The 56,092-nt window shown below is 68.5% G+C and carries 55 protein-coding genes and 4 tRNA genes (1 of these 59 cut by a window edge); 25 read left to right on the top strand and 34 right to left on the bottom strand.

Annotated elements, in window-relative coordinates:
- The 4 genes from fusA to ABD366_RS02885 form a co-directional block, all read right to left on the bottom strand.
- Positions 1-564: the 5' end (the start) of an elongation factor G gene (gene fusA, locus ABD366_RS02870; RefSeq protein ID WP_324772748.1), read on the bottom strand. The gene continues 1,563 nt to the left of window position 1, outside the view; only the first 564 of its 2,127 coding nucleotides appear in the window; its start codon is at positions 562-564; the stop codon falls past the left edge of the window.
- A 39-nt stretch (positions 565-603) separates the two neighbouring features.
- Positions 604-1,074, bottom strand: coding sequence for a 30S ribosomal protein S7 (gene rpsG, locus ABD366_RS02875; protein ID WP_119286186.1), 471 nt, complete (start codon positions 1,072-1,074; stop codon positions 604-606).
- Positions 1,075-1,076: 2 nt separating this feature from the next.
- Positions 1,077-1,448, bottom strand: coding sequence for a 30S ribosomal protein S12 (rpsL, locus tag ABD366_RS02880; RefSeq protein ID WP_003948652.1), 372 nt, complete (start codon positions 1,446-1,448; stop codon positions 1,077-1,079).
- Between the two features lie 281 nt (positions 1,449-1,729).
- Positions 1,730-2,272, bottom strand: a complete 543-nt coding sequence (locus tag ABD366_RS02885; protein ID WP_324772753.1) for a DUF1707 and DUF4190 domain-containing protein — start codon at positions 2,270-2,272, stop codon at positions 1,730-1,732.
- 184 nt (positions 2,273-2,456) lie between these two features.
- Here ABD366_RS02885 and ABD366_RS02890 point away from each other — a divergent pair, with 184 nt between their 5' ends.
- From ABD366_RS02890 to ABD366_RS02915, 6 genes are all read left to right on the top strand, one after another.
- Positions 2,457-3,173 (top strand): Crp/Fnr family transcriptional regulator, encoded by a 717-nt coding sequence (locus ABD366_RS02890; RefSeq protein ID WP_324772755.1) that lies wholly within the window; start codon positions 2,457-2,459, stop codon positions 3,171-3,173.
- A gap of 115 nt (positions 3,174-3,288) precedes the next feature.
- A complete protein-coding gene (locus ABD366_RS02895) occupies positions 3,289-4,071 on the top strand; it encodes a hypothetical protein (protein WP_324772756.1) in 783 nt (260 codons plus the stop codon).
- Positions 4,068-6,368 carry a hypothetical protein gene (locus tag ABD366_RS02900; protein ID WP_324772757.1) on the top strand — a complete coding sequence of 767 codons (2,301 nt, stop codon included), beginning with the start codon at positions 4,068-4,070 and terminating at the stop codon, positions 6,366-6,368. Before ABD366_RS02895 ends, ABD366_RS02900 begins: the two co-directional genes overlap by 4 nt.
- Entirely contained in the window at positions 6,361-7,554 is a 1,194-nt protein-coding gene (locus tag ABD366_RS02905) for a hypothetical protein (RefSeq protein WP_324772759.1), read from the top strand. Before ABD366_RS02900 ends, ABD366_RS02905 begins: the two co-directional genes overlap by 8 nt.
- Positions 7,551-8,081 carry a Pycsar system effector family protein gene (locus ABD366_RS02910; RefSeq protein WP_324772761.1) on the top strand — a complete coding sequence of 177 codons (531 nt, stop codon included), beginning with the start codon at positions 7,551-7,553 and terminating at the stop codon, positions 8,079-8,081. The genes ABD366_RS02905 and ABD366_RS02910 overlap by 4 nt, the downstream gene beginning before the upstream one ends.
- A gap of 23 nt (positions 8,082-8,104) precedes the next feature.
- Positions 8,105-9,130 (top strand): M48 family metalloprotease, encoded by a 1,026-nt coding sequence (locus ABD366_RS02915; protein WP_324772763.1) that lies wholly within the window; start codon positions 8,105-8,107, stop codon positions 9,128-9,130.
- Between the two features lie 75 nt (positions 9,131-9,205).
- Here the strand turns inward: ABD366_RS02915 and ABD366_RS02920 are convergent, their stop codons facing one another.
- The 11 genes from ABD366_RS02920 to ABD366_RS02970 all read right to left on the bottom strand — a co-directional run bounded on the left by ABD366_RS02920 (position 9,206) and on the right by ABD366_RS02970 (position 23,273).
- A complete protein-coding gene (locus ABD366_RS02920) occupies positions 9,206-13,105 on the bottom strand; it encodes a DNA-directed RNA polymerase subunit beta' (protein ID WP_324772765.1) in 3,900 nt (1,299 codons plus the stop codon).
- Between the two features lie 97 nt (positions 13,106-13,202).
- Complete coding sequence (gene rpoB / locus ABD366_RS02925; RefSeq protein WP_324772767.1) at positions 13,203-16,688, bottom strand: DNA-directed RNA polymerase subunit beta; 3,486 nt, start codon at positions 16,686-16,688, stop codon at positions 13,203-13,205.
- Positions 16,689-17,272: 584 nt separating this feature from the next.
- Positions 17,273-17,656, bottom strand: a complete 384-nt coding sequence (gene rplL / locus ABD366_RS02930) for a 50S ribosomal protein L7/L12 (protein ID WP_324772769.1) — start codon at positions 17,654-17,656, stop codon at positions 17,273-17,275.
- 113 nt (positions 17,657-17,769) lie between these two features.
- A complete protein-coding gene (gene rplJ / locus ABD366_RS02935) occupies positions 17,770-18,300 on the bottom strand; it encodes a 50S ribosomal protein L10 (RefSeq protein ID WP_324772771.1) in 531 nt (176 codons plus the stop codon).
- Positions 18,301-18,563: 263 nt separating this feature from the next.
- Positions 18,564-19,511, bottom strand: a complete 948-nt coding sequence (locus tag ABD366_RS02940) for an SCO4651 family lipoprotein (protein ID WP_324772773.1) — start codon at positions 19,509-19,511, stop codon at positions 18,564-18,566.
- Between the two features lie 71 nt (positions 19,512-19,582).
- Positions 19,583-20,269: an SCO4651 family lipoprotein gene (locus ABD366_RS02945; RefSeq protein WP_324772774.1), complete on the bottom strand. Its 687-nt coding sequence runs from the start codon at positions 20,267-20,269 to the stop codon at positions 19,583-19,585.
- 135 nt (positions 20,270-20,404) lie between these two features.
- Positions 20,405-21,136 carry a 50S ribosomal protein L1 gene (rplA, locus tag ABD366_RS02950; protein ID WP_324772776.1) on the bottom strand — a complete coding sequence of 244 codons (732 nt, stop codon included), beginning with the start codon at positions 21,134-21,136 and terminating at the stop codon, positions 20,405-20,407.
- A 76-nt stretch (positions 21,137-21,212) separates the two neighbouring features.
- On the bottom strand, positions 21,213-21,647 hold the full coding sequence (gene rplK / locus ABD366_RS02955) for a 50S ribosomal protein L11 (RefSeq protein WP_324772778.1): 435 nt from the start codon (positions 21,645-21,647) through the stop codon (positions 21,213-21,215).
- Positions 21,648-21,843: 196 nt separating this feature from the next.
- Positions 21,844-22,728: a transcription termination/antitermination protein NusG gene (gene nusG / locus ABD366_RS02960; protein WP_324772780.1), complete on the bottom strand. Its 885-nt coding sequence runs from the start codon at positions 22,726-22,728 to the stop codon at positions 21,844-21,846.
- A gap of 77 nt (positions 22,729-22,805) precedes the next feature.
- Positions 22,806-23,093, bottom strand: a complete 288-nt coding sequence (gene secE, locus ABD366_RS02965) for a preprotein translocase subunit SecE (RefSeq protein ID WP_324772782.1) — start codon at positions 23,091-23,093, stop codon at positions 22,806-22,808.
- 107 nt (positions 23,094-23,200) lie between these two features.
- Positions 23,201-23,273, bottom strand: a tRNA-Trp gene (locus ABD366_RS02970).
- 202 nt (positions 23,274-23,475) lie between these two features.
- Between ABD366_RS02970 and ABD366_RS02975 the strand changes: the two genes are divergently transcribed.
- Positions 23,476-24,723, top strand: coding sequence for a pyridoxal phosphate-dependent aminotransferase (locus tag ABD366_RS02975; protein WP_324772784.1), 1,248 nt, complete (start codon positions 23,476-23,478; stop codon positions 24,721-24,723).
- Between the two features lie 125 nt (positions 24,724-24,848).
- Complete coding sequence (locus ABD366_RS02980) at positions 24,849-25,871, top strand: adenosine deaminase (protein WP_324772786.1); 1,023 nt, start codon at positions 24,849-24,851, stop codon at positions 25,869-25,871.
- A gap of 3 nt (positions 25,872-25,874) precedes the next feature.
- On the opposite strand, the gene ABD366_RS02985 is transcribed toward ABD366_RS02980, so the two are convergent.
- Positions 25,875-26,489, bottom strand: a complete 615-nt coding sequence (locus tag ABD366_RS02985) for a TetR/AcrR family transcriptional regulator (protein ID WP_324772788.1) — start codon at positions 26,487-26,489, stop codon at positions 25,875-25,877.
- Between the two features lie 109 nt (positions 26,490-26,598).
- Between ABD366_RS02985 and ABD366_RS02990 the strand changes: the two genes are divergently transcribed.
- Positions 26,599-27,231: an NAD(P)-dependent oxidoreductase gene (locus ABD366_RS02990; RefSeq protein WP_324772790.1), complete on the top strand. Its 633-nt coding sequence runs from the start codon at positions 26,599-26,601 to the stop codon at positions 27,229-27,231.
- A gap of 46 nt (positions 27,232-27,277) precedes the next feature.
- On the opposite strand, the gene ABD366_RS02995 is transcribed toward ABD366_RS02990, so the two are convergent.
- The 9 genes from ABD366_RS02995 to ABD366_RS03035 form a co-directional block, all read right to left on the bottom strand.
- A complete protein-coding gene (locus tag ABD366_RS02995; protein ID WP_411293826.1) occupies positions 27,278-28,333 on the bottom strand; it encodes a UDP-N-acetylmuramate dehydrogenase in 1,056 nt (351 codons plus the stop codon).
- Positions 28,334-28,392: 59 nt separating this feature from the next.
- Complete coding sequence (locus ABD366_RS03000) at positions 28,393-28,773, bottom strand: DUF3291 domain-containing protein (protein WP_324772792.1); 381 nt, start codon at positions 28,771-28,773, stop codon at positions 28,393-28,395.
- A gap of 29 nt (positions 28,774-28,802) precedes the next feature.
- Entirely contained in the window at positions 28,803-30,245 is a 1,443-nt protein-coding gene (locus tag ABD366_RS03005; RefSeq protein WP_324772794.1) for a DHA2 family efflux MFS transporter permease subunit, read from the bottom strand.
- Between the two features lie 143 nt (positions 30,246-30,388).
- A complete protein-coding gene (locus tag ABD366_RS03010; protein WP_324772796.1) occupies positions 30,389-30,922 on the bottom strand; it encodes a TetR/AcrR family transcriptional regulator in 534 nt (177 codons plus the stop codon).
- A 144-nt stretch (positions 30,923-31,066) separates the two neighbouring features.
- Positions 31,067-31,495, bottom strand: coding sequence for a MaoC family dehydratase (locus tag ABD366_RS03015; RefSeq protein WP_324772798.1), 429 nt, complete (start codon positions 31,493-31,495; stop codon positions 31,067-31,069).
- Between the two features lie 2 nt (positions 31,496-31,497).
- On the bottom strand, positions 31,498-31,950 hold the full coding sequence (locus tag ABD366_RS03020; protein WP_324772800.1) for a MaoC family dehydratase N-terminal domain-containing protein: 453 nt from the start codon (positions 31,948-31,950) through the stop codon (positions 31,498-31,500).
- Between the two features lie 77 nt (positions 31,951-32,027).
- Positions 32,028-32,192, bottom strand: a complete 165-nt coding sequence (gene rpmG / locus ABD366_RS03025) for a 50S ribosomal protein L33 (protein WP_004571794.1) — start codon at positions 32,190-32,192, stop codon at positions 32,028-32,030.
- 90 nt (positions 32,193-32,282) lie between these two features.
- Positions 32,283-32,355 (bottom strand) — tRNA-Met (locus tag ABD366_RS03030).
- A 46-nt stretch (positions 32,356-32,401) separates the two neighbouring features.
- Positions 32,402-32,474: transfer RNA gene (locus tag ABD366_RS03035), tRNA-Thr, on the bottom strand.
- A gap of 201 nt (positions 32,475-32,675) precedes the next feature.
- Here ABD366_RS03035 and ABD366_RS03040 point away from each other — a divergent pair.
- Positions 32,676-33,935 carry an amidohydrolase family protein gene (locus tag ABD366_RS03040; protein ID WP_344441039.1) on the top strand — a complete coding sequence of 420 codons (1,260 nt, stop codon included), beginning with the start codon at positions 32,676-32,678 and terminating at the stop codon, positions 33,933-33,935.
- A gap of 142 nt (positions 33,936-34,077) precedes the next feature.
- Positions 34,078-34,734 carry an SDR family oxidoreductase gene (locus ABD366_RS03045; protein ID WP_324776475.1) on the top strand — a complete coding sequence of 219 codons (657 nt, stop codon included), beginning with the start codon at positions 34,078-34,080 and terminating at the stop codon, positions 34,732-34,734.
- Between the two features lie 106 nt (positions 34,735-34,840).
- On the opposite strand, the gene ABD366_RS03050 is transcribed toward ABD366_RS03045, so the two are convergent.
- The 4 genes from ABD366_RS03050 to ABD366_RS03065 all read right to left on the bottom strand — a co-directional run bounded on the left by ABD366_RS03050 (position 34,841) and on the right by ABD366_RS03065 (position 39,156).
- The gene (locus ABD366_RS03050; RefSeq protein ID WP_425576941.1) at positions 34,841-35,059 is read right to left on the bottom strand and encodes a hypothetical protein; all 219 of its coding nucleotides are present in this window, start codon (positions 35,057-35,059) and stop codon (positions 34,841-34,843) included.
- A 108-nt stretch (positions 35,060-35,167) separates the two neighbouring features.
- Positions 35,168-36,433 (bottom strand): MFS transporter, encoded by a 1,266-nt coding sequence (locus tag ABD366_RS03055; RefSeq protein ID WP_324776471.1) that lies wholly within the window; start codon positions 36,431-36,433, stop codon positions 35,168-35,170.
- A gap of 3 nt (positions 36,434-36,436) precedes the next feature.
- The gene (locus ABD366_RS03060) at positions 36,437-37,093 is read right to left on the bottom strand and encodes a DUF5825 family protein (protein WP_324776469.1); all 657 of its coding nucleotides are present in this window, start codon (positions 37,091-37,093) and stop codon (positions 36,437-36,439) included.
- Positions 37,090-39,156: a RiPP maturation radical SAM C-methyltransferase gene (locus ABD366_RS03065; protein WP_324776467.1), complete on the bottom strand. Its 2,067-nt coding sequence runs from the start codon at positions 39,154-39,156 to the stop codon at positions 37,090-37,092. The genes ABD366_RS03060 and ABD366_RS03065 overlap by 4 nt, the downstream gene beginning before the upstream one ends.
- 301 nt (positions 39,157-39,457) lie before the next feature.
- On the opposite strand from ABD366_RS03065, the gene ABD366_RS03070 reads away from it, so the two are divergent.
- Together ABD366_RS03070 and ABD366_RS03075 are read left to right on the top strand one after the other, a co-directional pair.
- Positions 39,458-40,222 (top strand): nucleotidyltransferase domain-containing protein, encoded by a 765-nt coding sequence (locus tag ABD366_RS03070; protein WP_324776464.1) that lies wholly within the window; start codon positions 39,458-39,460, stop codon positions 40,220-40,222.
- Between the two features lie 338 nt (positions 40,223-40,560).
- Positions 40,561-41,313: a hypothetical protein gene (locus ABD366_RS03075; RefSeq protein ID WP_324776462.1), complete on the top strand. Its 753-nt coding sequence runs from the start codon at positions 40,561-40,563 to the stop codon at positions 41,311-41,313.
- A gap of 111 nt (positions 41,314-41,424) precedes the next feature.
- Here the strand turns inward: ABD366_RS03075 and ABD366_RS03080 are convergent, their stop codons facing one another.
- From ABD366_RS03080 to ABD366_RS03095, 4 genes are all read right to left on the bottom strand, one after another.
- A complete protein-coding gene (locus ABD366_RS03080) occupies positions 41,425-42,048 on the bottom strand; it encodes an AAA family ATPase (protein WP_324776460.1) in 624 nt (207 codons plus the stop codon).
- Positions 42,049-42,167: 119 nt separating this feature from the next.
- Positions 42,168-42,872, bottom strand: coding sequence for a creatininase family protein (locus ABD366_RS03085; RefSeq protein ID WP_324776458.1), 705 nt, complete (start codon positions 42,870-42,872; stop codon positions 42,168-42,170).
- Between the two features lie 17 nt (positions 42,873-42,889).
- Positions 42,890-44,074, bottom strand: coding sequence for a helix-turn-helix transcriptional regulator (locus tag ABD366_RS03090; protein ID WP_324776456.1), 1,185 nt, complete (start codon positions 44,072-44,074; stop codon positions 42,890-42,892).
- A 129-nt stretch (positions 44,075-44,203) separates the two neighbouring features.
- Entirely contained in the window at positions 44,204-44,587 is a 384-nt protein-coding gene (locus ABD366_RS03095) for a GntR family transcriptional regulator (RefSeq protein ID WP_324776454.1), read from the bottom strand.
- 574 nt (positions 44,588-45,161) lie between these two features.
- Here ABD366_RS03095 and ABD366_RS03100 point away from each other — a divergent pair.
- The 12 genes from ABD366_RS03100 (at position 45,162) to ABD366_RS03155 (ending at position 55,706) form a co-directional block, all read left to right on the top strand.
- Positions 45,162-45,428 carry a DUF6284 family protein gene (locus tag ABD366_RS03100; protein ID WP_324776452.1) on the top strand — a complete coding sequence of 89 codons (267 nt, stop codon included), beginning with the start codon at positions 45,162-45,164 and terminating at the stop codon, positions 45,426-45,428.
- On the top strand, positions 45,425-45,958 hold the full coding sequence (locus ABD366_RS03105) for a hypothetical protein (RefSeq protein ID WP_324776450.1): 534 nt from the start codon (positions 45,425-45,427) through the stop codon (positions 45,956-45,958). Before ABD366_RS03100 ends, ABD366_RS03105 begins: the two co-directional genes overlap by 4 nt.
- Entirely contained in the window at positions 45,955-46,962 is a 1,008-nt protein-coding gene (locus ABD366_RS03110) for a DUF2637 domain-containing protein (protein ID WP_324776448.1), read from the top strand. The genes ABD366_RS03105 and ABD366_RS03110 overlap by 4 nt, the downstream gene beginning before the upstream one ends.
- Entirely contained in the window at positions 46,962-47,300 is a 339-nt protein-coding gene (locus ABD366_RS03115) for an RRQRL motif-containing zinc-binding protein (protein ID WP_324776446.1), read from the top strand. Before ABD366_RS03110 ends, ABD366_RS03115 begins: the two co-directional genes overlap by 1 nt.
- Before the next feature lie 29 nt (positions 47,301-47,329).
- The gene (locus tag ABD366_RS03120; RefSeq protein WP_324776444.1) at positions 47,330-47,842 is read left to right on the top strand and encodes a hypothetical protein; all 513 of its coding nucleotides are present in this window, start codon (positions 47,330-47,332) and stop codon (positions 47,840-47,842) included.
- Between the two features lie 17 nt (positions 47,843-47,859).
- Entirely contained in the window at positions 47,860-48,420 is a 561-nt protein-coding gene (gene traA / locus ABD366_RS03125) for a plasmid transfer protein TraA (RefSeq protein ID WP_324776443.1), read from the top strand.
- A 15-nt stretch (positions 48,421-48,435) separates the two neighbouring features.
- The gene (traB, locus tag ABD366_RS03130) at positions 48,436-50,541 is read left to right on the top strand and encodes a plasmid transfer protein TraB (RefSeq protein ID WP_324776441.1); all 2,106 of its coding nucleotides are present in this window, start codon (positions 48,436-48,438) and stop codon (positions 50,539-50,541) included.
- Between the two features lie 178 nt (positions 50,542-50,719).
- Positions 50,720-51,178, top strand: coding sequence for a hypothetical protein (locus tag ABD366_RS03135; RefSeq protein WP_324776439.1), 459 nt, complete (start codon positions 50,720-50,722; stop codon positions 51,176-51,178).
- An 88-nt stretch (positions 51,179-51,266) separates the two neighbouring features.
- Positions 51,267-52,127 (top strand): bifunctional DNA primase/polymerase, encoded by an 861-nt coding sequence (locus tag ABD366_RS03140; protein ID WP_324776438.1) that lies wholly within the window; start codon positions 51,267-51,269, stop codon positions 52,125-52,127.
- A 2-nt stretch (positions 52,128-52,129) separates the two neighbouring features.
- Positions 52,130-53,605, top strand: coding sequence for an ATP-binding protein (locus ABD366_RS03145; RefSeq protein ID WP_324776436.1), 1,476 nt, complete (start codon positions 52,130-52,132; stop codon positions 53,603-53,605).
- Between the two features lie 439 nt (positions 53,606-54,044).
- Positions 54,045-54,233: a helix-turn-helix transcriptional regulator gene (locus tag ABD366_RS03150; RefSeq protein ID WP_324776434.1), complete on the top strand. Its 189-nt coding sequence runs from the start codon at positions 54,045-54,047 to the stop codon at positions 54,231-54,233.
- Between the two features lie 60 nt (positions 54,234-54,293).
- Positions 54,294-55,706 carry a tyrosine-type recombinase/integrase gene (locus ABD366_RS03155; protein ID WP_324776432.1) on the top strand — a complete coding sequence of 471 codons (1,413 nt, stop codon included), beginning with the start codon at positions 54,294-54,296 and terminating at the stop codon, positions 55,704-55,706.
- 134 nt (positions 55,707-55,840) lie between these two features.
- On the opposite strand, the gene ABD366_RS03160 is transcribed toward ABD366_RS03155, so the two are convergent.
- Positions 55,841-55,922, bottom strand: a tRNA-Tyr gene (locus tag ABD366_RS03160).
- Positions 55,923-56,092: the final 170 nt, after the last annotated feature.

Here is a 56,092-nt window from a genome sequence, read left to right on the forward strand (position 1 = left end):
CGCCTTCATCGTGACGAGGTCGACGACACCCTGGAAGTCGGCCTCGGCACCGATGGGCAGCTGCATGACCAGCGGGGTCGCACCGAGGCGGTCGACGATCATGTCGACGCAGCGGTGGAACTCGGCACCGGTACGGTCCAGCTTGTTGACGAAGCAGATGCGCGGCACGCCGTAACGGTCGGCCTGACGCCACACCGTCTCGGACTGCGGCTCAACGCCGGCGACACCGTCGAACACCGTCACGGCACCATCGAGGACACGCAGGGAGCGCTCCACCTCGACGGTGAAGTCGACGTGACCCGGGGTGTCGATGATGTTGATCGTGTAGTCGTCGTTCTCGAGCGGCCAGTGACAGGTGGTGGCAGCAGAGGTGATCGTGATGCCACGCTCCTGCTCCTGCTCCATCCAGTCCATCGTGGCAGCGCCGTCGTGGACCTCACCGATCTTGTACGAGACACCGGTGTAGAACAGGATCCGCTCGGTCGTCGTCGTCTTGCCCGCGTCGATGTGGGCCATGATCCCGATGTTGCGGACCTTGGCCAGGTCAAGTGAAGTGGTAGCCATAAGGCTTCAGTCTTCTCTCGGTCTCGATGTGGGTAGCGACTACCAGCGGTAGTGCGCGAAGGCCTTGTTGGACTCGGCCATCTTGTGCGTGTCCTCGCGCTTCTTGACGGCCGCACCGAGGCCGTTCGAGGCGTCGAGCAGCTCGTTCGTCAGACGCTCGGTCATCGTCTTCTCGCGACGGGCACGCGAGTAGCCGACGAGCCAGCGGAGCGCGAGGGTGTTGGCGCGACCGGGCTTGACCTCGATCGGCACCTGGTAGGTGGCGCCACCGACACGGCGGGACTTGACCTCGAGGGTCGGCTTGATGTTCTCCAGCGCGCGCTTCAGCGTGATGACCGGGTCGTTGCCCGACTTCTCGCGCAGGCCCTCCATGGCGCCGTACACGATGCGCTCGGCGGTGGAGCGCTTGCCGTTCAGCAGCACCTTGTTGATGAGGGAGGTCACCAGAGGAGAACCGTAGACCGGGTCGATGATGACCGGGCGCTTCGGGGCGGGGCCCTTACGAGGCATTCTTACTTCTCCTTCTTGGCGCCGTAGCGGCTGCGGGCCTGCTTGCGGTTCTTGACACCCTGGGTGTCGAGGGAGCCGCGGATGATCTTGTAACGAACACCAGGCAGGTCCTTCACACGGCCACCACGCACGAGCACGATGGAGTGCTCCTGCAGGTTGTGTCCCTCACCCGGGATGTAGGCCGTGACCTCGATGCCGGAGGTCAGACGCACACGCGCGACCTTCCGGAGGGCCGAGTTCGGCTTCTTCGGGGTGGTCGTGAACACACGCGTGCAGACGCCACGGCGCTGGGGCGAACCCTCGAGCGCGGGCGTCTTGTTCTTCTCGACCTTGTCCTGCCGGCCCTTCCGGACCAGCTGCTGGATCGTAGGCACTACTTCTCCGGTTTCTGTGTGCCGATCGTGAAACTAACCTGGAACATCGCCGACCCACGCGGTCGGGTGTGTCGAATACTGCAGACCCCCGCACGGAGGCGGGAAGGCGGCAGATTGCGGTGACCTTGATCTAAACCTTGACCGGCAAAGATCGGGACTCGCCGTGCGGCTGAAGACACGCACACGAGCCCAGGCACACCCCAGGCACAAGGTCTGAGCGTACCTATCTCATACGCTGTGGTCAAAACAAAACCCCACAGCCAGGACACGCCGGGCGCAGCTCAGGCCCCGGAACCGGCCGCCACGATCACGAACGTGAGGAACAGCACCCAGCCCACGACCGAGAGCCACCCGAGCACGAGCCCGCCCACGGCCATCCCGTCGCCCTGCTCCCCGCTCCGCCTGATCTCGCCGCGGGCCATATGTCCCAGGATCACCGCGGGGATTCCGGTCAGCCCCGCCGAGAAGAACGTCGACACCCCGCAGACGAGCGCCCCGATGGCCTTCCCGTTCGTCGGCACAGGCAGCGGCGGCGCCGGCAGGAACGTCCGCGGCACAGGCGCCATCATCATCTGCTGCTGCTGCGGTACGGGCCCCTGCGGCAGATCCGCGACCAGCACGCTCAGCTCGCCCACGGTACGCGCCTGATAGGCCCGCTCCACCCGGTTCTCGTACTCCCCCTGCGGCAGCCGCCCCTCGGCGAAACCGGCCCGCAGCACATCGACCGCCCGCTCCCGGTCGGCGTGCGCCGCCAGCATCGACGGCTGCTGCCCCTGACCGTGCTGCGGCGGCCAGGGCGCCGGCTGCCACGAAGAATTCGACACGAGACCACTCCCCCGGGACCCGGACTGCTTGAGTCTGCTGTCCTCAATAATGCTCCAACGCCGATTATCCGCCACTGGTTCCCAGGCCACAGCTACTACGGCTGGTTGTCGCCAGTTCTTCGACGGCGCCCTCGCGTACGTTGATTCGTTGCAGGTTCAACACGGCAGATCACGGGGGCGGTGAATGGCGGCGGGGCGCACACGCGCGTGGGACGACGACGGCTTCGACGACGGTGTCCCCTTCCTCGCCCGGCTCGAAAAAGAGGACCGCGCGGCTCTCCTGGCCGTCGGACGCCACCTGCGCTACCCGGCTCGCAGAGTGCTCATGCACCAGGAGGAGCCGTCCACCCATGTCCTGCTCCTGCTGCACGGCTGGACCAAGGTGACAGCCGTCGCGGCGAACGGCTACGAAGCCCTGCTCGCACTGCGCGGCCCCGGCGACATCATCGGCGAGGGCGCGGCCCTGAGCGGCCGCCACCGCTCGGCGACCGTGACGACGCTGGAACCCGTCGAAGCAGTGGTGATGGACGAGACACGCTTCACCGCGTTCCTGGCCGGCAGCCCTCGCGTCGCCATGGGACTGCTGAGCCTGACCACGGACCGGCAGCGCGCCACCGATCGCCGCCGACTGGAATGGGCGGCGCTGACCGTGCGTGAACGGCTGGCCGTGCTCCTGCTGGAACTGGTCCGCACCCACGGCCATCACACCCCCGACGGCATCGAGCTCACCGTCGGGCTCAGCCAGCAGGAGTTCGCCGGCTCCGTAGGCTCCTCCCGCGAGGCGGTGGCCCGGCTCCTGAAGGAACTACGGGACAGACAGGTCGTGGTCACGCAGCGCCGCCGCATCGTGGTGCTGCGCCCCGACGTGCTGCGCCGCATCGTCGGCGAACCGTCCACCTGACCTCTGCTTCCGTTCTGTGCACGCGGTCACACTTCGTCCGTGTCATCGGTCCTCCGAAACGCCGCTTCGGCCCGCCATTGTGCTGGTCAACGACGGCGACTCCGAGAGGCGGACCATGACCGGCCCCGTGAACCGCACCATCCTCCTGTTCGACATCGAGCAGTTCGGCACCCGCGACGACGTGGAGCAGGCCTTTCTGCGGCGGCTCCTCTACGAGGTCGTGGACGCCACCCTGCTCGCCGCCGGTATCGACGAGACCGCCCGGCTGCGGGCGGACCGCGGCGACTCCGTCATGGAACTCATCGACGCGCAAGCCTCCGTTCCCACCCTGGTCAAAACACTGCTGTCCGAGACACCCGCCCACCTCCACAGCAAGAACCGCATGATGGCCAGCAGTGCGCAGATGCGGCTGCGCATCGTGCTCTCCTCCGGCTACGTAGCCGTCGACGGACTGGACGGATGGGTCGGCTCGGACCTCAACCACGCGGTACGCCTTCTCGACGCCGACCCTCTGCGCAACGCTCTCAAGCAACGCCAGGACGACAGCGTCCTGTGCGTGTCCGACGGGATCTACCAGGGCGTGGTGCGGCACGGGCCACTGGGTGTACGCCCCTCCGACTTCCACCGCATCACCGTGGAGACGAAGGAGGGGCCGACGGTGGCCTGGCTGCTCGGAAAGCCCGACGCCCTGGATTCCGCGGCAACGGACAGCGTCGGGTCTTCCCCCTCCCCGCAGCCACGAGCCGAGTCCCGCGGCCCCGGGCCCGCCGATTTCAGCGGCGCCTCCTTCGGCGGCAGCTACGTGGCCGGCGACCAGCACGGCGTGTCCGGACAGGGGATGGTCCTCGGCAACGTCCAGCTCGGTGGCCGGAGCACGGGGCGGAGCGAAGACGCATGAGCGCGAGCGCCGCAGGACCCCAGCCGGCCGCGCCCGGCTCACCTCCCCCGCAGCAAGCCGGCGACAAGGAAGGACCGGCTCAGGCGGGCGGGGCTCAGACCGGACCCGAGGGCGTCGAGCCCGAGGAGAGCGAGGAACAGGATCGGCCGCAGGACACCTGGTCCGCCCGCCGGGACCTGGTGGACCACAGTCCGAAGGCCATGGGCGTGGGCGCCAACGCCCGCTTCGGCGGCAGCCTGGTCGGCGGGGATCAGCACGGCGTGAGCGGCGGCTCGGTCGCCGGCGACGTGATCATGGGCAGCAAGACGGAGGTCTACCACTTCGGCTTCGGCATCTCCGCGGCTGGTCACAGCTCCGGCGAGGTCCCGCAGTCGACGCTGGAACGGATCGCCCCGTACTTCGTCACCGACGAGAGCGTCTTCCAGGGGTTGGCCGCACGGCTCCTCGAAGAGCGGGTCCTCGTTCTCTCGGGTCCGCACTTCACCGGCCGGCGCACCGCTGCGCTCATGCTGCTGCACCGTCTGCAGGCGTCTCCTGTCCGTTCCCTGGTCCGCGACACCAGCCCGACGAAACTGGTCGATCAGCTGAGCGACGACCAGTTCCGGGCCAAGGGATACGTCTTGTGCGATCTGACCACCCGCCGTGACACGCCGCTGCGCGAACCGCACCTCCTGGCCGCGCGCGACCGACTGACCAGGGATGACGCTTTCCTGGTCATCACTGTCGGCCCCAATGCCGTCCTGGAAGACATCACCCCCGTCCCCTGGACCCCGCCGGCGCCGGGCGAGGTACTGGCAGCACATCTGCGTGCACTGACTGACGAAGTCACAGTGCAGAGGCTGCTGGCGCTCCCCTCTGTGTCGGAGTTCCTCGCCCGCGAGCACCAGTTACGTGAGGTGGGGACCTTCGCGAAGGCCCTCAAGCGGTATGCCGACGGGGACACCGACGGGATAGCCATCGAGCGCTTTTCGCTCGCCAGCCTCGAGAGCCAGGTGCAGGAGTGGTTCGAGGAGGACGAGGAACGCGTCCCTCTGCGGGACAAGGCGTTCCTCGTCGCTCTGGCAGCTTTCGACGGAGGCCCGTACGCCCTCACCGCGGAGCTGAGCGATCTGCTCTACGCCTTTCTCCAGGAAACGGAGAACGACGCGCTGCGCCCGCAAGTGCCCGTCTTCGGGACACACATCGGCAAACGGCTCCAGCTCGCACGCGCCAGGCCGTACCACGAGGAGGAGAACACCGAGTGGGGACCGGTCCTCCAGTCCAAAGCGGCGTTCCGCGACGAGCGAGCCTCCCTCGTCCTGCTGCGTGAGGTGTGGACCGGTCACCCCTCGGCCCGACCCGCGCTCGTCCGGTGGCTCCGCCGGCTCGCCGACGACGGACGACCGCTGGTCCGTACGCGGGCCGCCTCGACCGTCGCCGTCCTCACCTACGCGGACCTGCCCTCGACCATGGCCCTGGTCATAGAGCCCTGGGCCGTGTCCCACCTCTTCCGCCACCGCCTGGTGGCTGTGAACGCGCTGACGCTCGCGCACCTCCTGGACGCCCCGAACATCCCCCGCATCCTCGACGCCTGGTGCGCGAACACCGAGGAGCAGGGAATGCGCTGGGTCGCCATCCGCGCGTACGGCCTGATCGGAGCGGAACGACCGCAGCAGACGCTGGCCGCTCTGCGCCGGGCCGTCCGACAGGAGTACCAGGAGGCCGGCATCGACAACGAGGAGGACCAGGAGCCCGACCACGTCATGCTCGAAGAGCTGGCCCAGTCCGTGGAGATGCTCCTGCTCTCACCGGTCCGCGAAGAGGTCCTCTCGGAACTTCTGGCGCGGATCGAGGACGACCGGCCGGCCCACGACCTCGCCATCGGCGGCTTCCTCAGCGCGTGCAGGCGCACCGAGGACGACCAGAGCTACGGCCGCCCCATCCTCCTCGACTGGTATGCCGCCTCGGCGGAGCACAGCAGGCAGACCGCGGCCGAGATGTCCGAGCTCTGGCGCGCGGCGCTCGCTGACCGCAGGCACACCCGGGAGGCGCTCAAGGTGCTCAGCTCATGGGTCCACAGCGCGGACCGCGATCCCTCCACCGAGCGGGCCCTCGCGTCTCTTCTCCCGACGCTGGCCACCTCCTCCACGGAACATCAGCGCCTCAGCCATCTGCTGCGCACCCTGCGTGGCGAGGACGGAGCTCCTCCCCCGGCTGCGGCGGCCCGGCTGCGGACCGCTCTGCAACAGCCCGCCCGGCCGGCCGGATCACCCGTGCTCACCCCACCGAACAGCCGAGGAGGCACCCGCCATGGCTGATCTCCGCCGAACGCCTGACTGGCAGCAACCGGCCGGCCGGCACACACCCCTGATCGACCCCGTCCTCACCGTGCGCCAGCTCGCCCGCTTCGGATTCGCCCGCAAGGCGCTGACCCGGATCGACCACGCCCTTGTCTTCTCCACACGCAGGGGTGGATACGAGGCCTACCTTCCGCCCCTGCGACCCACCCGCGGCGAAGCGGCCACGAAGCGCTTCACCTCGGTCTACGAGGTCGACATGGGAGTGCACCCCCTACAGGCATCCGTCTCCCTGCCGAGCGACAACGACGCCTTCGAATTCACCGCCGCCGTCGACCTGTCCTGGCAGGTCACCGACCCCGCCGCCTTCGTACGCAGCGGCCATCGCGACGTACCCACCCTTCTCCTCGGCGAGATCCAACAGGCCGCACGGTCCCTCACCCGCCGCTTCGTCATCGACGACAGCGCCGGCGCCGAGGCCGCGCTGCTCCGGGCCCTGACCGGCCCGGGCCGCGTGGAACTCGGCACGGCCGTGGGCCTGAAAGTCGTCTGGACCATGCGGCTGCGGCGCGATCAGCAGGACATCGAGCACGAGCAGCGCCTGCAGTCCATCGACCATGCCTCCGCAGAACAGATACGCGCGGAACAGCTCGGCATGCACTACGACGTCGCGCTCGACCGCCGTACCCGGCAGCAGGACGAGCTACAGCTGGGAAGGGTCAAGGAGTACGAGCGGCTGGAGCACGAGATCGCGATCCGGCGCACCCACCACGAGACCGAGCTGCGACACCTCGCGGCCGAGAAGATCGCGCTCTACCAGAAGTACCTGGAACAGGGCGGAGTCGTGATGTGGGCCATGCACCTCGCGGCTCACCCCGAGGACACACACCTCGTCATCAACAACATGCGCGAGGACCAACTACGCCTGGTACAGGCCCAGAGCGAGCTGGCGCAGAGGCTACTGAGTGAGGGAAACGCCGAGGACTACGAACTGGAAGGGCCCAAGAAGCTGGCCCTGAACCATGTCTTCGAAGTCTTCAACCAGCGTCTCTCGGGGGTCCCCGACGGAGCGCCCCCCATGGCCGCGCCGCTGACCGTCACCCCGGCGGCCGCCGAACAGGAACCGGCCCCGGCGCAGGAACCGGCGCACACCTTCCAGGACTGGCAGCCCCCGCACGGCGACGGCCGGAAGAGCGCGGACGCATGAGCGCCATCAGCCCTGGAACACCCGCACCGCTGCCCCCGCCCGGAGTCCGGGCCGCAGAGCGGCTGCTCGCAGAGCTCCGCACCGAGATCGCTCGCGCGGACGCCAAGGCGGCGGTGGCCGTGGCCGCCCTGGGCGTGGCAGCCGGCGTCCTCGGCGGCCTGTTGGCCGGGCAGGACTGGAGGCCGGCGTCGCTGTCCCCGCTCGGTGCCACGACATGGTGGTCCGGCGTCACCGGCCTGATCGTCACGCTGCTCGCCCTGCTCATGGCCGTAGTACCGCGGCGGGGCAGGACCAGATGGGCCCACGGCGCACCCCTGTCGTACTTCGGTGACGTCCAGCAGGCCGCACGGAGCGGTCACTTGGCGCAGGCGCTGGCCGAGACGGAACGCGTCCCGGCGACAGGTGCGCTCATCGCGCTGACCGAGACCAGCCGCATCGCCGCACGCAAGCACCAGTGGATTCGCGTCGGGCTGACCGCTCTCGGTGCCTCCGTGGTCCTCCTCACCACTCCCTTGCTCATCGGCTGACGCCCCACATCTGGAGAACGGCCATGCCCCGACCGACCGACGACGCAGACATCCCCGAGGAACCGACATCCGCCCGAACACCCCGGCCCGGGTCCGACGACGACCTCGACTACCGGCACCGGACCGGCCGCCTGCACTTCTCCGCGCACTCACGTGGACTCGACGCGACCGCCCTGGGCCATCTCGTACTGCGCCTCCCCGGCGCTGTCATGAGCCTCTTGGTGGTACTGGTGGTCTCCAGCGGTCTGGATGCCTGGCTGGGCATCCCGCTCTGGGTACCGCCCCTGGTCTGGTTCGCCTCAGGGGCGTTGGTCTTTCACCGTCCCACCGAGGACTTCCTGGCACGCCATCTGCTGCATCTGCACCGTCCCCTCCCAGCCGAACACAAGCGCCTCGCTCCGGTCTGGGCCGAGGTGACCGCGCGCGCGGGCATCGACAGTCGGACGTACGAGCTGTGGATCGAGGACAGCGAGGACCTGAACGCGTACGCCGCCGCGGGGCACATCGTCGGCGTCACCCGGTTCGCGCTGGACCATCTGCCGACCTCACAACTGGCCGCCGTACTCGCCCACGAACTCGGGCACCACACCGGGGGCCACGTCTGGTCCACGTTGCTGGGCGAGTGGTACGCGCTGCCGGGCCGACTGACCTGGCGAGCGATCCGGTACCTGCTGACGCTCGCCATCATCTGGTCACAGCGCCGGTCCTGGTCCGCCACCGCCCTGCTGCTCGCCGTGATCGGGCTCGTCACCTTCACGACGGTGGAGCGGCTCTACGGCCTGCCGCTCCTGCTGTTGGCCACGCCTTACCTCACTGCGGCCATGGGGCGCAGAGCGGAACTACGTGCGGACCAGCACGCCGCCGGACTCGGCTTCGCACAGGACCTCGCGGTCGTCCTAGAGAGGGCCCACCAGGAAGGGCGCACAACAGGGCACGCCACTCTGGCAGCAGCCGGCGGCGGGCCCGCGGGGCCGGGGTTACTGGCACGCCTGCTCGATACACACCCGGACTACCCGACACGGCTGCACCGGCTCAAGCCGTATCTGTGACCACCGGAAACGCCGCAGGGCGGCCACCCCGGAATTACCCGGGGTGGCCGCCCTGCGGTTCAAGCAACAGCTCGCCTACTGGTTGTACGGACCGTAGTCGTAGTCCTCCAGCGGAACGGCCTGGCCGGAGCCCGTGCCGAACGGCGAGTAGTCGATGTCGTCGTAGCCGACGGCCGAGTACATCGCGGCCTTGGCCTCCTCGGTGGGCTCCACCCGGATGTTGCGGTAGCGGGACAGACCCGTACCGGCCGGGATGAGCTTACCGATGATGACGTTCTCCTTGAGGCCGATGAGGCTGTCGGACTTGGCGTTGATCGCCGCATCCGTCAGGACTCGGGTCGTCTCCTGGAAGGAGGCGGCCGACAGCCAGGATTCCGTCGCCAGCGAGGCCTTGGTGATACCCATCAGCTGCGGGCGGCCGGAGGCGGGGTGACCGCCCTCGGTGACCACACGACGGTTCTCGGTCTCGAACTTCGAGCGCTCGACGAGCTCGCCCGGCAGCAGCTCCGCGTCGCCGGACTCGATGATCGTCACACGGCGCAGCATCTGCCGGATGATGATCTCGATGTGCTTGTCGTGGATCGACACACCCTGCGAGTTGTAGACCTTCTGGACCTCGCCGACCAGGTGGACCTGGACGGCACGCTGGCCCAGAATGCGCAGCACGTCGTGCGGGTTGGTGGCACCCACGGTGAGCTTCTGGCCCACCTCGACGTGGTCGCCCTCGCCCACCAGCAGACGGGCACGCTTGGAGATCGGGAACGGGATCTCGTCGCTGCCGTCGTCGGGGGTGACGACGAGCTTCTTGGTCTTCTCGGTCTCCTCGATGCGGACGCGGCCCGCGGACTCGGAGATCGGGGCGACACCCTTCGGCGTACGAGCCTCGAAGAGCTCGACGACACGGGGCAGACCCTGGGTGATGTCGTCACCGGCCACACCACCGGTGTGGAAGGTACGCATCGTCAGCTGGGTACCGGGCTCACCGATGGACTGGGCGGCGATGATGCCGACCGCCTCACCGATGTCGACCAGCTTGCCGGTGGCCAGCGAGCGGCCGTAGCAGTAGGCACAGGTACCGACGGCGGACTCGCAGGTCAGGACCGAGCGGGTCTTGACCTCCTCGACGCCGTGCAGGACCAGCTGGTCGATGAGCACGTCACCGAGGTCGACGTTGGCCGGCGCGATGACCTTGCCGTCCACGACGATGTCCTCGGCCAGCATGCGGGCGTAGACGCTCGTCTCGACGTCGTCCGTCTTGCGCAGGATGCCATCGGCACCGCGCTCGGCGATCTTGAGGCGCAGACCACGGTCGGTGCCGCAGTCCTCCTCGCGAATGATGACGTCCTGCGAGACGTCGACCAGACGACGGGTGAGGTAACCCGAGTCGGCCGTACGAAGCGCCGTGTCCGCCAGACCCTTACGAGCACCGTGGGTCGAGATGAAGTACTCGAGCACCGACAGGCCTTCACGGAAGGAGGCCTTGATGGGGCGCGGGATCGTCTCGTTCTTGGCGTTCGACACCAGACCACGCATACCGGCGATCTGACGCATCTGCATCATGTTTCCTCGGGCACCCGAGTCAACCATCATGAAGATGGGGTTGGTCTTCGGGAAGTTCGCGTTCATCGCCTCGGCAACCTCGTTGGTCGCCTTGGTCCAGATCGCGATGAGCTCCTGAGTGCGCTCTTCCTTCGTGATGAGACCGCGCTCGTACTGCTTCTGGACCTTCTCGTCCTGGGCCTCGTAACCCTTGACGATCTCGACCTTCGCCTCAGGGACGACGATGTCGGAGATGGCCACGGTGACGCCGGAACGGGTCGCCCAGAAGAAGCCGGACGCCTTCAGGTTGTCGAGCGTCGCCGCCACGATGACCTTGGGGTAGCGCTCGGCCAGGTCGTTGACGATCTCGGAGAGCTGCTTCTTGCCCACCGAGTAGTCGACGAACGGGTAGTCCTCGGGCAGCAGCTCGTTGAAGAGCGCGCGGCCCAGGGTCGTACGCAGCCGGAAGCTGTCGCCCGCCTGGTACTCGGGCTCGCCCTCCTCGGCAGCCGGCGGGGTCCAGCCGCGCGGCGGCATGGTGCCCACCGGGAAGCGGATGTCGACCTGCGACTGCAGCGCCAGCTCACCGGCGTCGAACGCCATGATCGCCTCGGCGACGGAGCCGAACGCGCGGCCCTCACCCTTGACGTCACGGAGCTCACCGTCGGTGGTGAGGAAGAACAGACCGAGGACCATGTCCTGGGTCGGCATCGTCACCGGACGGCCGTCGGCGGGCTTGAGGATGTTGTTCGAGGACAGCATCAGGATGCGGGCCTCGGCCTGCGCCTCCGCGGAGAGCGGCAGGTGCACGGCCATCTGGTCACCGTCGAAGTCCGCGTTGAACGCGGTGCAGACGAGCGGGTGGATCTGGATGGCCTTGCCCTCGACCAGCTGCGGCTCGAAGGCCTGGATGCCGAGGCGGTGCAGCGTCGGCGCACGGTTCAGCAGAACCGGGTGCTCGGCGATGACCTCTTCGAGAACGTCGTACACGACCGTGCGGCCGCGCTCGACCATCCGCTTGGCGCTCTTGATGTTCTGCGCGTGGTTCAGGTCGACCAGGCGCTTCATCACGAACGGCTTGAAGAGCTCCAGCGCCATGGCCTTCGGCAGACCACACTGGTGCAGCTTCAGCTGCGGACCGACGACGATCACGGAACGCGCGGAGTAGTCCACACGCTTACCGAGAAGGTTCTGACGGAAACGACCCTGCTTGCCCTTGAGCATGTCGCTCAGGGACTTCAGCGGGCGGTTACCGGGACCGGTGACCGGGCGACCACGACGACCGTTGTCGAAGAGGGCGTCCACGGCCTCCTGGAGCATGCGCTTCTCGTTGTTCACGATGATCTCGGGAGCACCGAGGTCGAGAAGCCGCTTCAGGCGGTTGTTGCGGTTGATCACACGGCGGTACAGGTCGTTCAGGTCGGAGGTCGCGAAGCGGCCACCGTCCAGCTGCACCATCGGACGCAGGTCCGGCGGGATGACCGGCACGCAGTCGAGCACCATGCCCTTGGGGCTGTTGCTGGTCTGCAGGAACGCGGAGACGACCTTGAGGCGCTTGAGCGCACGGGTCTTCTTCTGGCCCTTGCCGGTCCGGATGATCTCGCGGAGGCGCTCGGCCTCCTCGTCGAGGTCGAAAGACTCCAGGCGCTTCTGCAGCGCCGCGGCACCCATCGAACCGTCGAAGTACGTGCCGAAACGGTCACGCAGCTCGCGGTAGAGCAGCTCGTCGCCCTCGAGGTCCTGGACCTTGAGGTTCTTGAAGCGCGACCAGACCTCGTCCAGACGGTCGATCTCGCGCTGCGCACGGTCACGCAGCTGCTTCATCTCGCGCTCGGCACCTTCGCGCACCTTGCGGCGCACATCGGCCTTGGCACCCTCGGCCTCGAGCTCGGCCAGGTCGGTCTCGAGCTTCTTGGCGCGGGCCTCCAGGTCGGAGTCGCGACGGTTCTCGACCTGCTGACGCTCGACCTGGACGTGCGCCTCGAGGGAGGGCAGGTCGCGGGTACGGCGCTCCTCGTCCACGTACGTGATCATGTACGCGGCGAAGTAGATGACCTTCTCGAGGTCCTTCGGGGCGAGGTCGAGCAGGTAGCCCAGACGCGACGGAACGCCCTTGAAGTACCAGATGTGCGTGACGGGAGCGGCGAGCTCGATGTGGCCCATCCGCTCACGGCGCACCTTGGCGCGGGTGACCTCGACGCCACAGCGCTCGCAGATGATGCCCTTGAATCGGACACGCTTGTACTTGCCGCAGTAGCACTCCCAGTCCCGGGTCGGACCGAAGATCTTCTCGCAGAAGAGCCCGTCCTTTTCCGGCTTGAGCGTGCGGTAGTTGATGGTCTCGGGCTTCTTGACCTCGCCGTGGCTCCACTGACGGATGTCGTCAGCGGTGGCCAGACCGATCCGGAGCTCATCGAAGAAGTTGACGTCGAGCACTATGCGTCAATCCCTCTCAGGGTTGTAAGTCTGTGGTCTGAAACGGGGGTCCCGGGGTCGGCCGGGGGCTCGTGAAAAGCCCCCGGCCGGACTCCCGTCAGACCTCTTCGACGCTGCTCGGCTCGCGCCGGGACAGGTCGATGCCGAGCTCCTCCGCTGCGCGGAAGACGTCCTCGTCGGTGTCGCGCATCTCGATGGACATGCCGTCCGAGGACAGCACCTCCACGTTGAGGCACAGGGACTGCATTTCCTTGATGAGGACCTTGAAGGACTCAGGAATGCCGGGCTCGGGGATGTTCTCGCCCTTGACGATGGCCTCGTAGACCTTCACGCGGCCGGTCACGTCGTCGGACTTGATCGTCAGCAGCTCCTGGAGGGCGTAAGCGGCGCCGTACGCCTCCAGCGCCCACACCTCCATCTCACCGAAGCGCTGGCCACCGAACTGGGCCTTACCACCCAGCGGCTGCTGGGTGATCATCGAGTACGGACCGGTCGACCGGGCGTGGAGCTTGTCGTCGACCAGGTGGTGGAGCTTGAGGATGTACATGTAGCCGACCGAGATCGGCTCCGGGAACGGCTCGCCGGAGCGGCCGTCGAACAGCGGCGCCTTACCGGTGGGGAGCACCATGCGCTCGCCGTCGCGGTTCGGGATCGTGTGGTTGAGCAGACCCGCCAGCTCGTCCTCACGCGCACCGTCGAACACCGGGGTGGCGACGTTCGTACCGGGCTCGACCTTGTCGGCCTCGATGGCCTGGAGGCGCTGCGCCCAGTCGTCCGCGAGGCCGGAGACGTCCCAGCCGCGGCTGGCGAGCCAGCCGAGGTGGATCTCCAGGACCTGTCCCGGGTTCATTCGGGACGGCACACCCAGCGGGTTCAGGATGATGTCGACCGGAGTTCCGTCCTCGAGGAACGGCATGTCCTCGATCGGAAGGATCTTCGAGATAACACCCTTGTTGCCGTGACGGCCGGCCAGCTTGTCGCCGTCCGTGATCTTGCGCTTCTGCGCCACGTAGACACGAACCAACTGGTTCACGCCCGGCGGCAGCTCGTCGCCCTCTTCACGGTCGAAGACGCGGACGCCGATGACCTTGCCGATCTCACCGTGCGGCACCTTCAGCGAGGTGTCGCGCACTTCGCGCGCCTTCTCACCGAAGATCGCGCGGAGCAGGCGCTCCTCCGGCGTCAGCTCGGTCTCACCCTTGGGCGTGACCTTGCCGACGAGGATGTCGCCGGCGACGACCTCGGCACCGATACGGATGATGCCGCGCTCGTCGAGGTCGGCGAGGACCTCCTCGGAGACGTTCGGGATGTCCCGGGTGATCTCCTCCGGGCCGAGCTTGGTGTCACGGGCGTCGACCTCGTGCTCCTCGATGTGGATCGAGGAGAGGACGTCGTCCTGCACGAGGCGCTGCGACAGGATGATCGCGTCCTCGTAGTTGTGACCCTCCCACGGCATGAACGCCACGAGCAGGTTCTTGCCGAGCGCCATCTCGCCGTTCTCGGTGGCGGGACCGTCGGCCAGGACCTGGCCCTCGATCACGCGCGAGCCCTCGTCGACGACAACCTTCTGGTTGACCGACGTGCCCTGGTTCGAGCGGGAGAACTTGTGCAGGCGGTACGTGGTGTACGTGCCGTCGTCGTTGGTGATGGTGATGTAGTCCGCGGAGACCTCCTGGACCACACCGTCCTTCTCGGCCTTGAGCACGTCGCCGGCGTCGGTGGCGCAGCGGTACTCCATGCCGGTGCCGACGAGCGGCGCCTCGCTCTTGATGAGCGGGACGGCCTGACGCATCATGTTCGCGCCCATGAGGGCACGGTTGGCGTCGTCGTGCTCGAGGAACGGGATCATGGCGGTCGCGACCGACACCATCTGGCGCGGCGAGACGTCCATGTAGTCGACGTCGTCACCGGGGACGTAGTCGACCTCTCCGCCACGACGGCGGACCAGGACGCGGGCCTCCTCGAAGCGGAACTCATCGCTCAGCGGCGCGTTGGCCTGGGCGATGACGAACCGGTCCTCCTCGTCGGCGGTGAGGTAGTCCACCTCGTCGCCGACGACACCCTCGGTGACCTTGCGGTACGGCGTCTCGATGAAGCCGAACGCGTTGATCCGGCCGTACGAGGCGAGCGAACCGATCAGACCGATGTTCGGGCCTTCGGGCGTCTCGATCGGGCACATGCGGCCGTAGTGCGAGGGGTGCACGTCACGGACCTCGAAGCCGGCCCGCTCACGGGAGAGACCACCCGGGCCCAGGGCGTTGAGACGACGCTTGTGCGTCAGGCCCGAGAGCGGGTTGTTCTGGTCCATGAACTGGGACAGCTGCGACGTACCGAAGAACTCCTTGATCGACGCCACGACCGGGCGAATGTTGATCAGGGTCTGCGGCGTGATCGCCTCGACGTCCTGGGTGGTCATGCGCTCACGCACGACGCGCTCCATTCGGGCGAGACCCGTACGGACCTGGTTCTGGATGAGCTCGCCGACGTTACGGATACGGCGGTTGCCGAAGTGGTCGATGTCGTCGGTCTCGACGATGATCGAACGACCGGACTCGCCGACCGTCTCGACCTCACCGGCGTGCAGCTTCACCAGGTACTTGATCGTGGCGATGATGTCGTCGGTGGTGAGCACACCGGCGTCCAGCGGCTCGTCGGCGCCGAGCTTCTTGTTCACCTTGTAGCGGCCGACCTTCGCGAGGTCGTAGCGCTTCGGGTTGAAGTAGAGGTTCTCGAGCAGCGTCTGAGCAGCCTCGCGCGTGGGCGGCTCGCCCGGGCGGAGCTTGCGGTAGATGTCGAGCAGCGCGTCGTCCTGGCCCTGGGTGTGGTCCTTCTCCAGGGTGGCGCGCATGGACTCGTACTCGCCGAACTCCTCGAGGATCTGCTCGGTCGTCCAACCGAGAGCCTTGAGCAGGACGGTGACGGACTGCTTGCGCTTGCGGTCGATGCGGACACCGACCATGTCGCGCTTGTCGATCTCCATCTCCAGCCAGGCACCACGCGAGGGGATGACCTTGGCCGAGAAGATGTCCTTGTCGGACGTCTTGTCGATGGAGGAGTCGAAGTAGACACCCGGCGAACGGACGAGCTGCGACACGACGACACGCTCGGTGCCGTTGATGACGAAGGTGCCCTTGTTGGTCATGAGCGGGAAGTCGCCCATGAAGACCGTCTGAGACTTGATCTCGCCGGTCTCGTTGTTGGTGAACTCGGCGGTGACGAAGAGCGGGGCGGCGAACGTGAAGTCGCGCTCCTTGCACTCGTCGATCGAGTTCTTGGGAGGCTCGAAGCGGTGGTCGCGGAACGTCAGAGACATCGACCCGGAGAAGTCCTCGATCGGAGAGATCTCCTCGAAGATCTCCTCCAGACCGGACTTGGTGGGGACGTTCTGTCCGCTTTCGAGAGCCGCCTCGACACGAGCCTTCCACGCGTCATTGCCGAGCAGCCAGTCAAAGCTTTCGGTCTGCAGCGCAAGAAGGTTCGGAACCTCGAGGGGCTCCTTGATCTTTGCAAAGGAGATGCGCAGCGGGGCGGTGCTGGCGCCGTTGTTCGTATTCGCGGTCGAGGCGTTGCGCGAGGCGGCCAAGAGGGGGTCCTTCCGAGGGCTCGGACTCACTACGCGCGTACCGGTCCCAAGCGGGGCAGAGAGACAGAGCCTCCCCCGGCTTGGCCGTAGGGCCAGGTCAGGGCTGGATCAGTCCACTGTGCTCAAGCGAGGGCATGCCCCTGGTGACGGGCAGGGAGCAGCTAACAGGCAGCGCAAAGGGACAGTGTAGCCAGAAGGCCCACTGATGTCCAGTGCGGGTTTTTTGACACCCTCGTTGTTCTCAACCGTCCACCGTCTGCGGCATGCCTTGTGCGCTGAGCGCACCTCTTTACTGCCCTCTTCGTCGCCGATCCATGCCTCGGATCCGGATCGTTGTGACGACGCGTCCTGAGAATTGCGCGCTGCGTGCGGTTCGTCAAGGCCCCCTTGGGCGAACCGGGGCGGCGCCAGGCACAACGAAGATCACCATATCTCGCGTCAACGTCAGTGCAAGGCACCCTCGGCCTGCGAGCCAGACAACGCCGAAGGGCGACCACCCAGTTGGGTGATCGCCCTTCGGTACGTCAGCGTTACAGCTCCCGCGAGAGCAGTTTCACCGAAAAGGAGTCAGCAGACTCGCAAGGTCACTTGACCTCGACGGAGGCGCCGGCAGCCTTGAGGGACTCGGCGGCCTTCTCGGCGGCGTCCTTGGCGACCTTCTCGAGGACCGGCTTCGGGGTGCCGTCGACGAGGTCCTTGGCCTCCTTCAGGCCGAGGGAGGTCAGCTCACGCACGACCTTGATGACCTGGATCTTCTTCTCGCCGGCACCCGTGAGGATGACGTCGAACTCGTCCTGCTCGGCCTCGGCCTCGGCCGGGGCACCGGCAGCGGCGGGACCGGCGACGGCGACGGCCGCGGCGGCGGTGACGTCGAACTTCTCCTCGAAGGCCTTCACGAACTCGGAGAGCTCGATGAGGGTCATCTCCTCGAACTGGGCGAGCAGGTCTTCCTGGCTGAGCTTCGCCATGATGGGCGATCCTTCCACTAATTCGGCTGGTGCCGGATGTACTGGTGAGGCGGGCGTACGGTCGGCCCGCTACGACCTCCGCCTAGGCGGCGAGGGTCACTGTGCGAGCCGAGTTACTCGGCACCGCCCTGCTCGGCCTGCTTGACCCGAAGCGCCTCCGCGGTGCGGACGAACTTCGAGGGCAGCGCCTGGAAGAGCTGAGCAGCCTGAGACTGCTTGCCCTTGAAGGCACCGGCAAGCTTGCTGAGCAGAACCTCGCGGGACTCGAGGTCCGCGAGCTTCTTGATCTCGTCGGCGGACAGCGCCTTGCCGTCAAGGACACCGCCCTTGATGACGAGGTTGGGGTTGTCCTTGGCGAAGTCACGAAGACCCTTCGCCGACACCACCGGGTCACCGGTGACGAAGGCAACCGCCGTCGGACCCGTGAAGAGGTCGTCCAGCGTGTCGATCCCGGCCTCGTTGGCCGCGATCTTGGTCAGCGTGTTCTTCACCACGGCGTACTCGGAGTTCTCACCGAGGGAACGGCGCAGCTGCTTGAGCTGGGCCACGGTGAGACCCCGGTACTCGGTCAGCACGGCGGCGTTCGAGCTGCGGAACTTGTCCGTGAGCTCGGCTACCGCGGCAGCCTTGTCGGGCGTCGGCATAGAGCGTCGGCCTCCTTCCGGGTGATGAGGACCGCTCGCAAGGAGGCTGGGAAAACGAAACGCCCCGGCGCAGGCGCACGGGGCGTGAGCTCGACCGGAATCCATCTGGACCCGGGAGCACTTCCACGGTCACCTGCGCGGGTCGTCCGCAAATTCAGCGGATCCTTCGGCCACCGCACTCCCTTGCGAGCGCGCGGCAACGACCAGCGGTCTTTGGCTTCTGTGGAAGGTTACGTGAAGGGAGCGACGCGAGGCAAATCCGCTCAGACGTCGCTGTCCAGCCCGGAATCGGCCGCGTCGGAGCCGTTGACGGCGCCCGCCGCCGCGCCGATCTCCTTCAGCATCTCCATGAAGTCGAAGGTCTGGCCGGCGGGCGGCACGTCGACCTTCACCGCGGCACCGTAGTCCGAGTAGCGCATGGACATGTCGATGGCGCCCTGGGAGCTGTCCATGGTGACGTCCATCCGGACCGGCAGATCGTCGTCATTGATCCACAGCTCGGTGTCGTAGTCCTTGACGCCGGCCTTCTTGACGTTCTCCAGCAGTTGGCCGCGCTCGGACTTGCTGAGCATCTTCAGCGAATCGTTCTTCGCCATCATCTCGTCGACGGTCAGCTTGCCCTTGTAGTGCTCGGTCTGTACGCCGTCGACCTCGGCGGAGCCGATGTGCTTGAGATTCGGCGAGTCGAGCAGAACCGCGATCTGCTGGGCCGGATCCTGGTTCATGCTGTCCACGCCACCGGTCAGCTGGCTGCTGAGCGTCTTGTCGCCGGACTGCTTCGCGGCGGCGCCGAGGTCCATCTTCATCCAGCGCTTGCCGTCCATGTCCTTGGCGGCCTTGGCGCCCATGTCCATGTACATCACATCGTCCTGCCAGACCATGCGGATGTTCTCCGGGGCCTGCGGATCGGCGGCCGTGAAGGCGGAGCCGCTCATGGTCATATCCATGACGGTCGGGTCCCAGCCCATGGTGCCGGACATCTTCATGGTGCCGCCGTCGCCCAGTGCCACCGGCGTTTTCATCGTCATCTCGACCTTGGCGGACTTGGCCTCGGCGGTCTTCTTGTACGCCGCCGTCAGCGCCTGCGTCACCTGCGCGTGCGACTGGGGAGCCCCGCCCCCGGTACCCGAGTCGCCCCCGCAGGCCACGGCCCCGGCACACAGCAGCGCGGTCACGGCCGCAACGCCGACCGTACGTCGTACAACAGTCATCTCTACCCCACCCCTAGGAACGTCTGCGCTGATCGCACCCTAACCGAGCCCTCGGACAACGGGCGGGGAGATTACTCGCCGCCGTCCACGTCCGCGATGTCGACGGTGTCGTGCCCGGGCGGGCGCTCGGCGGCGGCGGGCGCTGTGCCGTAGTCGCGGTACCGGACGGTGCTGGTGAAGTCGCCCGCCCGCTGTGTGCGCCGCACCAGCAGGTGACGGCTGTCGATCCAGACGTCGATGTGCTGCCCGTCGGCGGTGCCCCGGTAGTGGCACGCGCGCGTGCCGTGCACGGTCTCCTCCCCTACCTTGCGGAGATCCTCAGCGGCGCCGAGCGTCCTCAGGGAGTCGGCCGGAGAGAGGTCGCTGCCGGCGTCGTACGGATGACGGATCCAGTGCCGGCCACCCTGGAGATCGGCGAACGCGTCGGTCATCCGCGTGTAGTAGGCGTCCGGCAGAAAGCGCGTCTGGGACGGGTCGCCGCCCAGCTTGCGTGTGGAGGCCGCCAGCTTGCCGCCGGTGACGCGCACCGTGAGTGTGCCCTCTACGCCGTCGGACCAGCTGAGCGTGCCCGCGCTGTGCGAGGCGAGCCGGTCGCCGGTGTCCATCGTCGCCTCGATCCGGGCCGAGCCGGCCGCGTCGACCTTCTCCCGCGCGGCGCGCAGCGCGTCGACGGCGTCCTGGTCCCGCGTCTGTCCGCCGCAGGCCACGAGCAGCACGCTCGCCGCCGTGACGCCCAGGACCTGTCGTACGTACGTCATCGGTGCCATCCGCTCCCCCGATCGGTCACGGCGACGCTAGCGCAGCGCCGGGCCCGTACGGAGCGGAAAAGAGGAACGGGCCCCGCACCTCGGAAGGTGCGGGGCCCGTCGCCGACTTGAGGCGAGCTATGCAGCTCAGACCGCCGCCGGGTCCTCCTCGGTGAGGAGGTTGCGGGTGCGGTTCGGGTCGACCGGAACGCCGGGGCCGATCGTGGTGCTGATCGCGGCCTTCTTGATGTAACGACCCTTGGCGGCGGACGGCTTCAGACGGAGGATCTCCTCCAGCGCCGCGCCGTAGTTCTCCACCAGCTGCGAGTCGTCGAAGGACGCCTTGCCGATGATGAAGTGCAGGTTCGAGTGCTTGTCGACGCGGAACTCGATCTTGCCGCCCTTGATCTCGTTCACGGCCTTGGCCACGTCCGGGGTCACGGTGCCGGTCTTCGGGTTCGGCATCAGGCCACGGGGACCGAGCACGCGGCCCAGACGGCCGACCTTGCCCATGAGGTCCGGGGTGGCGACAACGGCGTCGAACTCGTTCAGGCGGTTGCCCTTGGCGATCTCGGCGATCAGTTCGTCGGAGCCGACGATGTCGGCGCCAGCGGCTTCCGCGGCCGCAGCACGGTCACCGGTCGCGAAGACCAGGACCCGGGCGGTCTTGCCGGTGCCGTGCGGGAGGTTCACGGTGCCACGGACCATCTGGTCGGCCTTGCGCGGGTCAACGCCCAGGCGGAAGGCGACCTCGACGGTGCCGTCGAACTTCGACGTGGAGGTCTCCTTGGCGAGACGGACGGCCTCGAGCGGGGCGTAGAGCTTGTCCGCGTCGATCTTGGCGTCCGCAGCGCGGAGAGTCTTGCTGCGCTTGCTCACTTACTGCTCCTGAGTTCTAGAGGAGTCGTGGTGCGGGCCGAGCAGGCCCTTCCACGGAGTTGCTACGGGGGTGAGGTCAGCCCTCGACCGTGATGCCCATGGAACGGGCGGTGCCGGCGATGATCTTGGACGCGGCGTCCAGGTCATTGGCGTTGAGGTCGGGCATCTTCGTCGTGGCGATCTCGCGGACCTGCGCGTCGGTGATCTTCGCGACCTTGGTCTTGTGCGGCTCGCCGGAGCCCTTCTCGACACCAGCGGCCTTGAGGATCATCTTCGCGGCCGGCGGGGTCTTGGTGATGAAGGTGAAGGAGCGGTCTTCGTAGACCGTGATCTCCACCGGGATGACCCAGCCACGCTGCGACTCGGTCGCGGCGTTGTAGGCCTTGCAGAACTCCATGATGTTGACGCCGTGCTGGCCCAGCGCGGGGCCGACCGGCGGGGCCGGGTTGGCAGCGCCGGCCTGGATCTGGAGCTTGATGAGCCCCGTGACCTTCTTCTTCTTGGGAGGCATGTGCTCTCTCTCCGGGTCTTAGTGAGAGTGTTCAGCCACCATCCTGGCGAATGATCGTCCGGATCATCCGGATGGAGGCATACCGCACAAAGATAACGGGTATCCATGCGCAGCTAAAAACCGAGCAGGTCAGACAGGCTTTTGAGAGCCCGTCTGACCTGTTCGGAAGCGTGTGTCCAGAAGGTGCTGGTCGGTACTAGTTCTTCTGGATCTGGTCGAAGCTGAGCTCGACCGGCGTCTCGCGGCCGAAGATCTCGACGAGGCCCTTGACCTTCTTCGAGTCGGCGTTGATCTCGTTGATCGTCGCCTGCAGCGTCGCGAACGGGCCGTCGGTGACGGTGACCGAGTCGCCGACCTCGAAGTCCAGTACCTGGACCTCGACCTTGCGGGACGGAGCCGGCTTGCCCTCGGCCTCGGCGGCCTCACGGGCGGCCTTCTCCTCGGCCTCCGGGGCGAGCATCTTGACGATCTCGTCCAGGGTCAGCGGGTACGGGTCGTAGGCGTTGCCCACGAAGCCGGTGACACCAGGGGTGTTGCGGACGACGCCCCAGGACTCGTTCGTCAGATCCATGCGGACGAGAACGTAACCGGGCAGCTTGTTCTGCCGGACGTTCTTGCGCTCGCCGTTCTTGATCTGGACGATCTCCTCTTCGGGGACCTCGGCCTGGTAGATGAACTCCTCGACGTTCAGCGAGACGGCACGCTGCTCGAGGTTGGCCTTCACGCGCTTCTCGTAGCCCGCGTAGGTGTGGATCACGTACCACTCGCCGGGCAGGCCGCGCAGCTCGTCACGGAGGGCGGCGACGGGGTCGACCGGCTCGGCCGGCTCCTCGGCGACGTCCTCGTCGTTCTCGGCGGCCTCGTCCTCGGGGGCAGCGTCAGCGTCGGTGTCGTCGGCCGTGTCGTCGGCGGGCTCGGCCGTGACGGCCGCTTCCTCGGCGGGCTCACCGGCGGCGATGTCGGCAGCTTCGGCCTGGTCCGGCTCCGCGGCGTCCGCCGCCTCGACGATGTCTCGCTCGTCCTCAGCGGACTCAGCGGACTCGACGGGCTCGGTCGCCTCGTTCAGGTTCGGGTCAGACACTGTGGCTGCTTCTTCCTGGATACATAGGGGTGGAACATGCGAAAGGGGCGCCGGTCCCGGCGCCCTCCGCTGTCGGCTCAGCCGAAGACGTACTTGACGAGATGGTTGAACCCATAGTCAATCACGGTCACCAGGCCGATCATGATGACGACGAACACAATCACCACTGTGGTGTACGTGGTGAGCTGGTTGCGAGTCGGCCAGACGACCTTGCGGAGCTCCGCGACGATCTGGCGGTAGAAGAGAGCGAGGCGGCCGAAGGGGCCCTTCTTGCCGCGCTTGCCGCCCTTGCGGGCCTTCTTCTTGGACTCCGGCGCCTCATCCTGGGCATCAGGCATGTCGATGGAGCCCACGGCGTCCGTCACGCGTCCTCACCTGATTCCGGGTCGTGGCCGTGCCGCGCCCGGTTGAGCCGCACGGCGGTGCAATGCAGTACGTACAATCCGCACACATCCTGGCGAAGGAGTGTGAGCAGGGCCGGAGGGACTTGAACCCCCAACCGCTGGTTTTGGAGACCAGTGCTCTACCAATTGAGCTACGACCCTTTGTTTCCCCCAACGTACCGCATCCGCCCAGATGCACGGAGTGCGCTTGGAAGGTGCGGCCGGTGAAGGCCAACGAGCAGTGAGTGTACGTGCTCCGCGGCCCCCCGTCGAACAGATCCGGATCGCCAGTGGATCAAGAGCGGATCCGATGGTCTTCGAAACCCGTGTGCCGGGCGGGTTTCCGGTCTGGAACGATGGGGTTATGAGCGCTGCAACTCCTTCTCCGTCTGCTGGTTCCTCTCCTACAGACCGCCGGGTCTCGGCCCGCGTCGGCTCCATCTCCGAGTCCGCGACCCTCGCCGTCGACGCCAAGGCCAAGGCCCTCAAGGCTGCCGGGCGCCCGGTGATCGGCTTCGGCGCCGGTGAGCCCGACTTCCCGACGCCCGACTACGTGGTCGAGGCCGCCATCGAGGCGTGCAAGAACCCGAAGTTCCACCGCTACACGCCGGCCGGCGGCCTTCCCGAGCTGAAGGCCGCGATCGCCGCGAAGACGCTGCGCGACTCCGGCTACGAGGTCGACGCCTCGCAGATCCTGGTGACGAACGGCGGCAAGCAGGCCATCTACGAGGCGTTCGCCGCGATCCTCGACCCGGGCGACGAGGTCATCGTCCCGGCGCCGTACTGGACCACGTACCCGGAGTCGATCCGCCTCGCGGGCGGTGTGCCGGTGGACGTCGTGGCCGACGAGACGACCGGGTACCGCGTCTCCGTCGAGCAGCTGGAGGCCGCGCGCACGGAGCGGACGAAGGTCGTGCTCTTCGTCTCGCCGTCGAACCCGACGGGCGCCGTGTACAGCGAGGCCGAAGCCGAGGCGATCGGCCGCTGGGCCGTGGAGCACGGCCTGTGGGTCATGACGGACGAGATCTACGAGCACCTCGTCTACGGAGACGCGAAGTTCACGTCGCTGCCGGCCCTCCTTCCCGAGCTGCGCGACAAGTGCATCGTGGTCAACGGGGTGGCGAAGACGTACGCGATGACCGGCTGGCGCGTGGGCTGGATCGTCGGCCCGAAGGACGTCGTGAAGGCGGCGACGAACCTCCAGTCGCACGCCACTTCGAACGTCTCCAACGTGGCGCAGGCGGCCGCGCTCGCCGCCGTGTCCGGCGACCTGACCGCCGTGGAGAAGATGCGCGAGGCCTTCGACCGGCGTCGTAAGACGATCGTGAGGATGCTCAACGAGATCGACGGCGTCGTCTGCCCGGAGCCCGAGGGCGCCTTCTACGCGTACCCGTCCGTGAAGGGCCTCCTCGGCAAGGAGATCCGCGGCAAGCGTCCGCAGGACTCCGTCGAGCTGGCGGCGCTCATCCTGGAGGAGGCCGAGGTCGCGGTGGTTCCGGGCGAGGCCTTCGGTACGCCGGGTTACCTGCGGCTGTCGTACGCGCTGGGCGACGAGGACCTCGTCGAGGGCGTCTCCCGCATCCAGAAGCTGCTGGCCGAGGCACAGGCCTGACCCGCAGCCGTACGCCGTGAAACGGGCCGCTTCCTTAAGGAGGCGGCCCGTTTCTTCGTTCGGTTCAGGCCACGAAGGGGGAAAGGCGCTACCGGTACTACAGGTATGTGCGGCAGGATCTTGGGATGGAGCGTGTACTTCGTGATGTACGTCAGTTGCCGAAGGCCCATCTGCACCTGCATTTCACCGGGTCGATGCGGTCCACGACCCTGCTGGAACTCGCCGACAAGTACGGCGTGCGGCTGCCCGACGCGCTGACCGGCGCGGAACCGCCGAAGCTGCGGGCCACGGACGAGCGCGGCTGGTTCAGATTCCAGCGTCTCTACGACGCGGCCCGTTCCTGCCTGCGGGGCCCCGAGGACATCCAGCGCCTGGTGCGCGAGGCCGCGGAGGAGGACATCGCGGACGGGTCCGGGTGGCTGGAGATCCAGGTCGATCCGACGTCGTACGCACCCCGGCTCGGCGGTCTGATCGCGGCCATGGAGGTCATCCTCGACGCCGTCGACAGGGCCTCGCGGGACACCGGACTCGGGATGCGCGTGCTCGTCGCCGCCAACCGGATGAAGCACCCTCTGGACGCCCGCACGCTGGCGCGCCTCGCGGTGCGGTACGCGGACCGGGGCATCGTCGGGTTCGGCCTCTCCAACGACGAGCGGCGCGGGATGGCGCGGGACTTCGACCGGGCCTTCCACATCGCGCGCGAGGGCGGGCTGCTGTCCGCGCCGCACGGCGGTGAGCTGACCGGCCCCGCCTCCGTACGGGACTGCCTCGACGACCTGGACGCCACCCGGATCGGGCACGGGGTGCGGGCCGCCGAGGATCCGCGGCTGCTGAAGCGGCTCGCGGACCGGGGTGTGACCTGCGAGGTGTGCCCGGCCTCGAACGTCGCGCTCGGTGTCTACGAGAAGCCCGAGGACGTGCCGCTGCGCACGCTCTTCGAGGCCGGAGTGCCGATGGCGCTCGGCGCCGACGACCCGCTCCTGTTCGGCTCGCGCCTCGCCGCCCAGTACGACATCGCGCGGCGTCACCACGACTTCTCCGACGCCGAGCTGGCCGAGCTGGCCCGGCAGTCCGTACGCGGCTCGGCGGCGCCCGTGGACATCCAGGAGAAGCTGCTGAGCGGCATCGGGGAGTGGCTGGCCGCCTGAGCGTCAGCCCCGCGGGGCGATCCCGCCGAGGAGCGTTCGGGCGAGGCCGGCGGCGAACACGTCCGCCGGCTGCGGAGGCTTGCGGTCCGGCGACATCTCGTAGGCGAAGGCGCGCTGCGCGCAGGCGCCCAGAAGGAGGGAGGCCGCCGCGTACGTGTCGGCTTCAGCGCTGATGCGGCCCGCCTGCTGTTCGGCTCGCAAGTAGGCGTCGAGGCCCTGGATCGGGCGGTGCGGTCCTGTGCCCATCTCGCGCATGACCTCTTCATGGCGGCGCTTGAGCTGGGGCTCCGCATACAGGGATGCGGCCATCGGGAACGACTGCTCATAGAAGAGCGCCGCTTCCCGGGCGATGTCGGTGAGGTTCTCCTCGACCGTACGGCTGGAGTTTCCCGCGCCCTCTGTAAGCAGGCGGCCGAGGAGTGAGCCCAGCTTCGGCAGGCGCTCGCCGAGCACCGTGACGAAGAGCTCCTCCTTGTTGGCGAAGTACTTGTAGAGCGCGGCTTCCGAGCACCCGGCGGCCTTGGCGATCTGCTTGGTGGTGGTGCGGGCGAGGCCGATGTCCAGCATGAGGTCGTGCGCCGCATCCACGATGCGGACCCGGGCCGGTTTCCGGTCCATTGCAGGCTCCAACCAAGCTTGACGCGGGGGTGAGTACTCACTCACTCTAAAGGCGAGCAGAGGTGAGTGAATACTCACCCACCTCGGAACGCGCACCTGGAGGTACGCCATGAAGCTCACGGTTTTCGGTGCCACGGGCGGCATCGGGCAGGAGATCGTCCGGCAGGCTCTCGCGACCGGTCACGAGGTGACGGCGGTGGTACGGGACCCGGCCCGCCTCACGGTCACCGGCGAGCGCCTGGAGGTGTTCCGCGGCGATCTGGCGGACCCCGCCTCACTGCGTCCGGCGGTCGCGGGCCGGGACGCCGTGCTCTCCGGGCTCGGCGCCCGCAAGCGCGCGGACGCGGGGGTCGCGACGGAGCTGACCCGCTCGGTCCTGAAGGCGATGGACGCGGAGGGCGTGCGCCGGCTTCTGGTCGTCAGCGCGGCTCCGGTCGGCCCGCAGCCCGCGGACTCGCCGCCGGCCGACCGCGCGGTGCTGAAGGTGATCGGCGCGGTCCTCAAGCACGTCTACGTCGATCTGGCCGCCATGGAGGCCGAGTTGGCGCGCAGCGCGACGGACTGGACCTCGGTGCGGCCGCCCCGCCTGCAGGACAAGCCGCTGACGGGCTCGTACCGGAAGGTCGTGGGCGGCTTCCCGCGCTCGGGCCGCTACATCTCCCGCGCGGACGTGGCGCACGCGATGCTGGCGATGGTGGACGACCCGGCGACGGTCAAGCAGGGCGTCGGGATCGCCTACTAGCCCGCCGGTCCGGAGCGTCGGCCCGAGCGCGTCTCCGTGACGTGCTTCAGAGGCTTGCGCCGACGGTGACCGGCTCGTTGACCAGCGTCACCCCGAAGGCCTCGCGGACTCCGGCCACGACTTCCCGGGCCAGGGCGAGGAGGTCCTCGGTGGTGGCCTCGCCGCGGTTGGTCAGCGCGAGGGTGTGCTTCGTGGAGATACGGGCCGGGCCGGAGCCGTACCCCTTCGTGAAGCCCGCCTTGTCGATGAGCCACGCCGCCGAGGTCTTCGTCAGCCCCTCCCCCGCCGGGAACGCGGGCGCCTGCGCGTCGGGGCCCAGCCGTTCGGCCACGCGCGCGCGGAAGGCGGCGAACTGCGCATCCGTAAGGATCGGGTTCGTGAAGAACGAACCGGCCGACCAGGTGTCGTGGTCTTCCGGGTCGAGCACCATGCCCTTGCCCGCCCGCAGCTTCAGGACGGTCTCGCGCACGGTCGCGGCGGGCACCCGGTCACCGGCCTCGACACCGAGGGTGCGGGCGGTCTCCGGGTACTTGATGGGCGCGCTCAGACCGTCGGCGTCCTCCAGCTCGAAGCGCACCCGCAGCACTACGTAGCGATCGGGTTCGGCCTTGAAGCGGCTGTGACGGTACGAGAAGGCGCACTCGGCGTTCGCCAGCGTGACCGTCTCGCCCACCGTGCGGTCGTAGGCGACCACCTCGGTGATCGTGGCGGAGACCTCCTGGCCGTACGCCCCCACGTTCTGGATCGGCGTCGCGCCCGCGGAGCCGGGGATTCCGGCGAGGCACTCGATACCGGCGAGCCCCGCCTCGACAGTGCGCTCCACGGCGTCGGTCCACACCTCGCCGGCCGCCAACTCAAGCTTCGTGCCGTCGAGTTCGAAGCCCTTGGTGGCGATGCGCAGGGCGGTTCCCGCGAAGCCCTTGTCGCCGATGACGAGGTTGCTGCCGCCGCCCACGATCAGCAGCGGGGTGCCGGCGGTGTCGGCCTCCCGGACCGCGTCGATCACCTCGGCATCGGTCGTCGCGGTGAGCAGCCTGGTGGCGGGGCCGCCGAGCCGGAAGGTGGTCAGGGGGGCGAGGGGCGCGTCGTGGAGTTCCTGCACGCGCTCCAGGGTACGAGAACGGCCCCGCCGTCCGAGCGGGGCCGTCGCCGTACCGGGCGTCACTGGAAGCGGCGCAGGGCGTCCTTCCAGTCGACGGGCAGCTCGTCGGTGGACGTCCGCCACGTGCGGTACGTCACGTCCCGCATCTGTCCGCGCAGTCCGGCCGCGGTCGGCCCGTGCGGCGTGGAGGCCGCGAAGGCCTTGAGTGCTTCGGGCGACTCCCAGGCGGACAGGGTCCAGAAGGTGCGCTTGAAGGGCTCCGCCTTCAACGTGGCCCCGTAGGCGCCGGGGGCCCGGCTCACCTGGCGCCAGACCGTGGGCGTACGGAGGAAGAACTTCAGGGCGCCCCATAAGGTGCGGGTCTCGAAGCGGGAGGCGAAGACGGTGGCCTCCGCGCGCGTGGGCGGGGTGTTCGGGACAGTCCAGGGCAGTGTCGGCATGGTGTGCTTCCTTCCGGAACTTCGGGCCGTCAGGCGTTTTCCAGGACAGGGCTCTGCGGGGCGTCCTGCACTACATCTGTTGTGGATCGCCGCGGAATGAACAAAGAGGCGGCACCGGCTACGGCCACGGCCGCCGCCCCTACCCAGAGGGCGGGCTCGATGCCGTTCACGAAGTGCTGCGCGGAGTCGTAGCCGCCGTTCGCCGAGAAGATCGAGGACATGACCGCGATGCCGAGCGCGCCGCCGACCTCGCGCAGGGCGTTGTTGGAGCCGGACGCGATGCCCTGCTCGTGCGGCAGGACGCTGGACATGACCAGGGCGGAGGCGGGGGCGAAGTACAGGGACATGCCCACGCCGCTGATGATCAGTGCGGGTAGCTGGGCGGCGTACGAGACGTCGGCCGTGACGGTCAGGGCGTAGTACCCGAGCCCGGCGGCCTGCAGGAACAGGCCGGTGGCGACGACCGGGCGGCCGCCGATCCGGTCGGACAGGTATCCGGCGATCGGCGCGACCAGCATGGGCATGCCGGTCCACGGCAGCATCCTGAGGCCCGCCTCGGTCGGCGAGTAGCCGAGCACGCCTTGCATGAACTGGCTGAGCAGGAAGATCGACCCGAACATCCCGAGGAACATCAGCAGGCTCGCGGCGTTGATCCCGGCGAAGGCACGGGAGCGGAAGAGCCGCATGGGGAGCATGGGGTTCTTGCTGTTGATGCCGTGGTGGACGAACCCGCCGAGCAGGGCGGCGCCCGCGAAGAGCCCGAGCAGGACGACCGGGCTCGTCCATCCGTCGATGGGCGCCCGCACCAGGGCGTACACGATGCCGAAGAGGCCGCCGCTGGCGAGCAGGGTGCCCAGGATGTCGAGGCGGGCGCCGGAACCGTGGGACTCCTTGAGGCGCAGCCGGGCGAGGGGCAGCAGGGCCAGCCCCAGCGGAACGTTCAGCCAGAAGATCCAGTGCCAGGAGACGTGCTCGGTGAGGCTGCCGCCGATGAGCGGCCCGGAGGCGACGGCGAGGCCGTTGACCGCGCCCCAGATGCCGTACGCCATACCGCGCTTGGCGGCCGGCACGGCCGCGGTCAGCAGGGTCAGCGTCAGCGGCATCATGATCGCGGCGCCGACACCCTGGACCGCGCGGGCCGCGATCAGCGAGTCGATGCCGGACGCCATGGCCGCGGCGGCGGAGGCCCCTGTGAAGACGGTGAGCCCGACCAGGAAGAGCCGCCTGCGTCCGAACCGGTCACCGAGCGCCGCGCCGAACATCAGCAGCACGGCGAAGGTGAGCGTGTAGGCGCTGACCGTCCACTCCAGGTCGTGGAGGGCGCCGCCGAGGTCCTGGCGGATGGACGGCAGGGCCGTGGTGACGACGAGGTTGTCGAGTGCCGCCATGAATCCGGCGACGCCGGTGATGACGAGGGCCCAGACGGCTCCCCCGCGCGTGGCTTTCTGTTGTGGCGGTGCTGCTGATGACATTGGTTCCCCCAGTGATCCATGGTTAGTTATTGATGACTAACTTTCACGCCCAAAAAGAAGCGCCCTGCCGCGGCACGCGCACTCACTGTTCCACTGCGCTGCTTCACTGCTTCACTGCTTCACTGCGCCGACTGAACCGAGTCCTAGAAGCCGGCCCAAACCCTGTGGTCGGGCTGAAATCCCATGGAGACCAGGACGTTGATGAGCATCCCGTAGGCGAGGAAGTGGGTGGTGTCGCTCACGTCCGCTCCCAACGCCAGCCGGGCCGTGTCGTACATCTCCATCCAGCAGGCCCGCAGCGTCTCCCCGAACTCCCGGTCCCCGCCGGCCTCGGCCGAGGCCACGGCGACGTACATCTGCATCTGCATGAGCAGCACGTCCGGGTCGTCGGCGATGAGTGCCTGATACGCCGTCCCCATGGCATGCAGGGCAGCTTCGCCTTCGAGCCCGTCGGACGCCGCCCGGAACACCTCGGTGGTCCGCTCGCAGCAACGCTGGGCCGCCGCGAGGAAAATGGCCTCCTTGCCCGGGAAGAGCCGGAAGAGATACGGCTGCGAGACACCCACGCGCTTGGCGATCGACTCGGTGGACGTCCCCTTGTAGCCGCCGCGGGCGAACTCGATCATCGCCGCACGAATGACGCTCTCGCGCCGCTCCTCAGCACTCATCCTGACCATGTGAGTAAGTTAGTGGCCAATCACTACCCGGGTCAAGCCCCGTTCGCATACCAAGTGAATGTGCGCAAGGACACAAGTAAGGGACGCCCTCCAGGAGGGCGCCCCTTACTCTCCGCTACATAGGCGCGGTGCCGTAGCTGCCGGTCAGGCGAGCTGGACGACCGCGCGCGACATGCCGAGCACCTTCTGTCCCGCACTCATGGCGGTCAGATCGACGCGCACACGGTTGTCGTCGAGCTTGGCCGCGACCTTGGCGCTGACGGCGATCTCGGCACCCTTGTCATCGTTCGGGACTATGACCGGCTTGGTGAACCGCACGCCGTACTCGACGACGGCGGCCGGGTCGCCAGCCCAGTCGGTGACGACACGGATCGCTTCGGCCATGGTGAACATGCCGTGCGCGATCACATCCGGAAGACCGACCTCGACCGCGAACTTCTCGTTCCAGTGGATCGGATTGAAGTCGCCGGAGGCGCCCGCGTACTGGACGAGGGTGGCGCGGGTCACGGGGAACGTCTGCGCCGGCAGCTCGGTGCCGACCTCGACCTCCGCGTACTTGATGGTCGTCGCCATGGTCAGGCCCCCTCTGCGGCGCGCGCGACGAGCTTGGTCCAGGCGGTCACGACGTGCTCGCCCGCCTCGTCGTGGACCTCGCCGCGGACGTCGATGATGTCGTTGCCCGCGAGGGACTTGATGCCCTCGATCGTCGAGGTGACGGTCAACCTGTCGCCCGCGCGCACCGGACGCGTATAGGCGAACTTCTGGTCGCCGTGCACGACGCGGCTGTAGTCGAGCCCCAGCTCGGGGTCGTGGACGACGTCACCGGCGGCCTTGAAGGAGATCGCGAAGACGAAGGTGGGCGGGGCGATCACATCGGGGTGGCCGAGCTGCCGTGCGGCCTCGCGGTCGACGTAGGCGGGGTTGGTGTCCCCCACGGCCTCGGCGAACTCGCGGATCTTCTCCCGGCCGACCTCGTACGGGGCGGTGGGCGGGTAGCTCCGCCCCACGAAGGACTGGTCGAGCGCCATGGACTCGGCACCTCCTAAGTATGTCAACGACACGAGGCCGCCCCCTGACGGGGACGGCCTCGTGTACGAGCCTGAAATTATCGCGTTTCGCGGTGCGCGGTGTGCGCGTTGCAACGCGGGCAGTGCTTCTTCATCTCCAGTCGGTCCGGGTCGTTACGCCGGTTCTTCTTGGTGATGTAGTTCCGCTCCTTGCACTCCACGCAGGCCAGCGTGATCTTCGGGCGGACGTCGGTGGCAGCCACGTGAGTGCTCCTTGACGAACGGATGGGACAGGTTTAACGCATAAAAGAGTAGCCGATCGAAGGACCGACCCCACAATCGGCTACTGTCAGTAGCGGTGACCGGACTTGAACCGGTGACACAGCGATTATGAGCCGCTTGCTCTACCGACTGAGCTACACCGCTGTGATGCGATGACCCCTCACCCGAAGGTGAGGGAACTTCACACCAGAGCCCCAATGCGGAATCGAACCGCAGACCTTCTCCTTACCATGGAGACGCTCTACCGACTGAGCTATTGGGGCGAGCGATGAAGACATTACACGGTTGCGCGCCGATCGCCCAAATCCGTTTCGGGTGCTCGGCACGGGTGCCCCACGGACCCCATCTGTACGACTAATTCGGCTTCCTCGAAGGTCTCCCGCCGTCGTCCTAGGCTCGTCCCACCCTGCGTGATCTTGTCCGCAGTACGAGCCCGACGGACCCGACGAGCCCTCTGGAGCGCGATGCCCGACACCCCGCCTCAGCAGCCCCCTTCCCCCGGCTCTCCGGACGACGGGCCCGACAGCTCCGGCCTGCTGCTGTGCGGTGCCCGGCTCGCCGACGGCAGGGCCGTGGACGTGCGGCTGGGCGACGGGCGTATCGAGGCGGTCGGCACGGTCGGCAGCCTGACCGCCCGCACCGCGCGCGTGGACCTCTCCGGGTACCTCCTGCTGCCCGCCCCCGCAGAGCCGCACGCGCACGGCGACACGGCCCTGTCCGCCGACTGCGAGGGCCCCGTCTCCTACGACGCCGGGGACGTCCAGCGCCGCGCCACCGAGTCCGCGCTGCTGCAACTGGGGCACGGAGCCACCGCATTGCGCTCCCATGTGCGGATCGGCGACATGGAGGGGCTCGGTTCGATGCAGGCCGCTCTGTCGGCGCGGCGTTCGCTCGTGGGGCTCGTGGATCTGCGGACGGTGGCGATGCCCCGGCTGCTGACCGGCCTGGCCGGGGCGAACGGGCTCGCGATGCTGCGGGACGCGGTGAAAATGGGCGCATCCGTAGTAGGCGGCTGCCCGGACCTGGACCCCGACCCAACGGGCTACGTGGAGGCGGTACTTGAGCTCGCCGCCGAGCACGGCTGCCCGGTCGATCTGCATACGGACGGGGCCGATCCCGTACGGCTCGGCCGGCTCGCCGCGGCCGCGGCCGGGCTGCGCACCGGGGTCGTCGTCGGCCCCCTGGGCGGACTCGCGCGCCTGCCGGGCGAGGCGGCGCGGCGGGCCGTGGACCGGCTCGCGTCGGCCGGAGTGACAGCGGTGTGCCTGCCGCAGAGCGGCTGCGCGGGCGTGGACAGCCGCGAGGTGGCGCCGGTCCGGCTGCTGCGGGCGGCCGGCGTGCGGGTGGCCGCGGGCAGCGGAGCGCTGCGGGACCTGTCGAATCCGGTGGGCCGGGGCGATCCGCTGGAGGCCGCGTACCTGCTGGCCTCGCGGTACGGGATGCGGGCCGATGACGCGTACGAAGCGGTGAGTTCGGCGGCCAGGGCGGCGCTGGGGCTACCGGAGGTGCGCCTGGAAGCGGGCTTCCCCGCGGAGTTGCTCGCGGTACGGGGCGAGACCCTGGCGGGGGCGCTGTCGCTCGCGTACAGCCGGATCGTCGTGCACCGGGGGCGGGTGGTGGCGCGGACCAGCGCGGTACGGGAGTACTGCGACTCGGCGGCGGCGGTCGCGCTCGACCTGCCGCGACAGGGGCGGGCCGCCAAACACGGTGGCGGCACTGCCTGAGGGTTCGGGCGGGCGCGCAGTCCGCTTGAGGGACGGAGGGCCCGGGCTTGAGGGGGCCGGGCACGCGCGCGTACTCCGTGAGGGGCTCCGTGCGGACATGGTTGCGCGGTGAACCTTCGTCACCCGGCGTACGGTCGGAGGCATGCGCATTGTCATTGCAGGGGGTCATGGTCAGATCGCGCTCCGGCTGGAGCGGGTGCTCTCCGCACGCGGGGACGAGGTGGCGGGAATCATCCGCAACGCCGAGCAGGGTGACGACCTGCGCGCGGCCGGTGCGGAACCCGTCCTGTGCGACTTGGAGTCGGCGTCCGTGGAGGAGGTCGCCGCGCATCTCCAGGGAGCGGGCGCGGCCGTTTTCGCGGCGGGCGCGGGCCCAGGGAGCGGCACCGCCCGCAAGGACACCGTGGACCGGGACGCCGCCGTGCTGTTCGCGGACGCGGCGGAGCGGGCCGGGGTGCGCCGGTACGTCGTGGTGTCGTCGATGGGCGCGGACTCCGCGCACAAGGGCGACGAGATCTTCGACGTGTACCTGCGGGCCAAGGGTGCGGCCGACGACGACGTACGCCGCCGTACCGGTCTGGACTGGACGATCCTGCGGCCCGGTTCCCTGACGGACGACGCGGGCACCGGCCTGGTCCGTCTGGAGGCCTCGACGGGACGCGGATCGGTGCCGCGCGACGACGTGGCCGCTGTCATCGCCGAGCTGGTGGACACGCCCGCCACGGCGGGGCTGACGCTCGAACTGGTCTCTGGTTCGGCGCCGGTGACGGTGGCCGTGAAGTCGGTCGCCGGGAACTGATCCCGTAAGCCGCCAGAAGCCGTTCCCCGCATGGGGCACGTTTCCAAGAGCCGTTCCCCGTATGGGGGCACGTTTTCAGAAGCCGTTCCCCGTGTGGGGCACGTTTTCAGAAGAGCGGCAGCTGACCGGGCACGTGTGGGACTTCGTAGCCGTCGAGTGCGTCCTGCACCGCGCCGAGCTGGGCCCTGCGGCGGGAGCCGGGGCAGGAGACCAGCTCGCCCGCGGCGCGGGCTCCCGGCGGGTCGTGGCGGGCGAAGCGGCCGCCGACGACGGCGATGTCGCGCCGGCATTCGGGACAGGTGCGACGGCGGGACGCTGAGGGCACGGTCGATGTGGATGACGATGACATGGGTCAAGTCTGCGTCGTGATCGTCACGGGCACACGATGAAACCCGCGGCTGCGGCCTGAGCGACGGTCAGAAGCGGTCTCGGCTCACGGCTCAGGGCTCAGCAGCCGGCTCGGCACGTCCTCGGCCGGCTCCACCGTCGCGGCCCGTACGGGCGCCCACAGCGTCGCCGCCGAGACGAGCGCGACCGCCGCCGAGCCCAGCAGGACGGGCACGTTGCCGAGCCAGGCGGCCAGCGCGCCGCCGGCGAACGCCCCGACCGGGACGGTCAGCAGAAGCACGGACTGCACGAGCCCGGCGACCCGGCCCTGAAGGCCGTCCGGGGTCACCTGTTGCTGCGTCGTCGTCATGGAGATCATCCAGATAGTGCCGGAGAGCCCGTACGTCACCTGGTAGGCGAGCAGCAGCGCGAAGGCGGGGCCGAGCGAGGCGGCCGGGATCAGGAACACCGCGGCGCCCGCCACGAGGCCGCACGCCTGGGTGGCTCGCCACAGTCCCGTGGTGCGGGCGAACCGGCCTGCGAGCAGCGCGCCCGCGATCGTGGCCGCACTGTAGACGGCGTATGTGGTGCCTAGTTGCCAAGCGTCGAGGGCCAGTTCACGGGCGGCATAGAAGACGTAGAGGGCGGTGGCGGCGCCGCTGCCGAGGTTGAGGCCCGCGCCGGACAGGACCATGCGGCGCAGCCGTGGCTGGGCGCGGACGACGGCGAGCCCTGAGCACAGCGCGTCCAGCGGGGAGCCTGCGCCTTGCTTCCTACGTATGTTGAGCGCGGCCGGCAGTGCGAGGACCAGGAGCGCCTCCACGGCGTAGGCGACGCTGCCCGCGAGCAGAGCCCAGGCCGGGCCCGCGAGTCCGACCAGGACGCCGCCGAGCGCGGGGCCGCCGATCTGCCCGCTCGTGCGGGCCGCTGTCAGCGCGGAGTTGGCGCCCAGGAGTCGGCCGGAGGGGACGACGCGGTGCAGCGCCGCCTGGAGCGCCACCGCGAGCGTGAAGGTGAGGGCACCGGAGACGGCGGCGACGACGTACAGGTGCCCGCGGGTCAGGTGGCCGACCGTGTCCGCGAGCGGGACCGAGCCGACGACGAGGGCCTGTGCGGCGGTGACCGTGACGAGCAGGTTCCGCAGCCGCACCCGGTCGACGAGGACCCCGGCGAGTGGACTCAGCACCGCGCCGGGCAGATACGTCAGGGCGAGCAGCGCGGCCGCCCCGAACGGTCCCGCGCCCAGGCCCGTCACCGCCAGCGCGAGGGTCGTGATCTGCCGCCCTACGGAACTGGCGATCTGTTCGCCGCACAGCAGGACGAACGGGCGGTGCCGCCATAACGAGGTGCCGTCGGCCGTGGCTGTGGTCACCCGTCAGATCCCCGTGCAGGGCACGGGCCAGCGGCGCAGGCGGGGCGGCAGCGCCACCGCCCAGCCGTCGACGACCAGCGCGAGCCGTTCGTCCGCCAGCAGCCCGGCAGCCTCCTGGTGGACGGGAGTGAGCGCCGCGAGGGGTGTGGCCTCGTGCAACGCGTCGAAGGCGCCCAGCAGATCGGGGTGGTCGAGGGTGAAGCGGGCCGAGGCCGGGCGTTCCCTGCGGTCCATGACGGTGATGAACCCGGGGCCTCGGCGGTGGTAGAGCATCCCGTAGGCGTGTCCGGTCCGCCACGAGGTCAACTCCGCCGGCTCCTCCGGGTGTTCGGCGGGTGGCGGGAGGTGGCGGAGGGTGCGGAGGTTATACGTATCAGGTTCGGGGGGCAGGACGGGCCGCGCGGCGTCATACGTAACACGCAGCCCGTGGCTCAGGCACTCGCGCAGGAACTGGACCGCCTGCGTCGTGGCACGGCCCTCCCCGTGCAGGGGCAGCGGCGCGGTCACGTGGACGGCGGTGCCGGTGAGGCGGTGAGGGACGGCGGTGGGCAGGGCCGGGGCGGGGCGGGCTGTGGTGGGCAGGGCCGGAGGGCGGGTGCCGGGCGTCGTTTCGGAGGGGACGGGCGAGGTGGCGGGCCTGGTTCCGGGTGGGACGGTCATCGGGCCACCGCCTTGAATGTGGACGCTTTCGCGACTGTGGGAGCTTTCGCGATTGTGGGCGCTTTGGTTGCTGTGGGATCTCCCGGGGCCGGCGGTCCTTCCGCGGCTGGGGGATCTTCCAGGGCTGCTGCCAGGCCTTCCGCGGCCGTCGGCCTTCCCGCGGCTGGGGGCTCCTCGGTAGGTATGGGACCGGCTTCGCGGTCGACTCGGAGAGGTACGGTCCGGGTCGGCAGGGACACGTAGGTGCGGCCGTCGCTGAAGAACAGGCCGAGCGCGAGGGCGTCGGCGAGCCACTCCCGCACTTCCTCGTCGGGGACGTCGTGCCCGTCGGCGGTCAGTTTGCGGCGGAGGGCGGGTTCGGTGCGGCCGTCCTCCAGGTGTCGCAGGGCGGCGGCCTGCCAGCCGTTGAACCAGTAGGTGCGCGGTGGCCAGCCGTGGCGCCGGTCGCGCACCAGAAGGGCGTCCGTGTCCTCGCCGGCCGCCTCCATGACGAGCGACGACACGTCGTGCCCGGCCCGCCACTGCGCGACGGCCCGCAGGAGCCGGTCCTCGACGTCTCCGCCGATACCCGTGTCCTCGGTGTCGAACAGGTAGACCAGATCGGCCAGTTCGTCCTCGGGCAGCTCGTAGACATGGCCGTACATCTCGGCGGGGCGGCGCTTGCCGAAGCCGAGGGCGGGGTTCGTGAAGTGCGGGCTGAACCGTTCCAGCTGGATGCGGTGGGCGCCGCCGGGCGGCTGGAGGTGGACGAGCGCCGGCATCTGGTCGAGCACGCGCGCGTAGTCCTCCGCGGTCTCGCCCGGGAAGCCGTACAGGTAGTTCCACGTGCAGGTGATCGCGTGGTTGTCGAACTCACGCAGCGTGCGGATGTTGCGGGCGCCGGTGACGCCCTTGTCCATGAGGTCGAGGACGCGGTCGCTGAGGCTCTCGATACCGGGCTGCAGCAGGACGGCTCCGGCGTCGCTCAGCAGGGCGATCTGCTCCCGGCTGAGGTTGGACTTCACTTCGTAGTGCATGCGCAGGTCCCAGCCGCTCTCTGCGGCGCGCGGCAGGAAGTCCTTGAAGTACGCCATGTCGATGATGTTGTCGACGGTGACGACGTCGAGGAGACGGTGGCGGCGCACCAGCCGGTCGATCTCGCTCCACAGCCGCTCGCCGGGCTTGGCCCGGAAGGCCATGGCGGTGCCGTTGAGGCCGCAGAAGGTGCAGTGGTGCTTCTCGCCCCACCAGCAGCCGCGGGCCCCTTCGACGACCAGCTTCGGGTACACGTATTCGATGACCGGCGACGCCTCGATCTCCGTCTGCCACTGGTCGTAGTCGGGCGACGGTATGTCGGCGGGCGCCACGGTGCGGCGGGTCTCGGTGTTGGCGCGGGACACCCGGGACCCCGGGGCGCCGTCCCACCAGCACAGGCCCGGCACGTCGTCTGGTGGGGTCCCCGCGTCGAGGTGGGCCAGGAGGGCCGGGAAGGCGTACTCCCCTTCGCCGCGGACCACGTGGTCGACGTAGGGGTGGTTGCGGTGCAGGGCGTGGCCCATGGGCCCGTCGCAGTTGCTGCCACCGAAGACGACGCTGAGCTGCGGGCGGCGTCGTTTGAGTTCACGGGCGAGGGCGAGGGAGGGCACGTTCTGCATGAAGGTGCTGGTGAAACCGACGACGTCGGGCTCGTGGGCGAGCACCTCATCGGCGCACCGGTCGATGTACTCGGCGGCGTGCACCCGCATCCGGGACACGGTGTCGAGGGTGTCGGCGCACAACTGGCGCCCGCGCGCGTACGCGTGGAGCTTCGCGACGCCCCAGTCCTCGTCCTCGTAGAGCACTCCGGAGAAGACCCAGTCGCCGAGCCCGTGGAAGATCGAGTCGCTGCCGATCGCCTCGTAGTCTCCGGGGCGCAGTCGGCTGTCGGAGCGTGCGAGGAGGAACTCCGCCCAGCGCAGCGAGCCGTGGAACTCGCGTACCTCGTCGTCGGGGCGGACCTGCCGCAGCAACTGGTGCAGCAGGCCCACCTGGAGGGAGGGCAGATCGATCGGGTGCCAGGGCATGGTCACCAACTGAACGCGCATGCCGCCCTCTTCTTGGTAGCTCGGCGAGCTTCTTTCTGGTGGCTCAGCGAGTCGGCCGCTTTTCCATGATGGCCGGCCTGCGGTTGGTGCGCTCTTCCTCACGGATCACGGTCTTCTTGATCTCCATGCCTCCCCCTCGGAGCCTTGAGTTCGAACACCCGTATGCAATAGGGCGGTTCACCCTAGAGCTGCACCATGCGTCACACAAGGGTGCTGCTTGCGCAGGACTGAACAGGGGTGTGAACGGGGGTGTGGGTGAGGGTGTGGACGGGGCCGCGGGCCGCCGGTAGACCCGTACCGCATGGATGATCATGCGTCCCACCTCAGCCGTCCCGGCCGCCCCGGCCCGGCCGTCGACCTCACTGCGGCCGCCCAGGCCCTACGCCTGCTCTCCGAGCGCCTCCCGCACGCTCTGGGCGCCCTGCTCGGCGGCTCGGCCGCCCGGGGCCGCACAGGGCCGTCCAGCGACCTGGACCTGGCGGTCCTGCTGCCCGGCGCGGAGACCGGCCGCCGCGAGGTGCTCCGCCACGAGGGACGCCCGGTGGAACTGTTCCTGCACACCCTCAGCGAGACTCCGGCCCTCTTCGAGCGGGACCGCTCGTTGCGCCGGGGCACGATCTTGTTCATCTACGACCAGGGTGTCCCGCTGCTCGACCCGCACGGGCACATCGCCCGGACACGCGCGCGTGCCCGCGAACTCCTCACGGCCGGCCCCGCCCCGCTGACCGCGGCCGAGCGGGAACGCAGCCGCTACGTCCTGACCTGCTTCCTGGACGACCTGCTCGACACCCCGCCGAGCGCGCGGTACGAGCAACTGGCGACCGCCGACTTCACTCTGCGTGAGGCAGCACACCTGCTCACCGCACACCACAGCGCCTGGACCGGCATCGGCCGCTGGCTCCCCCGCCGCCTGCTCACCGCGGACCCCGAACTCGGCGCGGCGCTCCTCGCCGGCCACTGCACCGTCGCGGACCATGCCGATCCGGCCCCGCTGGCCGCCGCGGCGGAGAAAGTGCTGGAGCTGGTCGGAGGGCCGCTGCGCGAGGGCTACGTAGAGCGGCGCTGAGCGGCCCCGGACACGACGAAGCCCCCTCCGGAATCCGGAGGGGGCTTCCCCCAAGTGTGGCGGCGCCAGGATTCGAACCTGGGAAGGCTGAGCCGGCAGATTTACAGCGGACCGACACCACCCTGTCCGACCTGGGGTTATACGCGGTTGATTCGCCCTGGGGGACGCCTGGGGGAAGCCGCCCCTGGAGGTGGGCCCTACATCTGTAGACCGTCGCGCCCTGCGGCCTGCCACCGATGAGCTGCGGGGCACTTGATCATCAGTGGGCGCGGGTGGGAACTGGTGGTGATGTAGCGCTGAGGTGTGTCGACAACTGACCCCAGGAGGGCCAACGGGTCGTGCAAAATGCAACAGTGACAGATCATCGTGATGTAACAACCAACCGAACCCGGTTCTACACCTACCGTCTCGGCCGCTCACAGCTGGACCGACTCTTCTCTATCGCTAGCGAAGGACTCAATCCCGATAGGACCACCCTCGCCACTGAGCGCGCTGGTACGCGTTTCGTGCGGCCGACTCTGGAAGATCTCGTCTCGGCAGTGGCCGCATCACAACTACCCGGGGATCTAAGCAAGTTAGACAATATCGAGTTCTCCGGTTTTGGCGGGCAGGATAGGTACATTCGAATCTCTATCGAGCCGCTATGGCTGAACGTGTCAATTTCCGGCCAGGATGCCACTTGGGTACATGGTCAGGCTGCCCGTTTGAAAGCCCTGCTTGAGCCCAACGCGGGGACAGTCAATCCCTCTGATCTACGGCTCCGCGCGGCGCTCAAGCTTTCTATCCTCGCAGCGACACTCGCCGGCGTGGCGGGCTTTCTGTTCGGCCAGGGCATCCTGCATCAAAATCACCGCCAGAGCACAGCTCTCGCCACGCTCGTGGCGGTGATAATGTACTCTATTGTCTTCTTTACGGGGACTGCGGGCGGAGGGAAGGCCAAGGCAATCATCAATGTTGCTGGCGAAATACCCGAACGTGCACGGTGGTGGGATACGTCGATGTCCGACAAGATTTCCCTTTCTGGAGTGGCCATCGCGGCACTGGCTGCAATTGCGGCGGGAGTTTCCGCATATGCCGATATCTCGGGTTGACTAACCATCTTTCGAGGTAGTGCCCCACTTGGCATACGCGGGCGATGTCGGCCATCGCAGTGCCACGACCGAAGCGATCGGCGCGGCCAGCCCTCAACCCTCATGCGACAGTTAGGGCGACTCGGCACGAGGGATGACTGTCGGGGAGTTGGCAATCGTCGGAGGCTGAAGGTCATTTCGCTGCCCTTGGCCGAACCAATAGCCGATGATGGCCCCAGCAATACCCGTCACCGGGGCGACGTAGAGGCTGAAGTCCTTTGCAGCGACGCCAGCAATCATGGCAATCCAAGGCGAGGCGATAATCGCGAAAACCACGGCTACGAGAGCCCAGCCGCGCACATCCTCCGCTCTGCGGACGAGCCCGGACTGCTCATATGCAAGGTCTGCCCGATGCCTGCGATCCGCCAACTCCACTTCCCAGCGACGCTCAGTCTCACGGAGTCGAACTTCGGCGTCGATTTCCTCCGGCGTCTCTGGGCGCTTACCGAGATGGAACGCGGGTTGATTTCGCGCGGCGGCGAGCTTCGCGTTCTGTTCAGCTAGAGCGTCTAGCCTATTTTGCAACTCTTTGAGTTCACGGTTCTTCTCTACGGCTAAATCGAGATATGATTCGACCTGTTTGAGCTGGAGGCGATACTCAGCTCGCCAGTCCTTGTCCGTCTTTGGAATCCTACCCAAGTTCCATTCATGATTCTTCCCGTCGACCATAAAACCTTCGGGATTCACTTCCGACAAGAGGTCCCCTCGCTCTGCACGCACACCACTAAAGTTTGGTACTAACAACTTCGGTCATTTCTGAAGTACACCACCGATGCAACCCCGGCCATTTACCGCCAGTCGCTTCATGGTGGCGTTTAACTCAAAGCTTCCAAATGGGCTGCGAAGTCTTCTACAAGACTCGCCAACACGACCTTCCCCTTCTCCGCGGAAGCGTAGGAGGGAAACCCGATGACTCCCGAATCCGTGTACGCCTTCATTCCATGCGTCAGGAGAAAGGGACGCTCCCCGCCATCGTGATCCGCGCTCTGATATCCCTCACGCACGAGACTCGGCTCAGAATGGAGCAGGATGGAGGTCTCGATCTCCCCTGCGTGCATGTCGCCGTGAGCGTCGGACACGAGGTCGGCGCGCTCGCGAGACCGACCCCATTCGCGCCCCTGCGGGAAGAGCGTCATGCGTGCTTCGGTCAGATTGGCTTCCTGGACAATGTTCGAGAGCACATAGTTGCCGCCGTGGGCATTGACGAGCACGAGTTTACGGATGCCCTGAGCTTCGAGGGACGCAGCGATGTCGTTGACCACCGCGTGAAGGGTCCGCGCGCTGATGCTCACCGTGCCGGGCCACGTACCGTGCTCGTGGCTGCACGCGATCGTCACGGGTGGGAGCTGGAGGACCGGATATGCGGCGGCAATCTCGCGAGTGATGATGCACGCGATGGCCGTGTCCGTGACGAGCGGCAGGTGGGCGCCGTGCTGTTCGTAGGAGCCAATCGGGAGGACGGCGACTCGGGGTTCCTGTTCCTGGACGTCAGTGGTTGTGATCGTGGGAAGCAGGTTCACGGCTCTCCTTCATCTGGTCAGGTCCCCTTCATACTGCCCAGGGCCCGGTTAAATTCCGCAACCTCCACAAGCTTGCGGAAGGGCGTCAGGTGCGTTTGAAGCCTGGTCAACTCAGCCAGGATCCGGGCCGATCCCGTCGCCTGCGCGACGGCAACAGCTTGCGATGCCGCATTCACGGCCCCTTCCAGGTCCTCGCTCTGCGCGTACGCCGTGGCCAGTCGAGCAAGACACAGGCCGCGGTCGCGTTCTTGCTGGACAGGCCACCGCGTGAGGCTCTCCTCCAACGTCTTCACCGCGTCCTCGGGGCGCCTGAGCTCAATGGCGCAGCTGGCAGCTTCCATGTCGATGTACTCGACGGAGACATATGGGGCCAGGCCGTCATCGTGGTCAGGGCCCTTGGCGGCAAGAACACGGGCCTGGTCGAGCGCGCGGGCAGTCTCGCTCGCGTTGCCCAGCACGGCCGAAGCGTTCGCCCGCGCTCGTAAGGCAACGGCCTCCACCTGGCTCGGGATTTTGCCCGAGTAGTTCAGCGCGGCATTGACCAGACCTTGGGCGTAGCCCGCGTGTCCCGCCTCCGTCGCGATGTTGGCGCGCCGTTGCAAGACGTACGCGCTCAAGGTCGGGTCGCTCAGCTCGTACGCGTAGTCCAGGGCGCGGTTCGTCCAGAGCATCGCCTCTTGTGAATCCCCCGAGTCCTGATAGAGCCACCCCAGGAACTCCGCATACCGCAGGCTGACGCGGAGGACTTCAGCCCGCATCGGCCCCCTCGTGTCCGCGCACAACTGCTCAATGAGCGGCATCTGGCTCAACACTGGGGGCACGAGAAACCGGGGGCCGACCAGCGGTTCAGCTTGTGCGTGCTGCACGAACACGGACTTGAGATAGCCAAGAACTTCCGCCGATGCCGTTGGGGCGGGGCCGCGCGGGCTGGGCAGCTTCGGCAGTACATCGAGCTGTGAGGGCGCTGTCTCCAGCGCGAAGCCGAGTTCCTCCCGGGTCGCTTCGTAGACCTCACAGAACATGGCCTGGTACTCAGAGCCGGGCTGCCGGCGCCCGTTCTCGAACATGGAGACCTGCGTCTTCAGGCTGGATCGCGACGGAATTTCGAAGCCGAGTCGCTCGGCAGCGTCCTCCATCGCGTCCATCAGTTCAGCCTGTGACCACCCTCGCGCAAGGCGGGCGGCTTGCAACTTGGTCTTCATCGCTTCCCCAACGTCAGTGGCGCAGCAGACTCCCATGATTGCCCAACAACACCGCTGACGTGGGGAGTTAACAGGTAACACAGAGGGGGTGTTAACCCCTGTCCACTGTCAACCGGCGCGGAATCGGGCCTACTGGTCCTTGTCAGCGCGACCGGAGTGGCCGGCTTCCAGCCTCTCGACTCGGTCGCGAAGTTCCGAGAGCTGGGAGGTGACATGTTCGAGCTGACGCAGGACTCCGGAGAGATCCGCACCGCTGGCAGGCTTGGCGGCGTCGGCAGCCTGCTTCGGGTCCCGTGCGTAGTTGCCTCGTCCGGTGGTCATCAGGAGTCCTTCGTCACGAAGGACTGTGAGGGCCTTTTGCACGGTGGTCGGCGAGATGCTGAAGCGGCTCGCCAAGTCCCGTACGGAGCCCACCTTGTGGCCAGGCTTGATGACGCCTTCCCGGATCTCGCGTCGCAGGGTCGCGGCTGCCTGCTCGTAAGGCTGTCTGGGGTCGTCCTCGGCGATCGTCACGCCTTCGAGCGTACCCACCCCCGCTAGCACGGCCTAGCACGTTTCTTCGCGCCACTCTTGCGTGCTGTCACGTACTAGTACATGCTGATGCGTGCCAGCAACGAACCCGTAAGGGCTCCGCTTGGCCAGCAGGACCTGCTTCACCTAACTCAAGAGCGTGATCCACCGCAGATAGGACGGCCGTGACCACACCGGCCGAGGCGAGTGGAGACCAGTCGGTCAACTCCCGTCAGGGACACGTGCCGACTCAAAAGAACGGATCTGCCCAAGGGCACATACGCCGCGCCACGAGACCGAGATGCGATTCCTCGGACGAGCGGGACTGAGGCACAGATCCATATCGCGTACGACGGGCCCGTCACCTCCCGCAAAAGGTGGCCAGCGCGACTTGAGATCGCGCCCTACTCGACCTCTCCGCCGCGCTACCCGCGGCGGCCGGTTGCCTCCGCTGCTCGTCTCGTACGAGCAGCGCTGAGGGGAGCCGGATACCCCGACTTCAACGGCGTGCGGCCCCGGTGCTCGAACACCGGGGCCGCTGTTCGGGCCGTTGCCAACTGCTAGGGAGACACGACCCATGAAGCTCATCGTTCCTGTTCAGGATGCTGTTACCGCGCTTGCCGCGGATCTGGAGCCCACGGCGGCGGAGCTGGACGCCATCGAGCACGAGGCGCCGCTTATCGCCGCGGAGCTGGAGTTGCTGGACGTGCAGATCGCGCTGCTGGATCGGCCGGCGTCGCCGCTGGACGAGCGCCGGCTGCGGCGGGCCGCGAACAAGGTGCTGGCCGCGCGTGCGGAGGTCGCCAACCGCGGCGCCTCGGTTCGGGAGGGTGATGCCGCATGATGCGCCTCGTCACCACGAAGCGCCTGACCCGGCTCGAAACCGAAACCCGGGCCGCGTCCGAGCACGCCCGGCAGACCAGCGGGGCGGCCAACGCGGCGTTCGCTAGGCACCTGCGGGAGCTCCGCGCCGCCATCGAGCGTGCGGAGCGGGCGGAGGCGGCCACGTCGGAGGTGGGCGCGATCCTCCGGCGCGCATTGGAGCAGGTTGCCGCGTCGGAGCAGGAACTTCTGCTGAAGGCCATCGCGGTTCGGCGTCTGCGCGAGGAGTTGGCGGCCGGACCGGTGGACGGGCAGGCGCTCACCGTGCTGTTCCACTACGGGCAGCCGCACACCGTCTACGCCTCTCGTGAGGACGCGCACGCCGATACGTCGACGCACGGCTACCCGGCCGATCATGTCTGGGGGCCGCGCGGTGAACGCTCCCCGTATGAGTGCCGGTGGTCGTGTGAGGCGTTCATCTACAGCGCTGCCTCGAAGGGCTTTCGCCGCGCCTATGTGCCGTCTGCGGAGCCGGTGGGGGGTGCGGCGTGAACAGTGTTCAGACGCGTTCAGCCGAGCGCGCCCTGTCCGGTGGCACGTGGTTGATCGTGTGCGGGGCGATGCTCTATTCCATCCTCACCGTCACCCCGTTGATGGCCGACCACACCGCCCCTGAGTGGGCGTGGACGGCGCCGATCCTGCCGCTGGTGGTGGATGCGGCGGTAGTCATTGTGGTCAAGCTCGATGACGTCCTGGCCCGTCTGGGCGGGCACGGCGGACGCTGGCCGATCGCGCTGCGGTGGATGACAGGCCTCATGACGTGGGCGCTCAACGTCGGAGACTCCGCCCTGAACAAAGACCTGGTCGGCGTGGCCGTCCACTCGGTGGCGCCGCTGCTGCTGATCGTCACCGCAGAGACCAGCCTTGCCTACCGGCGCGCTCTCGCCGCCGTGGTCGCGGCGCTGAAAGCCGAGCACCAGGCCGAGCGCGAGCGGGCCGAACAGGCGGCGCTGGAACGGGCCGAGCGGCGCCGCCAAGAGGCTCAGGAGGAGCGCGAGCACGCCGCCGCACTCGCCCGTGAACAGCGCGAGCACGAAGCCACCCTCGCCCGTGAACAGGCCGAGCGGGAAGACCGACGGGCCCGCGAGGAACGCGAGGAACGCGAGCGCGCCGCGGCGGCCGAGCGGGAGATCCGTGAACGCCGTGAACGCGAGCGTGAACACCGTGAACACGAGCGCGAGCGGCTTGAACGCGAGGCACGCGAGCGGGCCGCGACCGACCAGCGCGAGCGCGCCGCGGCGGCCGAGCATGAACGGCGTGAACGCACCGAGCGCCTGACCCGTGAACGCACCGCGCTGCTCGAACGCGGCCCCGCGCAGGCCAAGCTGCCCGAGGACGAGGCGCGCCGGATCGTGGCGGCCGCGTACGAGGCGGCGCTGAGCGTGCGGCAGGCTGCGGAACTGTGCGGCTGGTCGGTGGGGTGGGTGTCCACCCGCTACGCCGAACTGCGCGACCCCAGCCACACCGGGGCAGCCCTCGCCATCGCGAGCCAGTGATGGCGTCCCTGCCGATCTACCGGTGGCGTTTTGCCCCGGACGGCTACGCGACCTACCGCCAGCTCCGCGCCCTGGGCTTGCGGCCCGGGGGTCAGGACGTGGCCGCGCAGTTGGAGCGCCCGCGCCGCCGGCGGGGCCCGCTGGTCGCCTACCTCTACCGCATCGACCAGGCCAAACCGGTCCGGCCGATGACCCCGGCTCGCTGGCGCGCGTTGGCCAAGGCCAACGCCGCCCGCCGCCTCTGCCCCGAGTGCCGGCGTGACGTCGGCTATGTCATCCCGCCCTCGCTGGGCATGTGCGGCCGCTGTGCCGCCCTCGAAGAACAGTGCGCCGCCTGAACTCACCTCTGCCATCTGGGAGTTTTGCCGTGCCTTCTCGTACCTCATCCCGCCGCCGCACCGCGAAGGTGCCCGCCGGGGCCACCGTCATCAACATGCCCCGCCAACGCCGTTCGGGCCGGGGCGGGCAGCCGTTCATCGTGGTCGTGCCCACCCACCCGTCGTGGAAGCAGCGCCTCGCCGCCGCCGCGGGACGTGCCGTGTGGGCTCACCGCCGCTCGCTCCTCCCCACGTTCGCCGCGCTGGCCGTGCTGCCGGCCACCGCGCTGCTGCACGCGCTGGCCTGGTGGTCCGGCCTGGTCCTCGCCCCGCTCGCCGCGGCCCCGTTGGTGGGGCTGCTGGCCATGCAGCGCCGCCGCCCGACCAGCGACCGCACCACGCTCGCCTGGCGCATCGCCCTCGCCCTGCTGGCCACCGCCGCCATCGCCTGGTGCGCGCTCGCCGCCGCGTTCACGCCGCTCGCCGGCCCGCTGGGTGGGCTGTGGCTGCTGTTGTGGACGCTCGCGCAGACCGGCTGGCTCATCGTCCGTCACACCCGCTGACCTGAGGAGAAGCCTTCATGAGTACCCCTCCCCGCACACACCGGCCCAGCGGCTCGAACGGGTCGGCCAAGTCCAACAAGTTCGCCAACGCCGGCGCCGCCGCGGGCGGCTTCATCGGCGGCATGGGCAGCTCCTTCACCCCGCCCATCAACATCACCTACAACAACAACCGCGGCAACGGCGGACCCGCCAACCGCGGCGCCGGCAGCGGCGGCCCGCACTCGCAGGCACTGCTGCCCGCGCCGGAGTTCACCTCTCCCGCGCAGGTCCGCAACTACTGCAACCACCTGCGCGCGGTGTGCGTGACGCTGTCCATCGAGGTGGCCATGGGCGCCGAGATCCTCAAGGGCGTGCTCTCCACCGTCCCCGACCCCGAGGGCCGCCTGGGCGGCTCGCGGATGCGGGCCAACCGGGTGTCCCGCAAGCTCCGCAAGTCCGCGGACGCCGCCCGGGATGCCGCGAAGAACGCGGCGGCCACCTACGCCCTGTTTCAGCAGCAGTACGAGGAAGAGATCAACCGCGTCCGGCACCGCGCCCGGCGCCCGCAACAGCCGCAGATGAACTGGGCCCAGCAGTAAGGGAGGCAGCAAATCATGGTGCAGCAGGACGCGCAGCAGCAGCTTGCCGAGTTGCTGGAGAACCAGTTGCGGGGCGGATCGGACGGCGGCGGGGTCGGTAAGTACCTGCTGCACCGGGCCAAGCCGCACATCCCGCCGTGGCTGGGCATGGGCGGCATCGGCCTGGCCGGCGTGATCGGTCACCTGAAGTGGGCCGACAGCGTGCCGGCCGCGACCGGCCTGACGCTGACGTCGGTGGCGATCACCGGCGGGGCGTATCTGATCGGGAAGACGACCAGCAAGCAGCGGCGTCTGCACTCGGCCATCACCACCGCGTTCGGCTCCGCCTGGCTGACCGCGGCCTGCCTCGCCGGACCCACCGCGGGCCCGATGGACGATCTGTATCTGATGGGCGGCCCCGCGGTCGCCCTCTCCTGGAACGTCCGGCAGTTGATGCGGCACAACCCGGACAGCAGCGGCGGATCCGGCGGGGACGCGGGGCTGTTGGAGAAGATCGGGCTGGCGCGGGCGCAGATCGGCACGGCCAAGGTGGAGCCCAACCGGGTCACCGCCCCGCTCGAACTCTCGGGCGGTGAGCAGACCAACGACGACGTGGCCAAGGCCCTCAAGCTCCTCGCCTCCGCCGCCGACCTGCCGTCCCGGGCGGTGCGCTACGTGCCCGACCCGGACTCCGAACGCCGCGGCGAGCTGGTCATCGTCCCCGAAGACATGCTGGCGGAGACCGTGGCGTGGGTGGGTCCGTCGAACCTGGGCGGCTCGATCGCGGAGCCGCTGGTCATCGGCCGCTACGACGACGGCGCCCCGCTCATGCTGTGGCTGCCCGGTGACCCGGATGCGGGCCGCAACAGCACGCATGTGCTGGTGGCCGGGCAGTCCGGCTCCGGCAAGGGCGACGCGGCCCTGAACCTGCTCACCGAGATCCTCTCCCGGCGGGACGTCATCGTGTGGATGTCGGACCCCAAGATGTTCCAGGACTTCGGTACCCTCCGGCCGGCCCTGGACTGGGCGGTCGAGGGCGGCACCGGCACCGAAATCATGGTCAAGGCCGTCGAAACCGCCATCCCCGCGCGGACCAAATGGCTCGGGCAGCACGGCTACCGACAGTGGTCCCAGGCCGCGGCCGGCGTGCAGAACGACCCCGAGCACACCTGCCGCAACGACGGCCGCGCGTGCGGCTGTGAGGGACTGCCGTTCCTGGTCGCCTGGATGGAGGAGGCGGCCAACACCCTGCGCGCCCTCGGCGACGATGCGTTCACCGGGATTGCGCAGGAGGCCCGCTCCGCGGGTATCGCGCTGGTGGTGTCGCTGCAGCGTCCCTCCTATGACCAGATGTCGACCAGCACCCGGGCATCGCTGCCCTCGGTCGTCGCGCTGGGCTGTGACCCGCGTGATGAGGGGTTCTCCTTGCCGGACACGGTCATCGACCAGGGCGCCCACCCGGGTGCCTGGGCCAACCGCAAGCCCGGATACTGCTCCGTCGTCTCCCCGGGCATCGACGAAGCCCGCTACCCCTCCCCGGGCCGCACACAGCAGTTCACCCACCGCGCCACCCCGGCCATGGAACAGCTCGCCGCCTGGGCACAGGCCCACGGCGCCGAAGCGGGCCCGGTGACCGCAGGGGCGGCTACTGCGGTGGCCGGCACCCACTACACCGGGCGCCCCGACGCCGACGAGGACACCGCGGCGTCCGGGCGGGGCCGCCACGCCGCCGCTACAGCGCAGCAGCCGGACCGATGGGACACGGAGGAAGACGACATGAACGGATCCGGCTACGAGCCGCTGGTGGACCTCGAGGACGAGGACATCGACCCCGAGCGCGAGCTGCCCCCGGCGGAAGACGGTGACGACACCCCACTGTTCGGCATGGGGAGCGGGCACCGGCCGGACCCGGAGGAGGCCCGCCGGCTGTTCGCCGATGCGCTCGCGGAGTTCGAGCAGCAGGGGCAGATGATCGTCGGTCCTAAGGACTTCATGGACTGGTGCGACCGCAACAACCTGTCCCGCCCCTGGGTGTCTGCGCGCCTCAAGGAGGCGGCGATCGAGGGCCGGTTGGAGGCGACGAACACCACCGGCCGGTGGCGCATCGTCCCTCACCCCGAGCCGACCCTGACGGCGGCCTGACGCCTGACACCGCCTGACACCGTCAGACGGCCCTGACACCCAAACCCCTAGGCACACGCGCTGTCAGCAACGCGTGACGCCGCCTCCTGACACCCCCTGACACCTGTCTGACACCCACCCACGCGCGCGCTCGCACCCCCGTGGGTGCAGACCCGCACGCCCAGACACGGGAGCCCACATGTACGACACCGAGCCGTACGCCGCGGCCGTCGAAGTTCACCAGCCGATATCAATCGAGCCGACCGCACCGCACCGCGCGGTGGAGCTGTCTACCGAGCGCGGACCGGTCGTGTGGGTGCCCGACGCCTACGGGCGGATGGTGCCCATGCCCAAGCACCTCGCCCCGCCGCCGATGCTCCGTCCCGAGCCGCGGGACCTGACACCGCAGCCGCTCCTGGACCCCGTCGCACAGCGCTTCCTGGGCGCCGGCATCGGCGGCGGCGCACTTGCGGCCGGCGTCGGCTACGGCGTCGGAGAGGCCATCAGCGCGGTCACCGGCGCCGGATCCGGCGCCCTGCTGTGGATCGCCCTGATCGTCCTGGCCTGCCGCATGCCCTCCCGCACCCTGGCGGCCCGCGGCGGAAGCACGGTCAACATCCGCAAGGCCGTCATCAAGCGCAACCGCATCTACGGCTAGCTGTGCCAAGGGCGGCCCCCTCGTCTCGCCAAAGCCGCGGGGCCGCCCTTGTCCACCGGCCCACTCCAGAGCTGTGGAGGACTCCAGCATGACCCAACAGCCCCCCTCTCGGGGAGAGCACCTGCGTACCGCGTTGACCCTGGCCGCCTCCGGCCTGCCCGTACTGCCTTTACGAGCGGGGAAGGTCCCGTTCGGTAACTGCCGCCGCTGCGCCGATAACGCCTGTGGTGGCCGGCCGAATATGAAGTCGCCAGGCCCGTGCACCTGCCCCGGGCCCTGCCACGCGTGGGCCGCCGCGACCATTGATCCAAACGTCATCACCTCCGGCCCGTGGCGCCGCACCTGGCTGCTCGCAAGTGCGGTGGCCTACCACCCGGGCGGGGCCGGGCTGACGGTCGTCGACCTCGACAACGCCGACGCCATCACGTGGGCCCGCCAGCACCTGCCGGCCACGCAGACCGTGGCCACCACCCGCGGCGAGCACTGGCTCTACCGCGGCGCCATGACCTCCGCCAACGGCGTGCGGCCCGGCATCGACATCAAGTCCACCATGGCCTACGCCCGCTGGCTCGGGCCCGGCACCGGCACCATGACCGCGCTGCCGGACGCCGTACGCACGCTCACTGCGAGCAAGCGCACCCCGAACGGGCCCACGGCGCCGGCCGTCACACCGCCCGCGCCGGCCGGGGGCGGCCAGTGCCGCCACCGCACGCCCGCCTTCCTGGAGCGCGGTGTCGCCATGGCGGAGCAGCGCATCACCGCGGTCACCAGCGGCGTGCACAACGCTGTGTACCGCACCTTCCTGGCCGTGCTGTCCACGCACGGCCGGTGCGGCTGCCTCACTGAGGACCACATCACGCGCCTGTTCACCGCCGCGCAGACCAAGGGCGAGAGCGCGCGGCACTGCACGGAGGCGTGGACCAACGCCCGCACCACGTTGGGACTGTGAGCATGTCTGACGACGAGAAGAACACCGCCCGCGAAGTCATCACCAACTATGCGCAGGCGCACTTCCGGTACTTCCGCACCCCTGATGGCACCGTGTACGCGCAGCGCAACGGCCACCCCGTGGCCCGGCCGATGCGCTCGCAGGGCACGACGGGAAGCCACCGGCAGGAACTCATGGTGGGCATGTTCCGCGACGGGCACGGCGTCTTCAACGGCACCGCTCTCAAAGAGGCGTTGGACCTGATCGAGGCGCTGGCCCTGACCGAGGACGTGCAGTCCGTCCACATCCGCGTCGCCCCGGGCTTCGACGGAGCGACGTGGCTGGACCTGGGCCGCGACGACGGGCAGTCCGTCCGCATCCACCCCACCGGATGGGACATCGCCGTGCCCGACCCGCGCGAAGTGTGCTGGCGCCGCACCCAGCTCACCGGGGAACTGCCCCTGCCGGCCAAGGACACCAACGGCAAGGGCATCGACCTCCTGATGAGGCTCTGCAACTTCGCCAACGCCGAGACCGAGTGCCTGGCCATCGCCTGGCTCATCGGCTGCCTCGGCCCCTCTGTGCCCGTCCCCGCCCCCTTCCTCACCGGCCCCCAGGGCGCGGGCAAGTCCACCGGCGGGCGCATGCTCGTGCGGATCGTGGAGGGCATGAGCGGTGACCTACGCCGCGCCCCGAAAGACGAGGAGAACCTCCTCGCCGCGGTCGCGGCCGGGTGGGTCACCGCCCTGGACAACCTCTCCCACATGACCCCGGACCTGTCCGACGCCATGTGCTGCATCGTCACCGGAGGCGAGAACGTCAAGCGCGCGCTCTTCACCGACGGGGACGTCTTTCGCGTCGGCTTCCGCCGCCCCCTGCTCCTCACCGGAATCGACGTCGGCGTCATCCGGCCCGACCTGGCCGAACGGCTCCTGCCCCTGCGACTGGAGCGCCCCAAAGTCCGGCGCACCGAAGCGGAACTGTGGGCGGAGTACGCGGAGGTCCTGCCGGTCGTGCTCGGCTCCCTCTTGGACCTCACCGTGAAGGTCCGTGCGGCGGAGGCAGAGACCCCAACTGATCTGCGGATGGCGGACTTCGCCCACCTGTGTGCGCAACTCGACGTCGCCACCGGGCTCGGGGCTCTTCCCGCCTACCGGGCCAGCCTGGACGACCTGAACGACGACGTGATCGAGGGTGACCTGCTCGCGCAGACCGTTCTCCGGCACGCCGTGACCCTCGTCCCTGGCTCGGATCAGCGGATGACGTCCACGGAGTGGCTGCACCTCCTCAGCACCCTCTACAGCGACGAAGGGATGCGGTCCCTGCCCAAGGGGTGGCCGACCACCGGCAAAGTCCTCTCCGACCGGCTCAAACGCCTTCAACCCACCCTCGCCGCACGCGGCGTCCTCATCGACTCCGGGCGCACCAGCGCCGGCCGCTACCTCGAAATGACCCGCGTGGCCGCGCCTCCCCCACACGAGCAAATCCGGATGCTCTGACCGCGCCGCTGGGAAGAGCAAGAAGAGCACCCCCGGCCGGGGGGGCGTGCTCCTCTTGCTGTTCGGCGCAACGCGCCGCCCCAAAGACGCGCCGCGCAGCGGCTCCTTCTTCACGCTGTGAGGCGCGCACTACAACAGACACCACGCCTCTCTTTGTCCTAAGAGGGAAGACGCTGCGTCATCTGCGTCACGCGGACCGGGAAACAGCCCCTGACCTGCCGTGAAAGCCATGCCGCAGACACCGGGCCCTGCGTCATCCTGCGTCATTCGCGTCACCCGATGACGCACCGCATGACGCGCCGATGACGCACCCCCAAACCGCTGCGTCGCAGGAAACCGCAGGTCAGAAGCTCAAGTGACGCTGATGACGCAATGACGCAGAAATTCACGCTTCGGACAGACGCACCTCGCCATGCCCAGAGCCTCGAAGGAGTCGACTGTGACACGCCCCCAGATGCTCAAGCTCCCCGAAGTCCTCGAAGAGATCGGCATGAGCCGCGCCGCCTTCTACCGCATGCGGGCCCGGGGCAAGGCCCCCCGCCTCCGCAAGCTCCCCAACGGACAAGTCCGGATCAGCCGCGCCGACCTAGACGCGTGGTGGGAGAGCTGCACCGAAAACGCCGCCTGACGCGCCGACTACCGGGCCCGCCCCCCTCTCGGGGCGGGCCCTTTTGACGCCTGGAGAGCAATGCCCCTGACGTACGACGTCCGCATCTACAGCATCGAGACCCGCCGCGACCGCCCCAAGCCCTACCGCGTCCGCTGGCTGGTCGGATCTCAAAAGCACTCGAAGAGCTACACCGTCAAAGCCCAGGCAGACGGGCGCCGTTCAGAGCTGATGACCGCCCTCCGCAAGGGCGACCAATTCGACGTGGAAACGGGCCTGCCCGCCTCCGAACTCCGCGCGCTGAACGGCTCTGTGACCTGGTACGAGCACACCCGCGCGTACATCGACCGCAGATGGGACCGCCTCCCCGCGAAGTCCCGCCGCAACGACGCAGACGCCCTTGCAACCATCACCCCCGCGCTCGTGAAGTCGACGGCCGGCCGACCGTCGGCCCGCGCGCTCCGCTCCGCTCTGTACGGATGGGCGTACAACAGGAGCCGTTGGGATCAGGAGCACCCCGCCGAAGTCGTCGACGCGTTGCGCTGGCTGGAGAAGAACTCTCTGCCCGTCTCAGCCCTCGAGGACCCCGAGACGCTCCGTGTGGCGCTCGATGCTCTGTCGACGCTGCTCGATGGGACACGCGCGGCCGGACGCACGGCAAACCGCAAGCGCGCCTGCCTCAGTGACGTTCTCGGTCTCGCGGTGGAGCGCCGGTACTTCACCATCCCCGTGAACCCGCTGACCACGGTGAAGTGGTCACCTCCGAAGTCCACGGAGGAAGTTGACCCTGCGAGCGTCGCCAACCCCCGACAGGTTCGAGACCTGCTCGCAGGCGTACGCGCACAGGGCGACCGCGGCGCCCACCTCGAAGCCTTCTTCGGATGCCTCTACTACGCCGCTATGCGCCCCGCTGAGGCCGTGGGACTGACCGCGTCGCAGTGCTACCTCCCCAAGCGTGGCTGGGGCCGCCTCACGCTTCGTGGCGGCATCGTCCACGCCGGCCATGGCTGGACGGACGACAACCGGGCCCATCAGGACCGTCACTTGAAGGCACGAGCGGCACGAGACTCGCGGGTGGTGCCGATCCCACCGCATTTCGTGGCCATGCTCCGCTGGCACGTCATTCGCTACGGCGCGGCCCCGGACGGACGACTCTTCCGTACGAGTCGCGGCGGTGTGATTCAGGACACAGGCTATGGCGAAGTCTGGGCCGAGGCGCGGGGCGAAGCGCTCTCCCCCACCGAGGCGGCATCACCGCTCGCCCGCCGCCCGTACGACCTCAGGTGCGCCGGCGTCTCCTTCTGGCTTTTCTCCGGGGTTGACCCGATGGAGGTAGCCCGCAGGGCCGGGCACTCCGTGGCCGTGCTGCTCCGGGTCTACGCGAAGGTTCTGGCGCAGGCGCAGGACCGGGCGAACCGCCAGATCGAGGCTGGCCTGCGGGAATGGGACGGAAACGGCGCGTCCCCCGGGGGACGCCTGGGGGACACACGCTGATCAGGGCCGGGTCACACCCGAGACCTAGCGAGACAAGCTTCGCTTTTCGGGCACCGCTCGAATCCCGGTGTTCGAGCAAAAAGAAACCCCCTCCGGACTGCGTTCCCGCAGTTCGGAGGGGGTTACCCCAAGTGTGGCGGCGCCAGGATTCGAACCTGGGAAGGCTGAGCCGGCAGATTTACAGTCTGCTCCCTTTGGCCGCTCGGGCACACCGCCTGGGGTTTGCTGCCTCGGGTCCCGCTCTGTGGCGGTGCTCTCTGGCAACGACGTAAACAATACCTGATGCACGGGGGTGCTTCGCCACCTGATTGATCGACGGTGGGGGCGTGAGGCGGTGGCTAGGCTTTGCGTGCGGCGCAACGCCTCGGTGCGCGCCCGACCAGAAT

It is taken from the genome of Streptomyces kunmingensis (assembly GCF_039533535.1).
Taxonomy (GTDB): domain Bacteria; phylum Actinomycetota; class Actinomycetes; order Streptomycetales; family Streptomycetaceae; genus Streptomyces; species Streptomyces kunmingensis.

What these genes read in the sequence shown, in the direction of transcription:
- ABD366_RS03100 (WP_324776452.1), top strand. Translation starts at nt 45,162, where the DNA reads ATGAAGCTCATCGTTCCTGTTCAGGATGCTGTTACCGCGCTTGCCGCG.
- ABD366_RS03010 (WP_324772796.1), bottom strand. Translation starts at nt 30,922, where the DNA reads ATGGTCAGGATGAGTGCTGAGGAGCGGCGCGAGAGCGTCATTCGTGCG.
- ABD366_RS03070 (WP_324776464.1), top strand. Translation starts at nt 39,458, where the DNA reads ATGGATGATCATGCGTCCCACCTCAGCCGTCCCGGCCGCCCCGGCCCG.
- ABD366_RS02940 (WP_324772773.1), bottom strand. Translation starts at nt 19,511, where the DNA reads ATGACTGTTGTACGACGTACGGTCGGCGTTGCGGCCGTGACCGCGCTG.
- ABD366_RS03060 (WP_324776469.1), bottom strand. Translation starts at nt 37,093, where the DNA reads ATGACCGTCCCACCCGGAACCAGGCCCGCCACCTCGCCCGTCCCCTCC.
- ABD366_RS03020 (WP_324772800.1), bottom strand. Translation starts at nt 31,950, where the DNA reads ATGGCGCTCGACCAGTCCTTCGTGGGGCGGAGCTACCCGCCCACCGCC.
- ABD366_RS02890 (WP_324772755.1), top strand. Translation starts at nt 2,457, where the DNA reads ATGGCGGCGGGGCGCACACGCGCGTGGGACGACGACGGCTTCGACGAC.
- ABD366_RS02915 (WP_324772763.1), top strand. Translation starts at nt 8,105, where the DNA reads ATGCCCCGACCGACCGACGACGCAGACATCCCCGAGGAACCGACATCC.
- ABD366_RS02990 (WP_324772790.1), top strand. Translation starts at nt 26,599, where the DNA reads ATGAAGCTCACGGTTTTCGGTGCCACGGGCGGCATCGGGCAGGAGATC.
- ABD366_RS03135 (WP_324776439.1), top strand. Translation starts at nt 50,720, where the DNA reads ATGTACGACACCGAGCCGTACGCCGCGGCCGTCGAAGTTCACCAGCCG.
- rplJ (WP_324772771.1), bottom strand. Translation starts at nt 18,300, where the DNA reads ATGCCGACGCCCGACAAGGCTGCCGCGGTAGCCGAGCTCACGGACAAG.
- ABD366_RS02985 (WP_324772788.1), bottom strand. Translation starts at nt 26,489, where the DNA reads ATGGACCGGAAACCGGCCCGGGTCCGCATCGTGGATGCGGCGCACGAC.
- traA (WP_324776443.1), top strand. Translation starts at nt 47,860, where the DNA reads ATGAGTACCCCTCCCCGCACACACCGGCCCAGCGGCTCGAACGGGTCG.
- ABD366_RS03090 (WP_324776456.1), bottom strand. Translation starts at nt 44,074, where the DNA reads ATGAAGACCAAGTTGCAAGCCGCCCGCCTTGCGCGAGGGTGGTCACAG.
- ABD366_RS02905 (WP_324772759.1), top strand. Translation starts at nt 6,361, where the DNA reads ATGGCTGATCTCCGCCGAACGCCTGACTGGCAGCAACCGGCCGGCCGG.
- ABD366_RS02900 (WP_324772757.1), top strand. Translation starts at nt 4,068, where the DNA reads ATGAGCGCGAGCGCCGCAGGACCCCAGCCGGCCGCGCCCGGCTCACCT.
- ABD366_RS03005 (WP_324772794.1), bottom strand. Translation starts at nt 30,245, where the DNA reads ATGTCATCAGCAGCACCGCCACAACAGAAAGCCACGCGCGGGGGAGCC.
- ABD366_RS03015 (WP_324772798.1), bottom strand. Translation starts at nt 31,495, where the DNA reads ATGGCGACGACCATCAAGTACGCGGAGGTCGAGGTCGGCACCGAGCTG.
- rplK (WP_324772778.1), bottom strand. Translation starts at nt 21,647, where the DNA reads ATGCCTCCCAAGAAGAAGAAGGTCACGGGGCTCATCAAGCTCCAGATC.
- ABD366_RS03040 (WP_344441039.1), top strand. Translation starts at nt 32,676, where the DNA reads ATGCCCGACACCCCGCCTCAGCAGCCCCCTTCCCCCGGCTCTCCGGAC.
- ABD366_RS03045 (WP_324776475.1), top strand. Translation starts at nt 34,078, where the DNA reads ATGCGCATTGTCATTGCAGGGGGTCATGGTCAGATCGCGCTCCGGCTG.
- ABD366_RS03065 (WP_324776467.1), bottom strand. Translation starts at nt 39,156, where the DNA reads ATGCGCGTTCAGTTGGTGACCATGCCCTGGCACCCGATCGATCTGCCC.
- ABD366_RS02895 (WP_324772756.1), top strand. Translation starts at nt 3,289, where the DNA reads ATGACCGGCCCCGTGAACCGCACCATCCTCCTGTTCGACATCGAGCAG.
- ABD366_RS02910 (WP_324772761.1), top strand. Translation starts at nt 7,551, where the DNA reads ATGAGCGCCATCAGCCCTGGAACACCCGCACCGCTGCCCCCGCCCGGA.
- ABD366_RS03145 (WP_324776436.1), top strand. Translation starts at nt 52,130, where the DNA reads ATGTCTGACGACGAGAAGAACACCGCCCGCGAAGTCATCACCAACTAT.
- ABD366_RS02945 (WP_324772774.1), bottom strand. Translation starts at nt 20,269, where the DNA reads ATGACGTACGTACGACAGGTCCTGGGCGTCACGGCGGCGAGCGTGCTG.
- ABD366_RS03155 (WP_324776432.1), top strand. Translation starts at nt 54,294, where the DNA reads ATGCCCCTGACGTACGACGTCCGCATCTACAGCATCGAGACCCGCCGC.
- ABD366_RS03105 (WP_324776450.1), top strand. Translation starts at nt 45,425, where the DNA reads ATGATGCGCCTCGTCACCACGAAGCGCCTGACCCGGCTCGAAACCGAA.
- traB (WP_324776441.1), top strand. Translation starts at nt 48,436, where the DNA reads ATGGTGCAGCAGGACGCGCAGCAGCAGCTTGCCGAGTTGCTGGAGAAC.
- ABD366_RS03140 (WP_324776438.1), top strand. Translation starts at nt 51,267, where the DNA reads ATGACCCAACAGCCCCCCTCTCGGGGAGAGCACCTGCGTACCGCGTTG.
- rpsG (WP_119286186.1), bottom strand. Translation starts at nt 1,074, where the DNA reads ATGCCTCGTAAGGGCCCCGCCCCGAAGCGCCCGGTCATCATCGACCCG.
- rplL (WP_324772769.1), bottom strand. Translation starts at nt 17,656, where the DNA reads ATGGCGAAGCTCAGCCAGGAAGACCTGCTCGCCCAGTTCGAGGAGATG.
- ABD366_RS02975 (WP_324772784.1), top strand. Translation starts at nt 23,476, where the DNA reads ATGAGCGCTGCAACTCCTTCTCCGTCTGCTGGTTCCTCTCCTACAGAC.
- ABD366_RS02980 (WP_324772786.1), top strand. Translation starts at nt 24,849, where the DNA reads ATGGAGCGTGTACTTCGTGATGTACGTCAGTTGCCGAAGGCCCATCTG.
- ABD366_RS03115 (WP_324776446.1), top strand. Translation starts at nt 46,962, where the DNA reads ATGGCGTCCCTGCCGATCTACCGGTGGCGTTTTGCCCCGGACGGCTAC.
- ABD366_RS03000 (WP_324772792.1), bottom strand. Translation starts at nt 28,773, where the DNA reads ATGCCGACACTGCCCTGGACTGTCCCGAACACCCCGCCCACGCGCGCG.